The organism is Nitrospira sp. CMX1 (assembly GCF_054902215.1).
This window is the reverse complement of record NZ_JBUBKD010000011.1, coordinates 1-57,423: the sequence shown is the minus strand read 5'-3', so window position 1 is coordinate 57,423 and position 57,423 is coordinate 1. Positions and strand designations below refer to the sequence as shown.

The window sequence follows — 57,423 nt, the reverse complement described above, 5'->3', positions numbered from 1 at the left end:
CGTCCGATCTGAATGGATACGGGTCTGCATGGTTGGTATGGCGGAATGCGGCAAGCACTGCGCGAGGAATGTCCGAGATCCAGGGGGTACAGGTTGCGACAGCCGATGTCACGGATGAGTCAGCTGTTCGACGCCTGCTCGAAAAGACAATGGACAGGGTCGGCCCGATCAATGTACTGATCGATCTCGTGAGAGGACTTACGCTGGGGCGTGTCGTCGAAGCAGATCTGTTGCTGTGGCAGGGAATGTTGACGATGAACATGAATTTAGCCGCCGAAATGGCGCTGTTTCTTGTGTCCGATGAAGCAAGGCAGACAAACGATGCTCTTATTCCACTTGGATAATTGAGGTAAAAAGATGAAAGCTCATTATCTTGGTCATGTGGTCTTCTATGTGAAGAATCTGGAACGTTCGCTCGGCTTCTACCGAGATTTATTAGGGTTTAAGGAAGTAGGCCGGATCTTTAACGGGGCTGCCGCTGCACTGACATCCGGTCGTACGCACCACGAGTTATTGCTCATCCAAGTCGGGGATGCGCCAGGGCCTCCTCCGGGCCCTCGCCGTGGGCTCTACCATATCGGAATCAAGGTCGGGGACAGTCTCGACGAGTTGCGACAGGCCAAGCACGAGTTGGATCAAGCGGGGATTGCAATAGATGGCATGAGCGATCACACGGTGAGTCAAAGTCTCTATCTGAAGGATCCCGATGGGAATGAAGTGGAACTGTATGTTGACGCTGATGAGTCGATATGGAAGAACAATCCGGCGGCGGTGGTGTCGCCAATCAAGGCGCTGAAGTTATAGTTTTATACGGATCGGGGCATAAGAGGACTTGCCTCTGTCATGCAAGCTCGTGCTCGTGACCGGTTAGGATGACGGTATTGATTGATGGGCTTGCGGGGGAGTCGGTCGAAAAAGGAGAGTCCACGGAATCAAGCGAGACTATTCGGAGTAAAGGTCGCTCCTCAACCCGGAGGTAGAGTATATGGCGCCGAAAGTCACGGTCGGCCCTCCCGTTATGACAATCAACCACGGACATTCGTTCTTGGTGTCCGAGCTTGACGGCTCCATCACGGGGGCCTCCGACCAGGGGTTCTATTCGCGGGACACGCGATACCTCAACCGGTCTCAATTGTACATAGACGGGAAGCGATGGGTTCTGCTCAATTCCGGCGCCATCGCCTACTATGCCTCGCGCACCTACCTCGTCAATCCAAAGGTCGAAACGGAGCATGGAACGATTCCGGCCGGAACGCTCGGACTCGTGCTGGGCCGCTCCATCGGAGAGGCGCTTCACGAGGACATCGATATTCGCAACTACAGCACCACGCGTGTTCGCTTCAATCTCGAACTTCTGATCCGCGCGGACTTCGCCGACATCTTTGAAGTCAGGGCCAAGGAGCTCACGCGCCGGGGTCATATTGAAACCAAGTGGGTGGATGATGACCAACAGGTGATCACCCGCTATACGCACGGCGACTTTCGACGGGCCCTGACGGTGCTCCTGGAGCACTGCGACTCGAAGGCGCTCTACGGCAACGGTCGGATCAACTTTTCAGTCGATCTGTCGCCGGGTGAGACCTGGCATGCCTGCTGTAAATATGACATTCAGGAAGGCGAGATTGTCCGCCGGGCGCCCAGCGAGTGTGCACACGCGCATGAGGACTCCGGGACCGCCGAACGCCTGGCGCAGTGGAAGCAGGTCACGACGCAGATCACCACGTCGAATGAAGAATTCTATCGGCTGTATCGGCAGTCGGTTGAGGATATGGCCGCGTTACGTCTTGCCGTCGACGAGGAACATCCGGAAGATCTGCTGGCCGCCGCCGGGGTCCCTTGGTTCGTCAGCGTCTTCGGCCGTGACAGTTTGATCGTCAGCCTGCAGAACATGACGGTCTATCCGGATTTCGCCCGAGGCACGCTCAGGCGATTGGCTGAGCTTCAGGCCTCCGATATGGATGCGGATCGCGATGCGGAACCCGGGAAAATGCCTCACGAGCTACGGGTCGGTGAGTTGGCGCATTTCAAGCGCATTCCGCATACGCCCTACTACGGGACCGCCGATGCGACCATCCTCTATATCATCGCGTGGCATGAAGCCTGGAAGTGGCTGGGCGACGATGCGCTCCTTTCTCGTTATGTTCCGGTCGTCAAGCGATGCCTGCGTTGGATCGACCAATATGGAGATCGCGATGGCGACGGATTTCAGGAGTACCAAACTCGCTCAGCCAAGGGTTACGAAAACATGGGATGGAAGGACGCCGGCGATGCGGTCGTCTACGCGGACGGCTCATTGGTGCGAGGGCCGAAGGCCCTCTGCGAGTTGCAAGGGTATGCCTTCGACGCGAAGCGACGGGCCGCCGAGGCGGCGGCGTATTTGGGCGACCCCGCGTGGGCGGCGACACTCCGACAAGAGGCTATGGATCTTCAGCAACGGTTTGAAGAGCGGTTCTGGTGCGAAGATCTCGGTTTCTATGCCTATGCCTTGGATGGGGAAAAGAAACCAGTGAAAACGATTGCGTCCAATGCCGGTCATCTCCTCTGGAGCGGCATCGTCCGTCCGGACCGGGCCGAGCGAGTGGTGCGGCGGTTGCGCGAACCGGATATGTGGAGTGGATGGGGCATCCGAACCCTGTCCGAGCGAAACCCCGCCTATAACCCGTTCTCTTATCAAAACGGGTCGGTATGGCCGCACGACAACGGCATCATCGCCATGGGCTTCAAACGCTATGGGTTTGCCGAAGAAGCGGCCATGATTGCCCGCGATATCAGCGAGGCCGGGCGCTACTTTCTCCTCAACCGTCTACCGGAACTCTATGCCGGTACGGAACGAGAGCCGGGGACGTTCCCGGTGCAATATTTGGGAGCGAACGTGCCGCAGGCCTGGGCGGCAGGGAGCGTGTTTCATTTCCTGCGCGCCATTTTAGGGTTGGACGCCGAGGCAACGAAGAAAATGCTGTATATCAATCCTCTGCTGCCGCCCTGGTTGCCGGACCTCACGGTCCGCCAGCTGCGCGTCGGCAAGGCTACGCTTGATCTTCGGTTCTGGCGCGAAGGTGCGGTCACGCGATACGACGTGCTTGATTTGAAGGGAGAGCTGCAGGTGGCAACGCGACAGGTTTTATAACAACGATGGAAACGACCGGTCGACCGCGGAGCCAGCTATCTCCGCCCTTTTTTGACCGTCGAGAATGGAGGCTCATTGAATGAGACAAGACAGCGGGTCTTCGCCTAACCACCGCAAGGTTCTTGTGATCGACGTGGGCGGAACCAATGTGAAAGTGCTGGCAACTGGACGTTCGACGCCTCGCAAAATCCCTTCCGGCCCAACGATGATGGCAAAAGACATGGTCGATGCCGTGAAACGTGCCACGGTCGATTGGGCCTACGATGCGGTGTCGATTGGATATCCTGGCCCTGTTTGGAACGGTCGCCCGGCGGCCGAGCCAGAACATCTCGGCAAAGGATGGGTCGAGATCGATTTTCAGAAAGCGTTCGGCAAACCAGTCAGGGTCATCAATGATGCGGCGATGCAGGCGCTCGGCAGCTACCAAGGCGGGCGTATGTTGTTCCTCGGTCTCGGCACTGGTTTGGGATCAGCCTTGGTGATCGATGGGGTACTCGCTCCGATGGAGTTGGCGCACCTCCCCTACAGCAAAGGCCGCACCTATGAACACTATGTAGGATTGCGCGGGCTGAAGCGCTGCGGCAAGAAAAAATGGCGGCGACAAGTAGGGCAGGTGACGCAAGCCCTTCGTCGCGCGCTGCAGGTCGAGTACGTCGTGCTGGGCGGCGGCAATGCTAAACGACTCAAGCGACTGCCGAAAGACGTGCATCTCGGCAACAACAAGCATGCCTTCACCGGAGGATTTCGTCTCTGGGAAAAAGCACAGACAGAATCGGGCGATGAAGCGTGACGACGGATGATGGCCGGAGGGTTCAGATCAGGTAAGGGGGCCTGGCGGCGTAGGAATCGATCCCTACATCGGAACTGTGTGTTGAACGGTAGAACGAAATCGAAAGGATCCGACAATGAAGATACTGGCCTTTGCGGCCTCTCTGCGCGTCGCGTCATTCAACCGAAAGTTGATCGGGCAGGCGGCGAATATTTTGCGCAGCGTGCCGGATGTGGACGTCGACCTTGCCGATTTTCGTGAATTTGAGATGCCGATGTATGATGGTGATCTTGAATCGCGAGAGGGCATTCCGGCCGGCGGTCTTGAATTGATCAGACGTACTCAGAGTGCCGATGGTGTGGTCGTCTCCACCCCCGAGTATAATGGAAGCATTCCAGGCACGTTGAAAAACGCGATCGACTGGGCGTCTCGAGCCGAGCCGACCCCGCTTGAAGGAAAACCCATTTTATTGATCGGAGCGTCGCCCGGTGGGCTCGGCGCCGTGCGCAGCCTGTGGCACACACGTGTGCCGTTTGAGGTCATCGGAGCCCATGTGTATCCCGAGATGATGGGTGTGCCTCGCGCGCATCAGGCCTTTGATGATAACGGTAATCTGGGAGATCCTAACCAGTTCTCTCGGCTTCAAGGGCTCTTGTTCTCATACATTGACTTCGTCCGAAAACTCCGCGGTCCTAGTTGAAGAGGATGTGGTTGTTGTGAGTCGCATCTCTCTGCAAGAGGGCACGACTGGCATAGACCTCCAACTCCGATATAGGCCGTAGCGGTACGGGAGTGAAAACATGAATAGGCCGTCTGTCACGGCGGGGGGTGAGCAGGGTCTTGCGGCTTCCGGTAGACCGGCATGCGTGAAACTGCACCGAGTGGCCCACAGGGTCTACAAGACGCAGTACCATATTGTGTGGGTGCGCTGTGTTGGGTCATGGGCATTCTGCTCGGTTACTTCGTCTGCCGCTTTGTTTCCATGGACTGTCTGTATTGCTCCACATAGTCCAGAACGTGATCCTTCGGCACCCCGAACCAGGCCAAGGCATGTCGGATAAGTGTCGCCGACGTTTCGACGTCCGGTTGGATGACCTCTGTTACTCCAAGGGCACTGAGTCGTTCCGCCTCTGCCGATCCATGTGCACGGGCCAAAATCGGAACGTTGGGATTGAGACTGCGCATGCGACCGACTGCGAGGGCAGCGGATTCAATTTCAGGCAAAGCCACAATAATCAGAGAGGCGTCTGCCGTTCCGGCCTTCACCAGCAATTCGCGGTGCGAGGCGTCTCCATAGAGGCAAGGAACGCCCCGACCTTGTAGTCGGCGAATCGTGTCCGGATTTCGGTCGATGACGACATAAGGCAGATTGAAAACTTCCAACGCTCTTCCGAGCGAGCTCCCTACTCGTCCAAATCCACACACCACGACATGCTGCTGGAGCGGTTCGCCTTCCGGATGTCCTGGTACCATGTCGTGCTTGTCATGGTCGAGTCGCCGCCGGACGAACCAACCGGGCACATACCTCACAAGAGCCGCATTCATGAGAATGGTAATGACAGAGGCGGCAAGCGTCGCGTTGTATACTGCGCTGTCGACGTGGCCTTCCGCTTTGGCGACCTGCACAAGGACAAACGAAAATTCACCGATTTGAGTGAGGCCGACCCCCACCAGGAATGCCGTGGTCCAAGAGTAGCCGAACAGCCGCACGACGGTAGTCCAAATCATGAACATCCCGATTACGATCAAGCCGATCATCGTGGCAAGGAGAGAAAGATTGTCGATGATCACGCGAGGGTCGATCAGGATGCCGATGGTCACGAAGAAGAGCGCAACGAACGCGTCACGGAGCGAGAGGAGCCGGGCCAAGGTCTCGTGCCCATACTCGGATGCGCTGATAATGAGGCCGGCCAGGAAGGCCCCCAACGCGAGGGAGAGTCCGATCAACTGCGTGACGGCGGCGGTTCCAAGGCTGATGGCTAGGGTGACGAGCAAGAACAGTTCATGGTTTTGCGTCCTGGCGATGTGTGTCATGATCGGCGGGATGACTTTGGCGCCCAAGTATCCAACCGGCACGAGAATCAACAGTGCTTTTGCCAAGGCTTGACCGATCACGAGCAATCGTCCCGAGTCGAACTCTCCGAGAGCCGGCATGAGCACGGTCATGGCTACGACTGCGACATCTTCGACCAGCGCGATGCCGATCATCACCCGTCCGTGCTTTGAACGAAGTTCGCCCCGATCGAAGAGCATGCGGGCAAGTACCATTGTGCTCGCGATGGAAATGACCGCTCCGATCACGATGCTTTGGGTCATAGACCACCCGATCAAGTTCCCTGTTACGACGGCCAACCCCATGGCCATGAGAATCCCCAGCGGTCCACCGGCGAGAGCAACCCATTTAACGCGCATCAGGTCCTTCACGGAAAACTCAAGTCCGATCGAAAACATCAAGAGAATGACGCCGATTTCCGCGAAGAGATCAAACGTGTGAGATTCCGAGATCGTAGGTCCCGGGGTAAACGGACCGATGGCGATTCCGCCCAGCACATAACCAAGGATCAATGGCTGTCCGGTAAGTCGAGCGAGCACGCCACCTGCGACAGCTGCAAGGAATACGATGGCAAGATCTTGAAAGAATACGGGATCAGGCTGCACAGAATCTCCTCTTTAGCAACGTCTCTTGGCCAATCAACCATCGCGTGGCTGATTATTACAAGTCGGAGCAATGTAAATACCACAAATTAGAGGGAGAATATTGCCGCCTCGTAAATTGTTTGTTGTGTTGCCCCTGAGGATCGATCATGACTATCAATTTGAGACACGACCCTGCAACAGGATAGGGCCAGGCTCAGGGGAAAAAGCGATTAAATGGGCAGTGCGGAGGAGGTGCGAAGTCTGTGGTGAAGCGGTATACTCAGCCGCGCAAGCCGGTCTCAACTATTCAGAGGGAGGTGCACGCATGGGACAACCACGCATTGCAGCGAAGGAACCGTCAGTCCTGACCTTGGAGGCAGGCACGTATTACTGGTGCGCGTGCGGACGCTCGAGGGACCAACCGTTCTGTGATGGGTCGCACGAAGGAACCGGGTTCGAGCCGCTGGAATTTACGGTCGACGAAACGAAAGAAGTGGCGTTGTGCCAGTGTAAGCACACCAAAACGCCGCCCTACTGCGATGGCACACATCAGTCGCTCTGACGACACACAGACGGCGATAGGTAGGTCGATTGATCAACCCCTTGAGCTGGCATCGGGCGATGGTCCATACTTGTGAAAGCTATGGACCGATCGCCCATCTCTCCTTGCGAAACCCTCCTAGAGCGCTATCAAGCCTTGCTGGAAGTGGCGCAGGCCATTTCTGTTCATCGAGATCTCGATGAGCTCTTTCGGGAGCTTGCGCAGCGTCTTCCTCGTGTCGTGCGAGTCAATTTCGTTGGGCTCTCCTTGCATGATCCAATCAAGAACATCATGCGGTTGCATACCGTTCAGGCGAATGTACCGGCCGATCTGGTCGGCGGGCATGAGGAGCCTATTGATGAAACCCCGGCCGGAGTGGTGTGGCACACTCAACAGCCGTTACTGGTGCCGGATGTTGCCGAGGAAACGCGATGGCCCAAGGTCATGCGCTGTATGCGGGAAGACCACTCCCGCTCCTGTTGCTTCGTGCCGCTGACCACGGCAGCACGCCGGTTGGGTGCCATGGGGTTTGTGAGTTTGGAGAAAGAGGCCTATAGCGAAGCCGATCTGGAGTTTCTGCAACAGGTGGCGAATCCGGTCGCCGTCGCCGTGGAGAATGCGCTGGCCTTTCAAGAAATTGCCCAACTCAGAGACAAACTGGCGAAGGAGAAGCTCTATTTGGAAGAGGAGCTCCGTCTGGAACATGGGTTCGAGGATATCATCGGTGACAGCGATGCCCTCAAACAGGTCCTCAAACAAGTGGAGGTTGTGGCTCCGACTGATTCGACGGTCTTGATTCAAGGCGAAACCGGCACCGGAAAGGAGCTCATCGCTCGGGCCATCCATCGCCTCAGTGGCCGAAGCGAGCGCACCTTCGTCAAACTGAATTGTGCCGCCATTCCCATGGGGTTGTTAGAGAGCGAATTGTTCGGGCATGAACGAGGCGCGTTCACGGGAGCGATTTCGCAGAAGGTCGGAAGATTCGAGTTGGCCGATAAGGGCACGATCTTTCTTGATGAGGTCGGGGAAATCCCGTTAGAGCTACAGTCCAAGCTGCTACGGGTATTGCAAGAACAGGAGTTTGAGCGGTTGGGGAGTACGAAGACGATCCGAGTGAACGTGCGACTGATTGCCGCGACCAACCGCGATCTCAAGAGTCTGGCGGAGGCCAAACAATTTCGCAGCGACCTCTACTATCGACTGAATGTCTTTCCGGTCACCGTGCCTCCCTTACGCGATCGGCAAGAAGACATTCCCACCCTCGTCCGCTATTTCACACAGCACTATGCGGGGCGCATGAAAAAGAATATCCAGGCCGTGCCTGCCGAGACGCTCGAGGTGTTGTCCCATTACCCTTGGCCGGGCAACATCCGGGAGTTGGAAAATCTGATCGAGCGGTCCGTCATTCTCACACAAGGAACGGATTTGCAGGTGCCGATCAGTGAGCTCCAGCCGGTGAACAACCATCTCGCTTCCGGGGTGATCACGCTGGAAGAGGTTGAACGTGAACAAATTGTGCGCACTCTACGCGAAGCGAAATGGGTGATCGGGGGTCCGAGAGGAGCTGCGGTCAGGTTGGGCCTCAAGCGAACGACCCTTCAGTCCAAGATGCAGAAACTCGGCATTGCCCGTCCTCTCGAGTGACGACCCGCTTCGTCATCTGCTGATCTCACGTCACTGTGTCGGCATCCTCTTCGCCAACATCGTCGTAGCTGCACGAGCATTATCTAAATGCTCTTTTCATTCAGTTGGTTGTTGCCTATCCAGCTGAATCGCAGAAAGCGGAATGACTCTTGCCATGTAGTCAGAGAGCAATTGAACCTTTAGCCAGTCACTCACTCAAGCATCCGCTCACGAAAGGAGACTCGGTATGCAAGGCTTAATGGCTATGGTCATAGTTGGTGTTCTGATGATCATCGCACCGTCGGGAGCACAAGCAGAGGGCAAATGGATCAAGGGGGCTCTATTCCCTGAGCCGTCCGAGGAGTTGGTTGGGGCTTCAGTCAGCGGAAAGTTGTATGTATTCGGCGGCCTCGGGCCAGGCTGGATTCCTCAAGGACTTGTGTATGAATACGATCCGGTAGCCGACAAGTGGACTAAAAAAAAGCCGATGGCTTTGCCGGCGCACCATGTGGCCTTCACGGAACTGAACGGAAAGCTGTATGCGTTCGGCGGTTTTGTCCCTCCTGACTCCGGGCCGCAGGCGTGGGTGCCGATCAATCACGCATGGGAATACGATCCGGTGCAGGATACGTGGAAGGGGTTGGCCCCCATGCCGTCAAAACGTGGTTCTGCCGTGGCGGCTACGGTGAACGGGAAGATGTATGTGATCGGCGGGGCAACCCTGCATCCTGGTTCGAGTGAAACTGCTCTATACCCGACACGTCCTCATCGGTCGGTCGATACCGTGGAAGAATATGATCCACAGACCAACCGTTGGTCTGCCAGGTCCTCAATGCCGACGGCACGGAACCACGCTGCCATTGGCATGGTGAACAATAAAATCTATGTCATCGGTGGCCGGCTGGGGAGTGCCTTTATCTTTACCGCGAGCAACACCAACGTGGTTGAGGAATACGACCCTGCGACCGACCAATGGGGCTTGGTGAAAGCTCGCATGCCGACCGAGCGAAGCGGCGGTGCCTGGGCAGTCTATAGTGGGCGAATCTATGTGGCTGGGGGCGAGCACCAAGACAGCCATTTGATGGCAGCGTTCCGTGCGCTGGAAGCGTACGACCCGGCGACCAACACCTGGACTAATCTTCCGATGATGCCGATGCCTCGGCATGGACTGGCCGGTGCGGTTGTGGGTGACCGTCTTCACTTGGTGAGCGGAGATATCCAATCAGCCGGTATCACCGGTATGCGGGTCGTGACTGACGCACATGATGTATTCGAGTTCGACCGTTGAATCGGTCCCTGTTTTGTGAAGATGAAGGTCATTGATGGAGTGGAACGTCAACCGCGTGAGTGACGTACAACGCGATGAAAGAGAGGGGCGTCATGATGAGAAGGATTCTGATAGGGCTGTCCGTATTGATATTGAGCGGTACGGTGGTGAGCTGCGCGAGCGATAAGCGAATCGTCAAAATCAAACAGGTTCATCAGGTAGAACAGGCGAACCTTGAGAATTTCGACGATCTGGATTTCAACGTCTACAGCGGGCAGAAGTGGGAGCAGTTGGGACGAAGTCATGGGAAAGACATCGTCGTGCATTGGCCGGACGGGCGCACGACGAAGGGAATCGACGCGCACATTGATGATCTCAAAGGCATGTTCGTTTTTGCGCCGGATACGCGGATCAAGGAGCATCCGATTCGAATCGCCTCCGGTGAATGGACGGCGGTGACGGGTGTCATGGAGGGCACGTTTACGAAACCGATGCCGATTGGTGAAGGCAAGATGATTCCTCCGACCGGTCGGTCGTTCAAGCTCTCGATGGTCACCATTGGACATTGGACTGATGGCGTTATGGATGAAGAGTGGCTGATGTGGGACAATCTCGCCTTCATGAAACAGATCGGACTCGCGCCGTAGATTGCCTACCACTGTGACGATCACAATCAGGGGTCCGCTGCTTTCAGCTGAAGGCAGCGGATACCATTCACGAAAGGCGCCATTCTAACTCATCTAAGGTGATGACGGTTGAGCTGGAGGCACCGGTGCGGGTGTTTGCGGCTGAATTGGCGAGGCAGGTGCAAGCCCTGGAGCCGGAGTTGGGATGGCGCCTGGCGCTACACCAGCCGGTGGCGGCCCAGATGATGTGGGAGGCGGTGGAGCAGGCATGATGCCTGGGGCCGGGACCGGTGGAGCGCCTGGTCTTGGCGGCGGTGGCTGAGGCGGTCCCGGGAACTGTACGTTCACGATGTCGCGGGACTGAACCGCGATCTGGCTCACGGCTTTGTCTACCGGAAATACCACCCAGGCTAACCAGAGACCATACAGTGAAACGGTACGTGTGAGACCTGTTCTGATGATCATTTTGGAATTTCTCCTCTACGCAGTAGGCTATCAGATAATCTCGCAACTAAGGAATATCACGGTCGCTCCCGCTGCCGATCTACTCGTCGACCTCCGTTCACTCCTTCACGTTGGTCCGTTGAACGGTGTGGGCGACCAGGTCATTGTGTTCCCAACCGCGGCCGAGCGCCTTGTACAGCGCGATGAGATCAATAGCGAGCGCGGCTCGGCTTTGGACCAGCGCGTCCTGCGCGGTATACAACGACCGTTGTGCGTCCAGGACATCAAGAAAGTTGCTCAAGCCTTGGGTATATCGGGTCATCGCGATGCTTGCGGCTTTGTCATATTGCCTGACTTCTTCTTCCAATGCGGAGTACGCTTCTTTTTCTTTGCCATAGGCGCTCAGCGCATTCTCAACGTCCTGAAAGGCAGTGAGGACGGTCTTCTGATACGTCAGATATTGCTGGTCGCGCCGTGCTTCATATGTGCGAATACTCGCCTTCGTGGCTGGATAGTTCAGAAGACCCCATTTGATTTGCGGCCCCAGGGTATAGAAGCCGGCGGCCGCCTGCGTCAGGCTGAGCACATTGCCGGCTTGGATTCCGTACTGGGCCGTCAAGCTAATGGATGGGAACAGCTTCGCCACCTGCACGCCGACACGCGCGGTGGCTGCCGCCAAACTGCGCTCTGCTTGCCGTATATCAGGACGGCGTCGCAAGAGATCGGAGGGGAGGCCAACGGGAATTTCAGGCGGCGCGGCCGGGATGCGATGAGTCGCCTGTAGTTCCTCGGTGAGGTCGTCTGGATTCTGGCCCAGAAGCACGGCGATCGCGCGAATCATCCGGCCGGCGCTGCTTTGGAGGGTTGGGATGGACGCGTGGGTTGACGCGAGACTGGCTGCTGCGTTTGCGACATCCAAATCAGTGGCGAGACCGGCCTTATAGCGGACCTGCGTGATCTTCAACGTGTCACGTCGTGACGTTTCAGTGGCGCTTGGGACAGCCAACTGCTCCTGGTATTGCCGAAGTTGGAGATAATCCTTGGCGACCTCGGCGATGGTGCTGACGAGCGTATTTCGTAAGCTGTCCTCATAGGACTGAGCATCCGCCGCGGATGCTTCCACTTGTCGTCGCACGCCGCCGAACAAATCGAGTTCATAACTGGCGTCAAAAAAGGACTGAAAGTAGCCGTAGGACGTCGGAATCAGGGTCCCGGCACCGAGTTTTGGGATCGCGGGATTCTCGGTGCTGATCTTATTGCGCGAATATTTCCCTTCTAGATTCACGGTCGGAAGTTGCGTATTCGCACTGGTATAGCGAAGAGACGCGCGCGCTTCCTGGAGCCGGCCCTCCGCGATCTGAACGTCCAAGTTATTGGCGATGGTTCGTTGCACCAGTGACGTGAGTTCCTCATCGGGGAAGGTCGTCCACCATTCGGCAAGCGCTGTCGTGTCATTGGCGACGTTCTGCCGGAGAGCTTCCACGAAGGCCGCGGGCGCGTTGATGACTGGTTCACGATAATCCGGCCAGACCGCGCATCCACGCAACACCGTAGACACGAGGACGGCTGCGAGTACGTGGGTCCTCATGAGTTGCCCCCTTGTGATCGTTCTTCCGAGGGAGCCTGGGATCCCGGATCCGGTAGAGGCTGCGCCTGGATGTACACATCCATCTGTTGGCCGACGTACAGTGAGAAATCATGACGCTGACGAAAGCTGTAGACAACCTGCAAGACGCGCGTGTCCACGCGTTCGGTGGATGCTCCGGTCAGCGATTTCTTCGGAACGACGTATGGCTCGACGCGCACGAACGTGAGCGGAATGTTGAGGTCACTTCGTCCTCGTGGATAGGCGACCGCAGGCTGTGCATGATCCACGCGCCAGGCATCTTGCTCATCCACGTCCACGCGAACGTTCAACAGCTCGTTATTGCCCACGAGCATCAGGGCGTCGTCGGTTTGAGCGGCCGGAGCATATTCCCCGGCATGAATCTTCACTTGCAGCACTTCCCCGGCAAGAGGTGAACGGACGGTCAGCCGCTCTACGTCGACTTTGGTCTGAAGAATCTGAGCTCGGACCTCTCGGACCGCGGCTTGCTGCACCCGAAGTTCGGCTGTCCACGTACCGGTTTTCAGCCGGTCCAGCTCAGCTTGCTGATAGGCCACCGCGGCCTCACGTTGCCGCACGGCATGGCGTGCCTGGTTGACTTCGTCTTGGCTGATCGCGCGCAAATCCTCCGTGGCCGCCCCTTCGCGCAACACTAACTGCGCCCGCGCATCGTCCAGTTGGATGTTGACCTGAGCGAGTTGCTGCTCCTGTTTCCGGATATCTTCGAGCCGATTCCCTTTCCGCAGTTTATCCAACGTCGCCTCGGCCGATGCCCCGGCGGCCTCGTAACGGGCCAGTTCGGCACGCTTCGGGCCGTCTTCGAGTTGCCACAGCGGTTGTCCTTTCTTCACCTGGTCGCCGACCTTCACATAAACGGTCGTGACCAGTCCCCCGGTCGGGCTGCCCACTTTGACGTTCTCGGTCGACGCCTCGATCAATCCCGCACCGAAAACGTAGGCCGCAAAGGGCGCCTTCGACGGTTCGGCGACGGGCTTGGACTGTTGCGGCGGCTTGGTCGTCGCCGCCATCATATACAGCCCGAATCCGACGCCCAAAACAGCTATGACCGGTAAGAGGTATTGGCGAGTCATTGCAGCGTCCTTTCTGCGTCCACCATGTCTTGATACGAATGAAAGATCTGCTGAACCTGTCCGTCGTCGATCCGGGCGATCCGATCCGCAAAGTGGTAGATGCGGGTGTCGTGCGTGACAATGATCAGCGCCCGCCCCTCACTCCTCGCCACCGAGCGCAGCAACTCGACGACGTGCTGCCCGGTGACGTGGTCCAGCGAGCTGGTTGGTTCATCACACACTAGCAGGTTCGGAGAATGGACGATTGCGCGGGCGATGGCGACGCGCTGCTGCTGGCCTCCCGAGATGTCCGATGGGCGGGACATCGTGCGATCGCCCAGCCCGACTTTTTCGAGTGCCTCGTCCGCTTTTCGAAGAGCGTCCGCATAGCCGGTCCCGTTGATCAGCAGCGGGATGGCGACATTCTCGCGGAGCGGAAGTGAGCCGATCAGGTTGAATTGCTGAAACACAAAGCCGATATGTTGGCCGCGATACTGCGTCCGATCCTCCTCGGTCATGTGGTGGAGGTTCTGCCCGAACACCAGGCACTCGCCCTCGCTTGGGTCCAGCACACCAGCGATCGTGGAAATCAGCGTCGTCTTCCCACAGCCGGACGGCCCGACCAGCATCATCACTTCGCCCTGCTGAATCGTGAGGTCGATGCCGCGAAGCGCACGCACCTCGCTGGCTCCGTGGCCAAATACCTTCTTCACACCGCGGCACTCGACTGCATGTATATGTTTTGTCGTATCCACGGATCAGCCTCTGAACACGATGCCCGGTTCGAGCTTCATGACTTTCCTCAAACTGATCACGGAAGAAATCGCAACAATGCCGACTACCGCTATGCCCGCCGCCGCCAGCACCTGCCATGGCAGCGTGAAGGTGATCATGCTGTCCTGCGTGGCCCAGCCCATGAGGGAGGCCAGCCCAGTTCCCGTACCATACCCGAGGAATCCGACCAGCGCCGCCTGCGTCAAAATCATGGAGAGTAGGGTTCGATTCCCTGCGCCCATCGCCTTCAATGCGCCGAAGTGCCGCAGGTTGTCCATCGTGAAGTTGTAAAACGTTTGGCCGGCGATGAGCGTGCCCATCAGAAAGGCGATGAACACGGAGAGGCCGAAATTGATCACAATACTGGTCTCGGTGATGTAGTACCGCAATGTCTTCTCGATGAACTGCTGCGAGGTGTAGGCCGCAAGCCTCGTAACCCGTCCGATTCGCGCGGCCACTTTCTCAGCGGATTCCCCCTGTTGCGGCGCAGCCAGGATAAACGACAGATTCTTACGTTGCGAGGGAACCATCGACAACGCTCGCGTATACGTCGTATACACCACGGGCTGCGATTGGAAGCCGCGTGACACTTCGCAGAATCCCACGACCACCACACGGTGATCATTGATTTCCAGGGTGTCGCCGATCTTCAACGGTGTTCGGGTTCCGTCCGGATTCACATGCGCCAGTTTGTCACCGGCGCTGATGGCATCGACAACCACGGCCTCGCTTTGGCGAACATCCGAGAGCGCGCCCGCTTTCATCACTGCGGGGCCACCAATCAATGTCGTATCATCAATCCCGTACAGGACGATTGCGGTGTTTGTGCCGTCTTCGAGTTTGGCTTGGACAGAGCCCTTGTAGAGGGTGACGGCCCACGCGACGCCTTCCACGCTTCGTACTCGGCCGATCTGCCCATCCGTCATCGGTTGGGAGTCATCGATGAAGCGCACCTTCGGGTCCATGACCCAGATCTCGGCGTTCACGGCGTTAATTCCCGAGTACATTTGAGTCATGATTCCGACAAACATCGCCAGTTGCTGGACCAGGAGCAACGAGGCGAACATGACGCCGGCGACAATGCCGAGGTATTTGCCGGTATCTCCCATCAACATGTGCAGCGCGATTCGCCTCATTATTTCGTTCCCATCTATTTACATATCTTCAATTATTGCATAAAGCAAATATTAGAGCGCGCACTCTCACCTTCCCAGTGGTCATCTGGGAGCTACTCTATTTCGAACTCCGGGCCGTAGTCAGCTTTTCAAGCAATTCGATCAGGATCTCGCGCTCACCGTTGCTGAGCGGCTGTAGCATCCGAGCGGCTATATCGAGCTGACTGTGGCGGAAATGCTCGCGCAGCATCTTGCCTTTCTCAGATTCCTTGACGGTCACGATTCGTCGGTCCTCTTCGGAACGAAATCGCTCCACCATCTGTTTACGTTCAAGCCGATCGATGATTCTCGTCACCGTGCTCAGCGGAGCCGACAGGGCAGTGGCGAGATCAGTCATGATCATCTCTTCCTTATCGCCCAGCAGGAGCAACGCTTTGATTTCGCGTGGTGAAAGCTCGATATCGGGTAGAGGATGGTCCGCTGTTTCCATAGGGGAATCCATGAGAGCCGCAATGAACGCATGCAGTGCCTTTGCTTGCCTTTTCAGCCTGCCATCGATCTTTTCACCTTCGGTCTGTATCATTATTTGCAACGTACAACTATTCCATAAAGCAAGTCAACTGCCTTAAAGCCAATTGTTGTAAATTGAAGTGCTCAGCACTACGGAGAGTGTGGGAGATGACCGTTGGGATGGGGTGTGGGACTGTGCGGCGGGAAGGAGGCGCCGTCCGTGTTGTGAACGGCACGGACGGCGCCTCCAGCATCATTGGACGAGTGGCTGGGCCGGAGCAACTTGCCCGAATCGGCCGTTGTTGAAGTCATCGGCGGCTTGCCGAATCTCCGCCGTGGTGTTCATCACAAACGGGCCATACCCCACCACGGGCTCGTTGATAGGCTCACCCGTGAGAACCAGGAGGATTGCGTCCTGTTCAGCGCGGATAGTGATCGCATCGCCTTCACGCGCCAGGCGAACAATCTCAGCCTCACCGACGGTCTGCTCACCATTGATGACGACACGGCCGGCAAGCACGGCGACCATGGAGTTATGTCCATTCGGAAGCTCAAGTGTGAGATCGGTCTTTTTCTCGAGATGCAGATCCCACAAGTTGACGGGCGTAAACGTTCGTGCTGGTCCACGGGCACCACGGAATGTTCCCGCGATAATCCTCGCCCTTCCTCCCGGAAATGGGACGACTGGAATATCCGCATTTGTGATCGCCTGATAGCCCGCCGGACTCATCTTATCCTTTGCCGGAAGATTCACCCACAGCTGGACCATCCGGAACGGACCACCGGTTTTGGTGTAGTTCGGCGAATGGAACTCCTCATGGATGATGCCGTGGGCTGCCGTCATCCATTGGACGTCGCCCGGCCCGATGACTCCGCCGTTCCCGGCTGAGTCACGATGGGCAACTTCGCCATCGTAAACGATGGTCACCGTCTCGAATCCACGATGCGGATGTTGCCCGACTCCGCGCGGTGTGTCGGTGGGGTCGAAGTGATGTGGACCCGCATAGTCGAACAACAAGAACGGGCTGATCGCCGCATTCTCATCATGGTACGAAAACAGCGATCGGACAGGGAACCCGTCTCCGACCCAATGATTCCCATGAGACCGTAGTACGTCAACAATCTTCTTCATGACTCCTCCTTTTCGGACAGCGCCGTGCTGTCAGTCTTGCGGCTTTTTATTGTCCGTCGACAGAGGTAGTATAGGTCTCGCCGAACGGTTTTCAAGTACGATCCTAGCGGATACCGCCCATGGCCAAGAACACCGACTGTCCGACGGAGCAGACGCTCGACCTCATTTCCGGTCGGTGGAAAGTGATGGTCATTTACTGGTTGTTGAAAGGTGACCGCCGTTTTAATCAGTTGCAGCGAGAGCTGTCCGGCATCACGCATCGCACGCTTATCAAACAGTTGCGGGAACTCGAAGCTGACGGCCTTGTAGAGCGAGATGATTTCAGGGAGAATCCTCCGCACGTGGAATATCGCCTGACGCCCCTCGGACGTTCGCTTGAACCGATCTTGATGGCGATGCATGAATGGGCCATGTCTCACCCGCGAATAAAGCGGCACTCCCTGCAGACGTGAAGATCGCGATCTGGTCGGCTTGGGATGTCGTAATTTGTCTGTGCACGTTCCTCTTCTGAACCTCAATTCAGCAGTCGCTTGACGATTCTTCTTGTCATGTGACCATTTGCCGTCACGGTCAATTTGTCTTCCATGCCTTTGCCGGGGATCGACTGGCCCTTTTTACTCAAGCATCCCGGTAATTCAACGGCTTAGCATGAAGCATACCGAAATCAGTCCCGAGGAATGCCTCTTGCCAAAATGCAGGTGCATCCCATGACAGAAGGAGGGTGCCACGTATCATCACCGGCCTACTCTTAGCGACTCCGTCATCGAAAAAAATGGCGAGTGTCATGCACGTATTGATGGTCCCGATCCTAACCGGCGTGTCTCTGATGATCGCTCCTGCGCACGCGCAGACAGCTGGAGGAGGTTGTCATGCATCGATTGATCACACTGGTGTTGATGGACTTTCTCGTAATGAGCGGATGGGCGCTTGCCGCAGATGAGCAGAACACTCAGGAACTCACAGCGAACGGATTGCGCACGATGCAGCCCTTCACCGTGAAGGATCACTGTGAGGTGCGGTGGACGTCGACCAACGATCTCTCCCTCTTCCTTCTTGATGCGCAAGGTGGGCGGTCGAGGAGCTGGGGTATTCGACTGGCGATGTGTCCGACGCGATGTATCATGCTAACGGCGGCACCTATTCTTTTTCTTTGAAAATCTCAAGCAGCGCGCACTGGATAATCACGGTGGTGCAGCTTCCGTAAAATTCAAAAACGCGTCTGTAAGGGTAGGCCGCTTCTTACTTTCTCTACCACAGAGGTGGAGATGCAAATGCGAGGCAGCATGATTCCAACTGACCGCGTGGTCAGGTAGGTCACTGAGGGCGAGGCTTATTGAGCCGTTAGTTGATGAGAGAACCGTGTTTTGCCGCTGTCATCAATCATCGTGACTTCCAAAGCGGTTCCGTGTATCGATATTTTCCCCACGTTCATGGAGCCGCCTTCACTAAACAATGTCGTGGGATGGAACGTCGAATCGGGCAGACGGGGAGTCATGGACGCGCCTGAGAGCGGCCCGGCGATGAACTCATGAAAATCACTCACGCCATCGCGGTTCGCATCATAGGCATTCACTTGCATGTAATGCACGTCGGCGGCGAGCCAGACCACATTCCGAACGGGTTGTGAAAGAATGGTCTGTACGATCGTGCGTAACTCGTGTTGAAAGCCTGTTCCATCGGCCCCAAGGGCCCAGCTATCATTTCCTGGCGTCGCAAGGCTTCCGGCCTTTGGTGTGGATAAGGGCACACTTGTGGCGATGATTTTCCACGTGGCGGTGGACTGAGCGATTCCATTCACTAGCCACGAAAGTTGGGCCTTTCCCAACATCGTTTTGTCCGACCCATCGGGATCCGTGTTACGGCTCCGGTACTGACGCGTATCCAAGAGAAAGATGTCGAGATCGGCGCCGTAACGGACTCGTCGATAGAGCCGCATCGGATCATCGGAGGCATGGCGAATCGGCCAGTATTCGAACAGGGCCTGCCGCCCGAGTGGCATGAGAGGCTCATAGGGGCCGGAGAAGTTATTGGTGACATCATGATCATCCCACACGGCCCAGATCGGAACCGACGCAAGAAACCGTTGGAGAGCAAACGATCCATGTTGATAGCGATGCTTCGCTCGGTACTGGCTGAGCGTGGACGCCGTGAACTCACTCCCCGCCGCATTCGGTGGAGACGGACAACGGTCATCGCCATAGATGAGATCACCCAGCAGAATCATAAAGTCCGGTTGATGATGTCGAAGCATGTCAAAGATAGGATAGCCCATGCCGTCATCTCGACAGCGCTGTTGTCCTCCCAAATCAGCACTCCATAAAAAGGTCGTCGGAACTGACTCAGTCGCGGATGGTGCAGTCCTAAACTCGCCCTGCATGAGCCCTCCCACCGAGTCCGTCGGCAGGGGGGGGTGAATGGTGCGAACCGTATAGCGATAGCGAGTCGCCGGGCGCAATCCGGTCAGTGGAATCTGCATGGTGAAGTCCTGCGCGGCTTTCGTGGAGAAAAGTTCGGTTTTGACGCGAGGCGCGTGTTCCCATTCATCTACTGGCGCGGAGCGGACTTCGACCTGAGCCGGGCCATCTGTCCGAAACCACAGCACCGCGGAGTCACTGGTGACATCGCCGGTCGCGATGCCATGAGACACGGCGCCCGTCGGTGAGGCGAGAGCCGTATCAGAAGTAGGTGCTTGATCGAGCGGGCTATTCAGACAATAGGTCTCGTGTCGTAATGGGTAATAGCCGGTGGGCAAGTGGGGAAAATCACTGATCGCGTGGCGACCGGTGTTCCATACATGCAGACAGCGAGCAATCAAATAAGGGACAGGCTTCCGTGTACTCGGTATGGTGACTGCGGAGGTACCTGTAAGGAGACCCACCACAATCAGCTTGTTCCCTGGCTGGAGCGCAGCCGGGTCGAGGCGTTGGAGGTACCGCAGCACAAACCGGCCAGTGGATGGCGCCGACTCGACCACCATGGTTCTGGATGGATTCAGGGGCAAGGCCTCGACGGTCATCACAGAGCCCTCGTCCGTTTTCTCCACACTAAGAATCCGACCGCCGACTTGAACCAGGTGGTTCGTGAGATAAGTTTCGGCTTCTGGATTGAAGATGTCCATTTGAAGAGCGGGATCGAGCGTCTTCGTGACATCGGGTGGGAATAAGGGTTGCGTGCAGGCCGATAGTGCGCACGCAAGGAACATTGCACCAATGAGATGCAGACGGTTCGCTCTCCACGAGAATTTCCGATGTGAGCAACAGCGCGATACCGTGCAAATTTCGATCGCTCTTTCCGTCAGATACGTGCGAACTCTATAGGTCAGATTTTGATGCCTCCACGGACTCGCGTCGGTTATTTCCATTTGCCTTCGCTCCTCATTGATTTCTCTGCAAGCTGCAACTGCTTTTTATAACCTATCACACAATCGTGAATGGATGGGTAATGAGTATTGGAGGGGAGGGAACATCAGAAAGGTATCGAAGCGGAAGTCATAAGGTCACGGCAAAATAGTCTCTGGATCCTCCTATTTGAACTATCCTTCTTAGAGTAGGACGACCTCGAAGCTCGATGTGTTATCGTTTGTAGACGACTGCTTCAGTCCCAGCCTTGATCTGCTGATGACAGGAAAGTGCATGCGTACATCTGAGACGTTTCGACGCAGTCGAGACATCCTCTTGTCCGCTATATTCTTCCTCGCAGGAACCGGTTCCGGGTACGCCGTTGAATATGGCGAATTAGTTCGGAAGGACGGAAAGTTGATTTTTCAGAGCGCGGAAGACCCACTATTCAAGCTTATGCGGGATCGTGGACTGATCTCCAGCGAGCGATACCAGGCGGTGTTGTTATCAATGACGGAAAACCGAATTGAGTCTCCCGATGCGGTCCTTATCAATAACCGAAGAGAATTTGAATGGACTCGGTATTTAAAAGCCGCGCTGCACCTGCCAGACTGGGTCGATCTGGGCTTGGAAAATAGGACTCGTTTCGAATCCTACGATCATCCCTGGCGGGCAAACCAAGCAGTTGGAAATGGACGGACAGATGCGCAAATTCCTCTGCGGTCACGGCTTCGTTTTGGATTGGGCGGGAACGGTCCGTTGCGATTCCTATTCGAAGGGCAGGATGCGCGGTCTTATCTCAATAATGATCCGGGAGATTTTCGAGACACGACCACGGTCGATAAATTCGATATCTTGCAGTTGTTCGGGTCAGTGACGTTGAACAATATCTCCGGAACCGGGTTGAGAACCGATTTCCACTTTGGACGTTGGACGAGTGATTTCGGACGTCGCCGCCTTATTGCGCGAAGCAATTTTCGAAATGCCTCAACCGCGTTCGACGGGTTTCACTGGCAAGTCAGCCGGGACAAAACGTGGCGGTTCAGAGCGTTTGCCGTGGAACCGGTCGTCCGAGACGAAGAAAACCTGGATCGGCAATTTCACACCTCCTTGTTTTGGGGAACGTATTTTGAGAGTCGCCATTTCCCCTGGTTCCAGATCGACGCCTACTACATGGGACTCAATGATCAGCGTGTCGCCACAGTGACCAATCGCCGCACGTATTCAACGTTTGGCGGGCGCCTTTTTAAAGACCCCAAGCCGGGTGAGTTTGATTACGAAATCGAGACAGCTTGGCAGTTCGGAACGAGAGGTGGGACCGACCACTTCGCCCATCTTCAGCATCTGGACCTCGGATTTATGTTCAATCTCCCCTGGACCCCTCGATTGGTGTTCCAATATGATTATGCCAGTGGAGATCGTCAGCCAGGCGATAGCCACGATGGTGGATTCGACACCTTGTTTGGCGCTCGACGGTTTGAGTACGAGCCGACCAGCATCTGGGGCCCATTTTCTAGAACGAATCTCAACTCCCCGGGTTGGCGTATCATCGTCACGCCTGCATCAGGCTGGAATTTGCAAGTCAAACACCGCGTCTGGTATCTGGCGCAGAGCAAGGATTTCTTTGGTAGTTCCGGTCTACGAGATTCGACAGGGCAAGCAGGCACCTCACTGGGGCAGGATGTGGATCTTCAAGTGCAATGGATCGTCAACTCCAACTTGGAATTTGACGCTGGCTACGTGCATTGGTTCAAAGGATCTTATTTCGACCGGCTGCCTTCCTCTGCTGGTTTACCAGCTGGAGGAAACAAGGACAGTGACTACTTGTATGCTTCCATGCGAATCAGAATGTGAGGGTTCGCTATTCCGCTGACCATGTGTGTGGCGACTCGGCGTGAAGAGACTCCGACTCCACCGGGCAAAGTCATTAGCGATCATGGTCGCTGAGTCATCCCCTTTCCGAAGATGGAAATACACCCTGCCGTCAAGTCGTTTTTCAAGACATTGCACCTTGACGTGTCTTGAGTTTTCAATGGAACCCACCTTTTTGCCTCTGGGTCCGACTCACTACGTGGCGCAGAATCGTCAGACCGGACATGTTTGCGGATAATTACTTGTCGATGTGCGCCTGGGGTGGAGGACGGACGGATGACCCTGTAGGCGAAGGTCACCCGTTCGATTTGGGTCGCCTCCATCACCTCACTCATGACGATCGATTTCGTCACGTGACGAACCTTCGGCGTTCAAATTTCTTACGCGATGCGTGGCGGAGCCGACGGTCTTCCTAAATGAGAGGCGTACATTGAGAATTCAGCCTCTGTGTATGGCTAACTCTTGCTATCCGGTGAGTGGAATGTCTCTTGCTTTTGGTGTGGATAAGATGGCTCGAAAGAAACGGAGGTGACGTCATGAATAATGTGATTCTATGGACCATATGGTACGGCCTACTCGTTTCGTTGCCGCCCCTCATGACCAGGGTGTTGATCAAGCATGCGACGACAAGGGTCGAAACTCGTCGGCGGGCATTTTCACGGGAAAAAGAGGTGTAACATGTCGTTTTTCAGAACAGATGATTCGTGGGCTGGTTTCATTCTGCGAGTTGGGCTGGGAGTGGTGATCTTCACGCATGGGGCTCAGAAGCTGTTCGGCTGGTTTGGCGGAAATGGCTTCGAAGGAACCATGGGATTCTTCACGCAGAAAATGGGACTCCCATGGCTTGTGGCGTGGCTCGTCATTATCGGGGAGTCGCTCGGGAGCCTTGGCTTGATCGCCGGCCTTCTGACTCGGTTTACGGCTGCGAGCTTTATCGTGATCATGATCGGAGCGATCGCCATGGTGCATTGGCCGCAGGGATTTTTCATGAACTGGTTCGGCCAGCAGCCGGGAGAGGGCTTTGAATATCATCTGTTGGTCATTGCCATGAGCGCCGCCCTTGTCGTGAGCGGCGGCGGGAGGTGGGCGTTGGACAATGTCATTGCTCGTTGGCTCAATAAAGGAGAAAGGGGCTTCGAACACCCGATGAGGAAGGCGGCATAACCGCTCTTGTATCGATCTCTCGCCTTCATTTCCTAGGATTGTGCCCCGTATGGTTTAGGAGAGCAACGGGGTATAGTCGATCCGTTCTAAGTGAAAGGAGATAAACATGAGAGCTATCAACTACGCATGGGCGATCGGACTGGCTCTGATTTTTGGGCTCGGCGCCGGATCTTCAGCTTCCGCGAGAACCGTTGAGGCCGGAGACTCCAGTTCGAGTTGGAGCGGAACCGGCGAGTTCATCGAGCTTGGCAACGGAGATCAGGTCGTCAATGGGATGGTGAAAGGAATACTGATCTCTCGTCACAAAGACGGAGGTAAGATGATCGTTCATTCCTCCAAGCTGGCTTGCCCTGTGCGTGTGAATCTCAACCGACAGAAAGACACTCAGGCCATCGAAGGACTCTGCACGATCGTGGCGCATGAGGGCAAGGATGTCGGGTATGGTCACTGGAAGTGCGCTGGGAACTTAAAAGAATGTACGGGTGATTTCACGTTTACGGGCGGTTCCGGTGGATTCACCGGTATGTCGGGAACCACTCCGTTCCAGACCAATATCGTCTTTGAAATACAGGAAGGGAAAAATGACCAAGCCATCGGGTATGCGGTCTGGCCGAATCTCACATACATGCTGCCGTAAGTCATTATTCGATTTTCCGGCATGCGCCGACCGTTCGGCAGCGTGCAGGAAAGTCGGCAAATCGCCTTCATCTCTCCCCTAAACTCCCGCTCGGTTCTTGGAAGTATCTTCGCCGTTATCTCCACAACTTGAACGGTGCCGGCCTGTTCAATGAGTTCTGGAATGTATGTTGCCAGATGGAAGTAGGTGAACCCTTAAACAAGGGAGGTCGATCATGGCGACAGCAAGATTATTGGAAAAAAATCGAAAGAGCGCGAGCGCCCCGCTGACTCCATACATTGTTTCAGGTGCAGGGGACTGATGATCGTTGAAGAATCTTTCGACTCAATCGCCGGAGCAGCCCATGGCGATTTTCTGGTAAGACGGTGTATGCAGTGTGGTGAAGTTGTCGATCCGGTTATTTTGCAGAATCGCCGATTGCAGCTCGGGAATGATCCGAATCAAACCATAAAGTGACAAATTACAGCATGCTGAAGATCACTTAACAACGAGGCGCATCATCTCGGGTGAGCGTAAAACGCACCACGCTCCAATCGAATACTGAGCAACAATGAGAGTTTGTGTTCCTTCGACGTACGCAGCCGAGGAGAGTAGGAGGTTGATGTGATTCGTTAGTGGCGTATCGTACTGCGACGAATGGGAGTATGAGTAGGGGCACAATACAAGATCAAGTCCCAAAGACTGACTCATGCTCAACTAAACGTTGAGCATGAGTCAGTCTCCTCGGCTCTCAGAAGGGAGAGCATCAGTTTCTTATCGGCAAGAAGCTCCAGCGTCTCAAGCTCCTCAGGAGACAGGAGAACAGCCGAGGCTGCCCCATTTCGAGTGATGATGACTCACCCTCGTTCTAGGCGAGAGCTTTTATCGGTGTCGGTCGAGCGCCGTTTGTTCCCCCGCCAGACGCTCAAACATCGCGGCGCTGATGTCAGGACTGCTTGGCCAATGGCCGCGCGTTCTGCCTTCGTGCGTGTGATAGGTCTGCAACTGGTCAGGGTCAGGTTGCACAACCTTCCCACCCTGCACAAACAGCAAGCCAATTTTTTCAGTCGGCATGCGCGTCACAAAGGCCTCGGCCTCGTTGAGAACTTCCCGCAGGCGGATCATGGTTGCGGCAGGATCGATACGTGGGTCGCTATCGAGGCGGCGGAAATCGGCCTCGGTGTATCGGGCAAGACGGCGAATCTCGCCGATGATGCCTTCCGGTGTGAATCCGATGTCTTTCCCGGCAGCGGCCCAGATGACCGCGCCAAGCGGGAGAATCCGTTCATGCACGGTTAACAAATCGACGACATCACGCGGTTCCCGGCGTCCATAGGCGGCGGCGACTTTATTGGTCGAGAGGTCAACGGGGTGCAAGACATACCCGAAGGTATCATCGCGCATAGAGGGGAAAAACCGGAACTCGCTATCAACTACCCATTCAAGCTTTGTCGTTGCCTGTTCCCGCGCCACGAGTACGGTGTAGATGGTTGGATCGCGCCTGATCCATTGCAGGGTATACCCATGCTGCTCCAGCACGGCGACATCAGTGTGCGCGGCCCGAGCCACCCGGTCTTCACGGTCGTGAAACACATCAATGTCGCCAGAAAAACGCGGGGCGTTGACATTGAGCGGCGTACTTCCGGCAATATAGCTTTCGGGGTCGCGGTGCGCGGCGATCAGGCGCAGAATGTCGGACTGGATTTTAGTGAGGGGCACGGCGGCAGGCCTTTTCAATCTGTTCCGCCAAGCGCCGCGCCTCAAGGTTGCCTTCAACACGCAAACTGTGTGTGATTGCCAGCGCATCGGCGGGGGTTGGTTCCGGGACGGCCCTGCTGCTCCATAACGCCCGTGCGCCAAACTTCTCAAAGGCGCGGTGGTACAGCGTGGCGTAGTCCTCTGGCGGGTCTGGCGTCTCGTTGATCATAGGATGTGCTTACCATGTCTGCATGCTGAATGCCAGCATTCGGCCCTGCTGCTCTTTCCAAGCCCTCCCGTGTTTCACGATGGGTAAGTTATGAAACGGCACTGGAAGCCGTTTAAACACTGCCTCTTGGCTGTTTCATAAGTCTGTTTCACGTCAACAGGGCGTAGCGCCGTGATCACCATGAAGACGGATTTGACAGGCCCGACAGGAAACTGATAATACGAAAATAGTTTCTATGGTACCCATGGTCTCTTATGTCGATTCGAAATCCTAAGCAGCAAGAACCATCAGTCGATCAAGCCGGTGTTCGACGAGTGGTCGCTGTAGCACGCCGCCAATTCCTCGCCCACGGCTTTCGCTCCGTGAGCATGGATGACCTCGCTGCCGAATTGGGTATGAGCAAGAAGACCCTCTATGTGTCCTTTCCAAGCAAGGATGCGCTGATTGAGACTGTATTAAAGGACAAATTCAGGGAAGTAGAGGCGGATCTCGGGCAGTTGGCAAGAGAGCAAGCTGCTGATGTCGAGACGGCACTTCATCAATTCCTCAGCTGCCTGCAACGGCACACTGCAGAGATTCAGCCGGCATTCGTCAGAGACATTGGGCGCGAGACTCCGGAACTGTTTCAGCTGGTCGAGCAGAAGCGTCGTGAGCTCATCCGACGCTACTTCGGTGGGCTGTTCGAAGACGGGAAGAAAGCCGGCATGATTCGGAGTGATATCCCGACCCACCTCATCATCGAGATTCTATTGGGGGCAGTCCAGGCCATCATGAATCCACCCAAACTAATGGAGCTTGGTCTCACTGTGGAGCAGGGCTATTCGTCCGTCATTCGTCTTGTTCTAGAAGGTGCACTGGTTCCCAAAGAGAAGGTGTGACCTGATGGAATATTGTCGCCCGATTCGACGCCAGTTTCTCTCTATTGGAATCACGATGATAGTGCTTACTCCCCTGGCTGGTTGCGACAAGGCTCCTTCCGATCTGGTTCAAGGCTATGTTGAAGGGGAGTATGTCTATGTGGCGTCCCCATACGGCGGGGCTTTAGCGACGTTATCTGTGCGGCGTGGAATGCAGGTGACGGCTGGTGATCCTCTGTTCGCGCTTGAGCAAATCTCTGAGAAAGCCACGAGAGATGAAGCAGCGCGGAAGTTGAGCGAAGCACGGGCGAATCTGGACGACCGACGAAAGGGCAAACGACCCTCTGAGATTGCCTCCCTCCGGGCACAGCTTCAACAGGCTCAGGCAGCACTACAGCTGTCGTTACGTGAAGTGGCTCGTCAGGAGGGACTTATGACGGTGCCAGGTGCGGCGGTGGAACTCGAGGTGGACCGGGTCCGATCAGGGCGGGATCAAAACCAGCAGCGAGTCTCGCAGCTCGAAGCGGACTTGAATACGGCTCTCTTGGGCTCCCGGACGGATCAAGTTGTGGCAGCCGAAGCGGAGGTTCGAGCGAAGGAAGCAGCGCTGGCCAAAGCCGAGTGGGATCTTGCGCAGAAGCGCCAGGTTGCACCGAAGGCCGGGTTCGTCTTTGACACGCTCTATCGCGAGGGTGAGTGGGTCCCGGCAGGTCGCCCCGTTGTCGTGCTGTTGCCTCCTGACCACATCAAGGTCCGTGCATTTGTGTCTCAAACGAAACTTGGGGCGATGAAGCTTGGTGACCAAGTCCAAGTCATGGTCGATGGCGTGCAAGGCTCGATCTCAGGAAAGGTCAGCTACATGTCACCGAAAGCTGAATATACGCCACCGGTGCTCTATAGCCAGGGCAGTCGTGACAAGCTGGTTTTCATGGTTGAGGTGCTGTTTGATGAGGCTCGCGCGGTGAACTTACATCCTGGCCAACCGGTGGACATCCGATTCGAGGACGTTCAATGACGGCTGTGGTCAATAGACCGGAATTGGCCATCGATGTGAGCGGGATGACCAAGCGGTTCGGGGCACGCACCGTCGTGGATCGCATTGGGCTACAAGTGCGCCGTGGTGAGATTTATGGGTTTCTCGGCCCGAACGGCAGCGGCAAGACCACCTTTATCAGGATGCTCTGTGGACTTCTTCGAGCGGACGAAGGCCGTGGTACCTGTCTGGGCTATGACGTCATTCACCAAAGCGAAGCCATCAAAGCTGCCGTCGGCTACATGACCCAGCGGTTCAGTTTCTATGAGGATCTGAGCATTGCAGAGAATCTGGACTTCGTTGCGCGTATGTTCGGAATTCCTGATCGACGGGTTGCGGTGGAGCAGAGCCTTGAACGGTTGGGGCTGGCTGGTCGTCGGGAACAGCTGGCGGGGCAACTCTCAGGAGGCTGGAAGCAGCGGCTCGCGCTGGCCGCCTGCTTGATCCATCAACCACGATTGCTGCTGCTCGATGAGCCGACCGCCGGGGTCGATCCGAAAGCGAGACGAGAATTCTGGGAACAGATCCACGAGCTGGCTGCCGACGGGCTCACCTTCCTGATCACCACTCACTACATGGATGAAGCTGAGCGTTGTCATCGGCTGGCCTACATTTCGTACGGCAAGCTGCTTGCCGATGGGACTGTCTCGGATGTGATCGAACAGGCGCGACTCACGACCTGGTCGGTCAGCGGACCAAACCTCCATCAACTGGCCGTGGAACTTCGCCGGCAGCCTGCGGTTCAACAGGCGGTCGCGTTCGGAGATCGGCTCCATGTCAGCGGCGCCGATCCGGTCATGCTCGAAGCCACGGTGGCCGCGTTTCGTACCAGTCCCTATGAATGGCATCAGGTCGACACAGGGCTTGAAGATGTGTTCATCCATCTGATGGAGCACTCGTCGGATAATTTTGCATCATGAGGATCCATTCGCCATTTTCATTATCCCGTTTCTGGGCGATCGTGGTGAAAGAGTTCATCCAGATGCGCCGCGACCGGGTGACGTTTGGGATGATGATTGGGGTGCCGTTGATCCAGCTTGTCCTGTTCGGCTTCGCGATCAATGCCGATCCGAAACATCTGCCGACGGCTGTACTGCTGTCCGACTACGGTGCTCATGGGAGGACGCTTCTGCAAGCCATCCGCAACAGCAACTACTTTGAGTTTGTCCGGGAGGTAAAGACCGAGCAGGAAGCTGAGGAGGTGTTGGCACGAGGGGAGGCCCAGTTCGTGATCAACATTCCGCCGAACTTCTCGCGCGACGTGCTTCGCGGCGAGCACCCAGCCATCCTTGTCGAAGCCGATGCGACCGATCCCGCTGCGACGAGCAATGCGATCGGCTCGTTACGGGTATTGATGGCGACGGCGCTCCAACAGGACCTGAGGGGTCCATTGGAGTATGTGGCCGGAAGTCACGACCCGATCGAGTTGCGCGTTCACGCCCGCTATAACCCGGAAGCCATCACGCAATACAACATCGTGCCGGGGCTGATGGGTGTGGTGCTGACCATGACGATGGTGATGATTACTGGTCTGGCCATCACCCGTGAACGGGAACGGGGGACGATGGAGAATCTCCTGTCGATGCCCACAAGACCGTTTGAGGTCATGATCGGCAAGGTGTTGCCATACATTTTGGTCGGCTATGTCCAGGTCATCCTCATTCTCCTGTCGGCTCATCTGCTGTTTGGTGTGCCGGTGGAAGGCAATCTTCCTATGTTGTTTGTGTCAGCGTTGGTGTTCATTGTGGCCAACCTGGCGATGGGGATCACGTTTTCCACCTTGGCGCAAAACCAACTGCAAGCTATGCAGCTGTCGTTCTTTTTCTTTTTGCCGTCTCTGCTGCTATCGGGCTTTATGTTCCCCTTTCGCGGCATGCCGCAATGGGCACAGTCGATCGGCGAGATGCTGCCGCTCACGCATTTTCTACGGATTGTACGAGGGATCATGTTGAAGGGGAACGGAGTCGAAGAGGTTGTGCTGCAACTGTGGCAGATCGCTCTGTTCGCTGTAGTGGTATTAGTGGTTGGGGTGAAGCGGTATCGTCAAACGTTGGACTAATATGCGGGACGGCTTTGTGAGACGATCTGATCCATCACGCGAATTAGTTAGACTCCCAGCCTGTTCAGCTGTCGAGCTATATCGTGCCGACATTTCGGCACAGTGCCGTGAGCTCGGCAGAGTTCCTCAAGGCATGCTGTGTTTCTATGCGTTTCTGAGAGGCAAGACTCACTCTTTTCAATGGCTTTGTTCGACCCATTGCAGCACCAATTATTGGAACATAAGTTGCGTTATCGGATTGAGTGAAGCTATCGCTGAGGTGTGGACATCGTTGGATAGACGCCAGGTGAATGGGAGCCGGGAGGCGATGCTCAAGATCACGAGCCAACAAGATCCGGTGTTACAAGACATGTTGCTTGTCCTGGAAGGGCGTCTTGCGGGTCCCTGGGTCGAAGAGCTCAGGACCTATTGCCGGCGCGCAGTTGAACATCAGCAGCCGTGCAGCCGAATTGATTTGACCGGTGTCACCTTCATCGATGCGGATGGGAAATTGCTGTTAGCTCAGCTCTGGCAGCAAGGAGTGGAATTACGGGCCTCCGGCTGTTTGACCAGGTGTCTGGTCGAGGAGATTCGGAAGATGGGCCGTATCGATTCAGGAGGTCGGCAGAACGACAGGATGACTTCATGATGACACGACATGATCTCGCTGAGTTGGGTTGTTACCGTGAGAGCTTTCGGCGAGAAGTCCGATCTGGCTTCGGCTTGCCGCCGTTGTATGCTCCTCGGTACAATGCTCCGTTTATCGCGGGTGAAGAGTAATTATAAGGATTGCACAGTAGGGTGAGTAGCATGGGAAGAGGTATCAATTGAAGGCACATATCGCAATGTTGTGGGTGTTGGTCGCAATTGGATTAGCCGGCTGTAAACAGGAAGCCGGGTCAATGCCGGCGCAGCCGGTGCCTCAGGTAGAAGTGGTCACGGTTCAGACTCAAATTATTCCTGATGAACCGGAGTTTATCGGTCGAGCGGAGGCCTCCCGTCCAGTTGAGATCCGGTCGCAAGTCACGGGAATTTTGAAGGCGGTGCTGTATCCTGAAGGCCGCGACGTGAAAAAGGGCGAGCAGCTGTATCAGATCGATCCGGTACCCTTCAAGGCGGCGGTTGCCAGTGCCAAGGCCAAGATCGCACAGGCAGAGGCGCGGGTCGTCCAGGCCCGGCAGGATTTGGCCCGGGTGAAGCCGTTGTTGGCCGACCAGGCCGTGAGCCAAAAAGATGTCGATGATGCGATTGCTCAAGAGTTGTCGGCAAATGCGGCGCTGCAAGGGGCGCAGGCCGACCTCATCAAGGCTCAGTTCGATCTGGACAACACGCTTATTACGGCTCCGATCAGCGGCATCATTGAACGCAGCCGATACTATGAAGGACGGTTGGTCTCGGCTCAAACCGATTTACTGACCACGATCCATCGGGTCGATCCCATGTACGTGGTGGTGAACGTGCCGGAGACGTTCATTCTGAAACGTCGACGGGACATTGAAGCGAAGCGAATTACCCATCCGGGCGACTATCAATTGCGAGGACGGCTCACACTGATGGATGGGACCGCCTATCCCCAGGAAGGCGTCCTCGATCTCTTGGAGCCGGGGTTGCGGACGGAAACCAGCACACGCCAAACGCGTATCACGTTTCCGAATCCCAACCGGATCATTCTGCCGGGGCAATTTGTGAAGGTCCGATTCACCGGCGATACGAAAACGAACGCAGTCCTCATCCCGCAACGATCGGTCTTGCAGGGCCCGCAGGGTCCGTTTGTCTTTGTGGTGAACCGTGAGGAAAAGGTCGAGATTCGAGACGTCGTCGCAGCGGATTGGAAAGGAGATCAGTGGCTCATCGATCACGGCTTGAATGCCGGCGATCGAGTCGTTGTCAATGGGATCATGCAGATCGGCCCTGGGGCACCAGTGAATGCGGTGCCTTGGATTGCCGCCAATGCGGAGTCTACCCCCGCTCGTCCTCAGTAAGGATCAACAGTGATTTCACATACATTTATTGACCGGCCGATTTTTGCTTCAGTGGTGTCGATCGTTGTGGTCGTGATGGGACTGCTGGCCATGCAGTTCCTGCCGATCGCGCAGTTCCCGGAAATCACTCCGCCGGTGGTCCAGATCGATGCGGACTATCCCGGCGCCAGCGCCGAAGTCGCGGCGGAAGCCGTCGCGCGTCCGATCGAGGTGACACTGCCGGGTATCGACAATCTGCTGTACTACGAATCGACCAGCAGCAACGACGGACATGTCACGATCAAGTTGACGTTCGAAATCGGAACGAACCCAGACATTGCACAAGTTCAGACGCAAAATCGGGAGAAACTCGCCGAACCACAGCTGCCTCCGGAAGTTGTCCGACAGGGCATCTCGGTCAAAAAGATGTCCCCCGACCTTGTATTGGTGGTGGCGCTCAAGTCGACCGACCCTCGGCACGATGCCGTCTTTCTCTCCAACTATGCCACGCTTCGGATCGTCGATGACCTGAAGCGCGTCAAGGGTGTCGGGGATGCGCTGGTGTTTGGTCAGCAAAATTACAGCATGCGGATCATCCTTAACCCGCTGCTGATGGCCAAACTGGATCTCACTCCGAGTGACATCACGGCCATCATCCGCGAGCAGAATCGCGATTATCCAGCGGGGACGATCGGGCGTGAACCCGCTCCAAAGGGGACGGAGCTGACGATCCCCATCATCACCAAGGGTCGCTTGACCGAGGTCAAGGATTTTGAAGAGCTGATTGTACGGGCCCTTCCCGATGGTTCGACAGTGCGTCTCAAGGACGTTGCCCGCATTGAATTGGGGGCTCAGGCCTATGGTCTTGAAGGGCGATGGAACAGCAAACCGACGACCTTCATTCTGACGTTCTTATCACCCGGCGCGAACGCGCTTGATACCGTACGTCGTACGCGGGCTCAGATGGATGAACTCGCCAAGAATTTTCCAGCCAGCGTGTCATATGACACGCCGTATGACACCACGCGGTTTATTGAGATTTCTATCAAAGAAGTGGTCAAGACGCTGCTGGAAGCGATGGTGCTGGTTGTCTTCGTCGTGTATCTGTTTCTCCAGACCTGGCGTGCCACTATTATTCCCACCGTTGCCGTTCCCGTCTCGCTGATCGGAACGTTCATCGGCCTCTATGCCCTTGGTTTCTCCATCAATACGATCACCCTCTTTGGGATGGTGCTGGCCATTGGGATCGTCGTGGACGACGCCATCGTGGTGGTGGAGAATGTCGAACGACATATGCGCGAGGATCGTCTCTCCGCGAAGGAGGCGGCCAAGCGGGCGATGAACGAAGTGACTGAGCCGATCATTGCCATTGTGTTGGTTCTCGTATCCGTCTTTGCTCCAGTCGGATTTATCGGCGGGATTACGGGGGCTCTCTATAAACAGTTCGCTGCGACGATCGCAATCTCCGTGACGGTTTCGGGGTTTGTCGCCCTGACTCTGAGCCCGGCGCTCTGCGGGGTGGTTCTGACGCTTCATCAGGACAGACGGAGTGGGTTTTGGGAATGGTTCGATCGCCAGTTCGGTCGGACACAACGGGGCTATACGCGTATCACGTCTGCGCTGCTTGTCAGGCCGATTCGTGTCATGGCGGTCTTCGTCCTCTTATTGGTTGCATCTATCGGACTGTTTGAGAAGTTGCCGAAAAGTTTTCTGCCCGAGGAAGACCAAGGGTACTTCATCGTGATCGCGCAACTCCCTGATGGGGCATCGAAACAGCGGACGGTCGCGGTACTCGAACGAGTCGAGCGATTTTTCCAGGCCATTCCGGCGGTCCATTCCACCGATGCGCTGACCGGGCAGAATTTCGTGTTCGGTACGAGAGGGCCCAATTCGGCGACCATGTTTGTCCCGTTACAACTATGGGATGAACGGCCTGAGCCTCAATACCATGCGAAAGCGTTGGTCGGTGCGGCGTACGGAGAGTTTGCCAAGATTCCGGAAGCTCTACTCTTGGCATTCAATGCACCGGCTATTCGTGGAGTCGGTGCCGTCGGCGGTTTCTCTGCTCAACTCCAAGATCCGAGCAGCGGCGACTTCAAAAAATTCGCCATGGTGGCGCAGCAATTCGTCGAGCGCGCACAGAAAGAGCCGGCGATCGGACGGGTCGGAACCAATTTCCGCGTCTCCTCACCGAGACTCTATGCCAATGTGAATCGGGAGCGAGCGAAAGCGCTGGGCGTGCCGATTTCGGATATTTTTGATACGCTCCAGGCATATTTCGGAAACTTTTACATCAATGACTTCGTCAAGTTCGGTCGCGTCTATCATGTACAAACCGAAGCTGATGCTGAGTTTCGTGCGACACCGCAAAACCTGTCGAACATCTATGTGAGAGCTGTGAACGCACGAGGGATCAACATGATTCCGCTCGATACGCTTGTGACGGCGGAGTACCAGAGCGGACCGGACCCGGTGAACCACTTCAATGGGTACAACACAGCGTTGCTCCTGGGCGCGGCCGCACCGGGGTTCAGCTCAGGGCAAGCGTTGGAAGCCCTGGACCGAGTGGCGAAAGAGGTGCTGGTCCCTCAGGGCTATGCCATCGATTGGAGCAACATCTCCTTCCAAGAGCGACGAGTCGGGGGGCAATCCAATCAGGTCTTTGTCATCGGATTGTTGATGGTCTTTCTAGTCTTGGCGGCCCAGTTCGAGAGTTGGGTTGTGCCGTTTGCGGTGATTTTGGCCGTTCCATTCGGGATCTTCGGTGCGTTGACGGCCGTGTGGCTTCGAGGGTTTGAGAACGATCTCTACTTCCAGATCGGGCTGGTGACATTGATCGGCTTATCGGCGAAGAATGCGATCTTGATCGTCGAGTTTGCCAATACCCGATACGAGGCAGGGCGGCCCTTGATTGAGGCAGTCGTCGAAGCGGCACGGTTACGCTTTCGACCGATTATCATGACCTCAATGGCGTTCATTTTTGGTATGTTTCCACTGGTCATCGCCAGTGGTGCGGGAGCGGCAAGCCGTCAGTCGATAGGCACCGGTGTACTGGGTGGGATGTTGGGAGCGACGTTCTTGGCCATCTTTTTTGTTCCCCTTTTCTATGTCTTGATTCGTAAGTGGACTCAAGGTAGAGCTCATACAGGTGCCGTGGCGACTCGGCTTACTGAGTCACCGTCACCAGAGGGGAAGGCCTAACGTGCGTAAAATTGCGATCATCGTACTGTCATTGCTGCTTCTATCCTGTTCACTGGGGCCGGATTACAAGCGGCCACCGGCTGATGGAGAGGACCGCTTCCGAATGGCTGATGGTTCTTCTGAACTGCCGTCCTTGGCAAACTTACCCTGGTGGGATCTCCTCCGCGATGACCAGCTTCAGCAACTCATTCGTACGGCGCTCGCCGAAAATAGGGATCTTCAGCGGGCCGTCGCAACGGTCGAAGAGTTTCGAGCCAGGGCGCTCGTTGCACGATCGGACTATCTTCCTGGTATCTCGCTTTCGTCCAGTCTACCGGCCGGCCGCAAGGCGAACTTTCTTTTTCCTGGGTTTGCCAGTCCGTTCAACTATTACCTGTTAGGCAACCTGGCGTGGGAAGTCGATCTGTGGGGGCGGGTGCGGCGAACAAATGAAGCCGCACGAGCGGATCTCTTGTCCAAGGAGGAGAACCGGCGTGCCGTCACGATTCAGCTGGTCAGTGCCGTTGCGGAAGCGTACTTTAATCTGCTCCAGTTCGATCTCCAGCTCGATGTTGCGAAACGGACCTTGCAGTCGTGGGAAGAATCGGTGCGCATCGCGCAGGCTCGATTGCGCCAGGGAATGACCTCAAAGCTCGATGCAGACCAGTTTGAGGCGGAGCGTGCGAATGCTGCGGCTCGTACAGCGGAGCTTGAACGGCAAATGATCCAAGCTGAGAATCACCTGAGTGTCTTGCTGGGACGTAAGCCCTTTAGCATCGCTCGTGGCCGTTCATTGGATGAACAGATTGTACCTCCCACGGTTCCTGCTGGTCTGCCTTCCGAATTACTGCAGAGGCGGCCGGATATCTTGGTCGCCGAGCAACAGCTCGCAGCGGCCACGGCTCGTATCGGTGCCGCGAAAGCCGATCGATTTCCCAAAGTCACGCTGACCGGCTTACTGGGGGTGGCGCATCCCTCGCTCTCGTTGTTGTTTACCGATCCCTCTTCCTTCGGTGTGTTCAGCGCTGCGATCGCGACTCCATTGCTCAACGCACAAGTATTGGGCTTTCAACAGGAAGCCGTCGAGGCGCAAAGCAAGCAAGCCCTGGCGCAATACCAACAAACCATCTTAACGGCCTTTCGCGAGGTGGAAGATGCCCTGGTCGCCGTGCGTACGGCTCGTGTACAGGGTGAGGCGCAGCAACAACAGGTTGCCGCGTTACAGTCTGCCCTCAAGCTGGCGGAATTGCGGTACAAGGGAGGGCTGGCGAATTATCTGGATGTGTTGGTTGCGCGTCGAAATCTCTTTGAATCAGAGCTGGCCTTGACGAGTACACGCCGGTTACTATTGGCGTCGACCGTTCAGCTGTATAAAGCGCTTGGCGGCGGGTGGAATCCTGAGATGCCTGCAGGCGATGGGCCCAAAGGGTAGTATTGGTGGATCAGCAGGACCTCAATCAACTGCCTATTCATGAGTTGCTGGCCCGTCGGTGGAGTCCTCGTGCGTTTGATGAACGCCCTGTCGACATCAGTCTCTTGCGAATTCTGTTTGAAGCGGCTCGATGGGCCCCTTCGTCGAATAATGAACAGCCGTGGCGATTTATCGTGGCCACGAAGAACCAGGAAGCTGATTGGACGAGGCTCTTCGATTGTTTGATGGAAGGGAATCGTCGGTGGGCGTTTCGTGCGCCGGTCCTCATGCTTTCCATCGCCAGGATGCATTTTGAGGAAAGCGGACGACCGAATCGGCATGCCTTCCACGATACCGGATTGGCGACGCAGAACCTTGTTCTCCAAGCGGCGGTCCATGGATTGATGGCACGACAAATGGCCGGCTTTGATGTGGAAAAAACACGAACCGATTTACAGATTCCTTCCGGCTATGAGCCGGTCGCCATCATCGCGATCGGCTATCCCGGTGACCCGGATGTTCTGCCTGAACGACTGCGTGAGCGGGAGCTCAAACCGAGGGATCGTCGTCCAATTGAAGAGTGGACGTTTTCCGGTCAATGGGGAGTCCCCTATTGAACTTCAGTATCCTGCCTGCCGGGCTGTTGACAAAGTCCGCCAGCGGCGTTCTCGCTTTGCTCAGAGGCTCAACATACGGCACAGCGTACGATTCGCCTCTTCGTTCCCTGCGGCCTTGCTGGACGGTCTTTCTGAACGGCCTGCAGGCGATTCGTTTCCATTGGTAATCTCGAAAGCCGTGCGTATTCAGCGTCGGGAACGGATTTGTCAACACACGGCTCGGTGCAATTGAACCCAGAGGAGTTGAGTTGATGAAACCATTGAGTGGGAAAGTGGCGATTGTGACCGGTGCGTCCAGTGGAATCGGGCGTGCCATTGCGGAACGGTTAGCGGACGAGGGTGCAATCGTCATCGTGAACTATAACAAGAGCGAGGACAAAGCGAAGGAAGTGGTCACCTTAATTCAAGCCAAGGGTGGGAAAGCGCTTGCAACCCAGGCCGACATGAGCCAGGTTGCTGATGCGCGTCGTCTTGTGGTCGAAACGGTCAAGCAATTCAACCGGCTGGATGTTTTGGTGAATAATGCCGGCAAGTTCATGCCTAAACCACTCGAGCAGACGACGGAGGAGGATTTCGAAAGCGTGATCGCGTTGAATGCAAAGGGGCCGTACTTTGCAATGCAGGAGGCAGCGCGGGTGCTCAAAGACGGCGGGCGGATCGTGAATATTTCTACCTGCGGAACGCATTTGAGCTTCCCAGGGGCGACGGTTTATCTTGGGAGCAAAGCGGCGCTGGAACAATATACGAAAGGGCTTGCTCAGGAATTGGCTCCGAAAGGGGTCACTGTGAACACCGTGTCTCCTGGTTTTACGGAGACCGGCATGATGACCGAAGAATACCGACAGGTTGGCCTTCAATTGACACCCCTGAAGCGACTTGGCAGCCCAAACGATATTGCAGATGTGGTGGCGTTCATCGTCAGCGAAGAGGCACGCTGGTTGACTGGGCAGACGATACAGGCCGGTGGCGGCATCGTGATGTAGCAGATGTTGAAACGGAGCGCCGGCGTCATTCTTGCGTCGCGTAGAGGCTCAACGTATCGAAGCATATGCCTCGTCTCCTCGCTTGCTGCGGCCGTGCTGACAACCAATTTAAATCTCTACGGAGAGGAGGTTTTATGGCTGAGAGAAAGATTCTTGCCGTCGTGGGCGCAACCGGGATGCAGGGCGGAGGACTTGTACGCACGATCATCAATGATCCCGGGAGCGGCTTTATGGTTCGCGCGTTGACGAGAGACGTGACCTCTGAGAAGGCCAAGGCTCTCGCCACGCTTGGTGCTGAAGTGGTGGCTGCCGACCTTGATGATGTCGCCAGCCTGAAGCGAGCGTTCGCGGGGGCGTACGGCGTTTTTTGCCTGACCAATTTTTGGGAACATTTTTCTCCGGAAAGGGAATATGCGCAGGCGAAGAGTCAAGCGGAAGCGGCGAAAGAAACGGGCGTGCAACACGTCATGTGGTCGACGTTGGAAGATACACGCAACTGGGTGCCGCTGTCGGATACCCGTATGCCCACATTGATGGGCAAGTATAAAGTTCCTCACTTTGACGTGAAGGGTGAAGTGGAACGTGAGTTTACCCGGTTGGGCCTTCCCGTGACTTTTCTGCTGACTTCATTTTACTGGGACAATTTGATCTTTTTCGGTATGGGACCAAAGAAAGGGCCTGACGGTACGCTCCTGTTCACGATGCCGATGGGGGATAAAAAGCTGCCGGGGATCGCGGTTGAGGATATCGGGAAATGCGCGTTGGGCATATTCAAGAAGGGCAAGGCGTATGTCGGCAAAACGATAGGAGTTGCCGGTGAGCACTTGACCGGTCAGGCAATGGCGACAGCCTTGTCCGGAGTCTTGGGGCAAACTGTTCGGTACAACGAGGTGACTCCGGAGCAGTATCGAGGGTTTGGTTTCCAGGGAGCAGAGGACCTCGGGAACATGTTTCAGTTCAAGCGCGATTTTAACGAGATGTTCTGTGGTTCTCGCGATGTGACGGTCGCTAAGGACTTGAATCCGGAACTTCAGACGTTCGAGACCTGGTTGTTGAAAAACAGGAACCGTATTCCACTGACCTAAGACCGATTACTGCAGGGAGGATGATGACACGACAGCTTGTTTCAACAGGTGGGCCGTGGGAGGGAAAGATCGGATATTCGCGAGCGGTGCGGGTAGGCGCCCATATTTCGGTGTCTGGATCGACCGCGATGACCCCGTCCGGGCTGGTCGGCAAAGGAGATCCCTACGCACAGACCATTCAGACATTGAAGACGATCGAAGCGGCCTTGCAGCAGGCCGGTGCATCCTTAACGAACGTGGTACGAACCAGAATTTACATGGCGAATATCGATCAATGGCAGGAGGTCGGACGGGCGCATGGAGACGTGTTTGGTACCATCAGACCTGCCACGACCATGGTCGAAGTGAAACGGTTGATCGATCCGGATATGCTCGTGGAAATTGAGGCGGATGCCATTATCGGGTAACGAGCCCGCAGTCGTGCATCTGGCGGCAGTCGACCCGGTCATGCGCCGGCTGATGGAGGACATCGGCCTCTGCACGTTGAAACCGAACGTTCGTCGGTCGCCGTTTGAATCCCTCGCCCGTGCGATCGCCCACCAACAGCTTCATGGCAAGGCAGCCGAGAGCATCCTCTCGCGATTCATGGCGCTCTTCCCTGGCCGGACGTTCCCTCGTCCCGACGACCTTCTCGCGATGAATCTGCGCTCGATGAGAGCGGTTGGGTTTTCAAGGTCGAAGGTCCTGGCGTTGCGTGATCTTGCAACGAAGACGCTCGATGGCACGGTGCCGACGAATCGCGTGATCCGGAAACTTGAGGATGACGAGATCGTCGAACGCCTGATCAAGGTGCGAGGGATTGGGCGCTGGACCGTCGAGATGCTGCTGATTTTCCAATTGGGCCGACCGGATGTGCTGCCGGTTGATGACTTCGGTATACGGAACGGATTTCGGATTGTGTATCGGCGCCGTTCAATGCCGACCCCCGGACAGGTATTTCAGTATGGCGAACGGTGGAAGCCCTATCGTACAGTAGCATCCTGGTATCTCTGGCGAGCGGCGGATCGGGAAAAGCAGGCGAAGCAGGTCTTGTAATGGCGGATCGGAATAAACGGCTTGACTCCAACATGCCCGGCAACTTTTACGTCGATGCGACCTGTATCAACTGCGATACCTGTCGGCAGCTGGCACCGGTGAGTTTTGAGGAAATCGGCAAATATTCGGCTGTCAGCCATCAGCCGGTTGGTGAAGAGGAAATTCATCAGGCGTACCAGGCCTTACTCGCGTGCCCCGTTGGAGCCATCGGGACGGAACAGAATGACAAGGCGTTGTTTCAAACGGCGATGACAAGCTTCCCATTGTCCATCGATGATGGGGTGAGTTATTGCGGGTTCAATTCCGAGAAGTCGTTTGGGGCCAACAGTTTTTTCATCGAACATCCGGATGGGAATTGGCTGATCGACTCTCCTCGGTATCTCATGCAACTCGTTGAGGCGTTCGAACGGAAGGGTGGCATCGCTCATATCTTTCTCACGCATGCCGATGACGTGGCCGATTCGGATCGGTATGCGGCGCATTTCGGCGCGAAACGGATCATGCATCGGGCCGACGTGGGAGCGGCGCCGGCCGCGGAACAGATCATCGAGGGAGAAGAGACGAGTCGAGTTGGATCGGACTTCCAGATTATCCCCGTACCGGGCCATACTGCGGGGAGTATGGCCTTGCTCTATCGAGAGAGGTTTCTGTTTACCGGCGATCATCTCTGGTGGAATCCTCATACGAAATTGCTGGAGGCCCCGACGCGTCTGATCTGGAACAAAGCCGCCTTGCTGGATTCCATCGACAAGCTCCTTGGCCATCGTTTTGAATGGGTGTTGGCCGGTCATGGTGACCGGGTACAGCTTTCTGTTGAGGACATGCAGGCACAGGTGCAGGCGCTTGTCACACGTCGCCAACGGCGTGGCATCTCTTTGTAGCGAGGCGTATGTCAGTCGCTCATTGGGTCGATCGCAACGTCCTCTCCCTTGGCCGTGAGATGCGGTTGTCGTATCTTCCGCCGCTCATGGTCTACGTCGCCTACGGGATTTCCGGACTTACCGGCATCGTCGGCACGTTTTTCGTCAAAGACTACCTCGGCTTATCCGCGTCGTTTCTTGCCGCGCTCGGATTCTGGGCCGGGATCCCCTGGGCGTTGAAGATGCCGATCGGCCATACCGTCGATCTGCTTTGGCGGTGGAAGAGTTGGCTGGTCGGTTTGGGGGCCGGACTGCTTACTGTCAGTTTGGGGATCATGGCGCTGTTGATCGGCGACCGTGAGGTGATGACGGCCATTCTTCCGGCAGAGATGTGGTACGTGATCAGCGTGTTGTTGGCTCCCATCGGGTACGTCGTTCAAGACGCAGTGGCCGATGCGATGACGGTCGAGGCGGTTCCCCGTGTCGACGACCAGGGGCGACTTTTTGATGATCAGACGCGCAAGTTGATGCACACGACGATGCAGACGCTCGGCCGCGTGGCGATCGTCGGTGGCGGGATCGCGGTTGCGCTGGTGAATGTGTATGCCTTCAGTGGAACCGAGGGGTTACCGCAGGCTGACCTCATTCAGCTCTACAAGCGGATCTATCTGATGGCCATGGTCATCCCTTTCGTTTCGGTGATCGGTGTGGGATTGGCCTGGTGGCTCAACCGTCGACAAAAACAGCGGTTGGTTCGACAAGGATTCTCGCCCGAGCAGGCGTGGCAAATGGTGAATGTGCGCGATGCAGAGTCTGAACCGACGAAGCCGAATTGGTGGGTTCTTGGTGGGAGCCTGGCCTTTGTGCTGTTCACGTTGACGGTGGGCCTCGGCGGGTTTCCGTATCGGGAAGAGATTGTGTTTACCGGTTCTCTGACGATCGTGCTGTTCTTGATGTCGCGGCTCATGCGGGAGCTAGAGCCGGATAAGCGGCTCACGTTGGTCGGCACCGCAGCCGTGGTCTTTTCGTTGCGTGCGATTCCGGGATCGGGCCCCGGTGCCACGTGGTGGATGATCGACAATTTGAAATTCGATCAGCAGTTCCTTTCGGTTCTTTCACTCATCGGTGGCATTGTGGCACTGGTGGGCATGTTTGTCTTTCGCCGCTTTATGGCTGAACGGTCGATCGCCTATGTGGTCGGGTTTTTGACCATCGTCGGGACGGTTCTCTCCCTGCCGATTGCCGGGATGTATTACGGATTGCATGAATGGACGGCGAGCGTCACCGGTGGAATCGTCGATGCCAGGTTTATTGCGCTTGTCGATACAGCATTGGAATCGCCGTTGGTGCAGATTTCCATGATTCCCATGTTGGCCTGGATCGCCAATTCGGCTCCGACGAATCTCAAGGCTACGTTCTTTGCGGTGATGGCCTCTTTTACGAATCTGGCGCTTTCGCTTGGTCAGCTTGGGACTAAGTATCTCAATGAGATCTTCGTCATCACACGAGGAGTCCGTGATCAAGCGACCGGTGCTATTCAGACTCCTGCCGACTACAGCCAGCTTGGAGAACTCCTTATCGTACAACTTCTACTTGGCCTGGCTATTCCATTCTCCGCCATCCTGTTCGCAAAGATTACAAAGTTTAAGAGTGTGTAACGATACCCTCTTCCGTTGCCAATGTTGTTGACATCTGAATTGGCTGTGGGGGTAGATCTGGCCTGTTCACCAGGAAAGCCATCGGAGATGGCAGGGACTTCGCCCACCAGCGTCGAGGGACAGATATGATATGAGCACGAGAAGTCCTATCGGGCTATGGAAACAGGCGGGGTGCAGTATTCGGATCGGAATAGCGGAGTAATCCATTCTCCATGATGGCGAAGGATGTGAGCTGATGCCGGTCTGCTTTTGACTCCGACATGATGTGCCGGACTTCCCACCCGCGGCTGACCAGCGCGTCAGCGATCAAAGATCGATGGCACCGCCAGGGCACTGCTTCCGCGCACATAATGGCAGTTCTCAGCTCTCGGCTGCCAACGGTCAACTCATCAAGGGCCTTCCAGAAGGCTTCCAATTGCATATAATCGGCGTACCCACGAAAACTCGCATTTCGCCATCCTACATTGATCGAATCTTTCTTGGCTTTACGCAATCCACCAAGCTGAGGCATGTGGACGTACAGAATTCCCTCGGCCTTTAGCTTCTTTGAAAGGTCCTCTCTGTTACATTGAGGATTGTGGCGAGAGCGAGGGATGGTGCGCACATCAACAAGACACTGAACGTGATGAACCTTCAGAAGGGTGATGAATTCGTCGATCGGCCTCGTTGAATGACCAATAGTCCAAAGTACATCAGGCATGACCGGGCTATTACCCGACTGATTGCACCGCCCATTCGGTTAATACTTCGGCATCCTCTATCACATCGACTGGCACTTCATAGAAAGATTTGAGCGTTTGTTTGGCATTCGGTCGAAATGGTTTCATGCCATGTCGCTTATAACGAGGTGCCGTGGCAGTTGTGACTTTGAAATACAGGCAGTCCTTATGGATGATGCCGAAAAACGTGGATCGATGATAGAGCCCATGGCCGCCGAACATGGCGCGTGCGGTCACTCCTGGGAGATCAGCCAGCTGATCCAGGACGAAATCTTTGAAGCCGTCGTGCTTTGACGACATATCTCATCCGGGCTTGCGCCCTGCGATCATCCATACGGCAATTGGTAAGGCGATGGCTGACCTTTTCTGGTATTGCGCAGCTGTCTGGATGATGCGTTGTCGTGCTTCTGTCTGTTGTGTAGGGCTTAGCTTCGCCCATAGATTCTGAATCGGTGCGGCGATGTCCATGAGGCTCGAGAAATATTCCTCCGCTGCTGAAAATTGAACATTGCCGAGAAACTCTTGTTCCGAAATATCGACAAATCCAGCTTGCTGCAGCATCCCGGCAAGTTCGCCAGGCCTCGCTAGCCGGAAAATTCCCGGAGCGGTTGGATCTGGTGGGGGAATGTCGACGAATTGTTTGATGATGTCGATGGGTATTTTGAGATAAGGATTCCTCTCAGGAGCGGACCAGACGGCAGCGGATAGCCAGCTGTCTGCCTTCAAGACTCGAACGATTTCGGCGACGGCTTTCGGGATTTCCGGCAGGAACATGAGACAAAAACGGGTCGTTACCGCATCGAATGAAGCCGCGTCAAACGGCAACGTCGTGACATCGCCTGTTTTAAACGTGATGTTGGAGAGCTTCAGTGAGGCCGCCTTACGTCTGGCGGCTTCTAACATTTGCTCAGCGAGATCGATGCCCGTGACGCCGCCAGTCGAGCCGACCGTCTGTGCTGCGAGGAGGGCTGGGTAGCCAGTCCCTGATCCAAGGTCGAGTACTCGCATGCCTGAGCGTAACCGAGCATCGGCAACCAGTCGGTGATTCAAGAATGCCATCTGTTCGTCAAAGAAACGATCCCACTTCTCCCAGCCGCCGGCGACACGGTTCCAATCATGCCGTTGACTCTCGATGACTTGTTCTGACGACGGTGCAGCCACGAGTTACCTCAGGGTTTGTAGGGTCTGACGCATTTCTTGGAGTTCGGACACGAAGAGATCGAGGTGCTGATCTCTCTGAGGTTGATCGTCCTTGAATTTCCAGAGTCGACGGAAGATGGTTTTGAGTTCTTTGTTGTGCGTCACGGCCAGTGCATAGGCGGGTTGTTCTTGCACCGATTTCTCGACGCAGCAGATACTGTTGTCGATGGCATGGAACTGGTTGTGGAGATCGTCGAATGGCTGGTCGACCCCCTTGCCGCCTTTTGCTTTCTGTGCGGTAGTTTCCGCCATCTCCGTGAGGTTGATCAGTGTTTCGACTCCGGTCGCCCCTTTCGCCTTTGCGGTAAACTCCTTTGCATGGGGATAAAACAGGTAACTGCATCCGGTCGTGCTCAACAGAAACAGCCCTAGAAGAGCGACTAGTCCTTTCCATCCCATACGAGCTCCTTTCTCCGAGAGGCGAATGTAGCACACGGAGGCCTCCCCGCTGCCAGACTGTACAGGGGGAGGTCTCCCGGTTGCGCTTAGACCTTGACGGTCACAGTTTGCACTGCGGCCTGAACTTTTGCTGCCATCTCCGGTGGGATCGAGTCTAACTTATGGCATTGCTTCGCGTGAGCGGTGACGAGCTGCATCAGTTCCGCCTCTGTTTCAGCTCGTACCTGAAACCCGCAGCCCCCGGATGGTTGCACATCCAGACAGCCGAGTTGTTTGTACTGTTTGTCTGCCATGATTCTCCTCCTCTGGTTGGGGATTAGGTGGTGATGACTGGTTCAGGTGGTTGGGAAGCCGTGGGACCGTACCGGCACGGCCGTGCTTTCCTCACTTGGGTTGTACGGAATCGTTGCCCTGGCTCTCATTCAATGGGATGGTAGTGGATTCATATGGGGAGATCAACCCTTTCGAGGTTGCGATAGAATCTATCCCTCATCGACTGACGAACGCGTCTTTTACAACCACTGACGCGTGGCTACAACAATATTCGTTACCCATCATTCGCTCCTTCGTTCAAAAGAACTTAGGCTCAAAGTCTCAAGATGAGGTGGGCAAAGCCAAAAATCTGAAACCGTTGGCCGAGGCGCATCACACTTCGCAAGATGCGCGGTCCAGAGGGGCTGAGCCGACAGCGTCCGGCCTGGTATTGCAGTGTCGCAGGACAAGTCCTGCTTTCTCATGAGGAAGAGCAAGGTTAAGTGGTGAAACGGGGTGAGGTAGTAGCACTCTACGAACTGCCTAAACAGACTGGCGGGAACATACCGGTTCTGCGCATACCCTCCAATTGCCGGTGGGGTGCACACCACCCAATCATCAGGGAGGTGAGAAGGTCAATCTGTCTCACTCGTTTGTGAGACTACCAGCAAGCTGGAAGTCGGATACAGATCAGGTGGTTGAGTCACTGGGATTCGGCCAGAGCGACAATGAGACTCCAACCACCAGGTAGATGACCCCCACGATAATGGCCCCAATGTTGAGGTCATACCATGCGTTCATTCCAAGGAATAGCTCGTTCAGCAAGAGAGCTAGGATCAACATCACAAACCCAATCCAATTGATAAAACTCATGCCCATGGGTTAGCTCCTTTCAGTGATGGGATGTGCCCAGCTATTGGGCCTCTCCTATGAAAATGAACTCCTGCCTAACTAAATGGTGCGGTGATCTCCAACATTCCATTCCGGTTCCCAAGGTCATGTCTGGTCCGATCTTGTCACGCTTCCTGGTACCTCGATCCTCCCCATAAGGAAAGCCAGAGTGCGATGGCCAGATAAATGATCGCTGGAAATATCGTGAAAAGATTGAAGTTGTACCATACGTTGAGGTACACGACCTCGTTGAAGAAGAGGGCACAGAACAACATCGCAAATCCGATTAAGTTAAACCAGCGGATAGCCACGGAAGGTCCCTTTCGTTAGCGGCCTAGGTGTACGCTGGACGGAAATTGTACGTCAGACCCATTGCAAAAAGCTACGGGGAAAATAGCCGGACTTCCGCTATGACAGTGATCAGTACTCGTTAATGGCGGTAGGATGCGCGAGAAGAACCGAGGAGGGCTGGAAGGAAAGATGGTTCGGATTATTGCCCATTTAGATATGGATGCATTCTTCGCGGCGATCGAGGAACGGGATACGCCAGCCCTTCGGGATGTTCCGCTTGTCGTTGGGGCAGATCCACAGGGTGGCAGGGGGCGCGGAGTGGTGTCTACGTCGAATTATCTCGCACGTGCCTACGGGATTCATTCTGCCACACCAATTTCCGTGGCGTGGAGGTTGTCCGAGGCGGCACGTCGGGCTGGGAAGCCGCCGGTGGCCTTTGTTTCGGTCGATATGCCCAAGTACGCGCGTGTCTCAGATGAAATTATGGGTATTGTCAGGCGATTCATTCCCGTCGTGGAGCAGGCAAGTATCGATGAAACATACGGCGATCTGAGTTTTACGGAGTCTTATGGCGCGGCGGGATCGCTCTGTCGTGAGTTGAAGACCGCGATCCGCACGAAATCACGACTGACAGCCTCCGTTGGTATTGGGCCGAACAAACTGATCGCCAAGATTGCATCGGGGATGTCAAAGCCGGACGGGCTGACCATCGTTGCCGAAGCGGAAGCCGAGTCGTTTCTTGCCCCACTTCCGCTGCGGGCAATTCCTGGTATTGGCCCTAAGACGGAAGGTTTGCTTGTGAAGCAAGGGCTCAAGCTTGTTCAGGATATGCGATCGTTGACGGTCTCGCAACTCGAGGATGTGCTTGGGAAGCGAGGTGTGGATTTCTATGAAAAAATTCGAGGACGCGATACCGCTCCGCTTGAGGACAGTGTCGAGATGAAGTCCATCGGTGAGCAGCACACCTTCGAAGCCGATACGCTCGACAGTCGGCGGCTGCTTGATGAGCTGGAACTTCTCGGCAAGGGGGTGATGGATCGATTACGGCAGGAGGGATTTCGGTCATTTCGAACGGTAGTGCTGACCGTCCGATTCGCCGATTTCAAAACCACGTCACGTGCCCATACGATGGCTGAACCGGCCGGCGATATGGCAACGTTGCGTCGAGAGGTCTTGAGGCTGCTCATGCCGTTCCTCGACCGTCGTGAGAACCCACATCGCCAACTGATTCGTCTCCTTGGCATTCGTGTGGAAAAGCTGCTGTGAGCTATCAGCCTGTTCTAGCGTTCCAGACGCGAATGATTGAAACAACGCCAGAGACTATCCGCGATGGTGCGCGACTTTACGCGACAACCGGTGGCCTTTTCATCTGCGATGACCCGGATGACTGTGAATGATTTTTCATTCATGTGAAATTGTTCAATGGAGTCCAATAGATCCGAAAATACTCCACTGGAAGGGTGAAGCCATTTCCCTTCGTTTTGCAATGCCAGCCACTTGAAAAAAACAAAGGATCCCAATGATTCTCAAGTGGTATTACTGTGGGGACTCTACCGGCGTTACGTAGGTATGACACTTGCTTAGTACAATTGTCAGCTGGTGATGAGGACCAGAGCAAGAATGTGGGAGTACTGATGATCCAAGGCAATCGTTCCTGCATCGAGGGAGGACTCATATGAGAGAGCTGAACATGACAGTCGTTTCAGACGAGACCAGCGAAGACTCGGATGGCCCGCTGTCCGATCGCCGGCGGGAGGTACGGGTTCATGAGTCGAAGGTCTGTGTCTATGGCCTCTGTGAATCAATTGATGGTGGGCGGGTCGAGATCGAACAGGGTGAGGTGTACAGTCTGGACTGCAGTGAGCGCGGGATACTCGTCTTAATGGGCACCCGTCCGCGAAATCAGCAACTGCTGGAACTCCATGTTCCTCAGACTCGGTGTGAATATGCCGTGAATCTCTATGAAGTGCAGTGGACCAAGATCCTGCCTGTTGAGTCACGGGGGAATCTCTTTCTGGTCGGCTGTCGCCTCTTACTCGGCGTCTCTCGATACTGGGCATTCGAACCCCCGATGAGAAGATCCGCCAGTCTAGGTCTGAAGTAAGAACACGTCAGCCAGCAGAGTTCTGTCCCGCAAGAGATTTCCCCTGATCCCAAGTCTCCTGATCGTTCATCCCTTCGGTCGGTAAGTTGCGCTCTATGGCGTTACCCCGACTTATTCCTCCCCTCGCCTTGAGTCCTGCCTTCTGGTGATGCCGATAGCGGCACTCTTGGGTTCGGCGAGATTCCGAATGCTGATTGATTGCTCGCGCCGATCGCTTTATCCTGCGCAGGTGGTCCTCTGGTTCGTCATCCTCTATCTGCTGCTGTCAGTCGGTATCGGACTCTTCGCCGCGACACGCGTGCAGAATTCCAAAGACTTTGCCGTGGCCGGGAGAAGTCTGCCTTTGGCGGTGGTGACGGCCACCGTGTTTGCGACGTGGTTCGGTGCTGAAGCCGTATTGGGAATCTCTGCGACGTTCGTCAAAGAGGGGCTTCGCGGTGTCGTGGCCGATCCATTTGGGTCCAGCATGTGTTTAATACTGGCCGGGCTGTTTTTCGCTCCGCGGTTGTATCGCCTCAACATGCTGACCGTCGGAGACTACTATCGCTATCGGTACAACCGCACGGTCGAGGTCCTTTGTACGCTCTGTATCGTCGCCTCATACGTGGGGTGGGTCGCGGCTCAATTCAAGGTGCTGGGGCTGGTCTTGAATGTGGTGACAGAGGGCGGTGTGAGTCAATCGGTTGGGATCATGATCGGCGCAGTGATCGTGCTGACCTATACGACCTTTGGAGGGATGTTTTCGGTCGCCATTCTCGATTTTGTCCAAATTTCTGTGATCATGGGAGGGCTCCTCTATATTGCCACCATCGTCGGGGATCTGGCAGGTGGGGTGCCTGCGGTGATCTCCCATGCAGCGGCGGCCGGTAAGCTGGATCTCTTTCCACCGGCGATACTCGCGGAGTGGATTCCTTTTCTGGGCGCGTGGATGACCATGATGCTTGGATCGATCCCACAGCAGGATGTTTTTCAGCGAATTACTTCGGCGAAGAACGAGCAGACCGCCGTGCGGGGGGCGCTATTGGGAGCCGGACTCTATTTTGTGTTCTGCTTCGTTCCGATGTTTCTGGCGTATTCGGCTACGCTGGTGGATCCTGCCAAGTTTGGGGCCTTGTTGGAGCAGGATTCTCAGCTCGTATTGCCGACATTGATTGTGCAACATACGCCGGTGGCTGCGCAGGTGATCTTCTTCGGGGCACTGTTGTCGGCGGTGATGAGCTGCTCAAGTGCGACATTGCTTGCGCCGTCAGTGGCGCTCAGTGAGAATGTGCTCAGGCCACTGTTTGGCCAGGTGAACGACTCGGAGTTCCTGCGCCTGATGCGCGTCGTCTTGGTGGGGTTTGCCGCGCTGGTATTGGTGATCGCACTGTGGTCCGATGCGTCCATCTACAAGCTCGTGGTGAGTACCTACAAAGTGACGTTGGTGGCGGCGTTTATCCCACTGTTTGCAGGGCTCTATTGGAAACGAGCCACGGCGCAGGGAGCCTGTTGTGCCATTGTTGCCGGGCTCGTGAGTTGGTTGTTGTTGGAACTGGTGAGCCAACCGACCGATGTGTGGCCTCCACAACTGGTGGGATTTGTGGTGGCAGGAGTCGGGATGATCGTTGGGTCGCTGTTGCCGTCACTCGCATCTCGCCCCACGATCCGGTAAGGGGGAAGCGGCGCAACCTGTGAGCGCGATTCGCGCATGTGCCCTTTCGTGTGAGATCGGCCCGCTAATGACTGAGCGTGAAGTGCACGGCGCGAAGGAGATCCGTAGGAGAAAACGGTTTCTGAATCACTCGCCTTGCACCAAAGAGTTTCGCCACATTCAAAAAGTTCTGGTCGCCCGTTGCGCCGGTCATGGCAATGACTCTGGCATCTAAGAATTCCCGAGTCAAGGCGAGGGCCACCTCCATCCCGTCTCGTTCCGGCATCAAGATATCGGTGATCACGAGATCGGCGGGCTGCTCGCGATAGCGCGTGAGCCCGGCATGACCGTTTGTGGCCTCTCGGATCTGATGCCCGGCTTCCTCAAGGATGTGCCGCACGAGCGTTCTGACTGAATCGTCATCATCGACGATCAATATGGAGGCCATGTCGCCCTCTTCGTGACCAGATGGATAAAAGTGCAGATTGATTCAGCGGCGTTTTTATCGATCACGGTCACGCCGCTTGTCGCATGACGGGATACGTGCCCATATCACCATCAAACTCGTCCTCACTATGGCCCAGTGCGCTGGTCGAGACGGTCGGCATCGGTTCAGGCCTTGTCCGGCGATGCTGCTCAATGACCGGGTCATGAACATTGCCGCAATTCATGCACCGAAAGCCGTTGACCCACATATGTCCAACGGTGCCGTCAAAGTCTAAGAAGTGATCCCTCACCATCAGTCCCTGACAACGTGAGCAGCTCATGGTCATTCTCCTGGTTGAAGGGTTGAAGCAGCAGGCACCTGTTAGAAGAAGGGTAGCCAAGCGACAGGGGAACAGGTAGACACCAAGGGAGTAACCCGGAAGAGGGACGGGCAGGGCGGCTGAACCATATTCCGGACTGAACAACCTGCCAACTCGTGTGTCTCTGGTTCTCATGGCGAGGATGAGCTCAGGATGGAGTGTCTTATGGTGTGATGAGACAGAGTCGTTTCTTCCCGGTTGAGTTCAGTTTTGAACAGTTGCGCTTTGTTTCATCATAGTTTGAGCTCATTCTCCTCAGTTCGATCAAGTTCCTCATAGGCTGAACCGATATCGGTATTGCAAAGCACTCTGATCTGACGGGAGGGCTATGTGCTAGCGATCCGTCTGTTACAGGTGGGGCGGCCACGAGTGGTGCGCACAGCCATTGTGACCGTCGCAACCGCGATGACACTGCTCACGATGAGTGGTTGTCTGATCAAGCCACGTCCGATGGAGACCGGAGAGATTCGCACTCGGGCCGTGAAAGACTTTCTCGCCATCTCTGCCGTTCAAGAGCCGGTTGCTGGCCCGATCGATTTGTATGAGGCGATGGCACGGGCGGTCAAGTACAACCTGGACGCGAAGGCCAAAGCCATTCAAGTCCAGCTCGCGCATCAGCAGTTGAACGTGGCGCACTATTCGTTGCTCCCTCAAGTCGCTGCCAACGCCGGATTTGATGGACGGAATAATTATGCCGGCGGAGTAGGGCAATCGATCCTCACGGGACGCCAGGCGGTCGAACCGTTCACCTCATCTGAAAAAAACGTGGTGTCCGGCAATCTCGCATTAAGTTGGGATGTGCTGGATTTCGGATTGTCGTTTGTGCGGGCGCTGCAGGCCGCGGACAATGTCATGATCGCGGAAGAAGAAAAGCGGCGCCTGGCGGTGCGGTTGATACAGGACATCAGGGGGGCCTATTGGCGGGCCGTGAGCGCTGAACGGGTGCTTCCGAGAATTCAGCTCTTGGACAACTCGGTCAGTAAAGCATTGGAGAGTACCAAGCAGATCATCGGCGAGAAACTGCAGGCGCCGTTGACGCCTCTCAATTACCAGCGAGACTTGCTCAATATTCAGCGTGAAGTGCGGAGACTGTTCCGGGAACTCAGTACGGCCAAGACGCAACTGGCCTCCATGATGGGGTTACCGCCCGGAACGCCGTTTGATCTGGTCGTACCACCCAGAGAAACCGCCATCCCGGTGGTCGACTTGGATAGTCAGAAGATGGAAGAGCAGGCCCTCTTGCTCAGACCGGAGTTGCGCGCCCTCGACTATAAGAAGCGGATCAACGCAAAGGAAGCCAAGGCCGTATTTCTGGAATTGTTTCCGAGCCTGAAACTCTCGTTCGGTGGCTACTACAACAGTAACAGTTTCCTGTTGTATCAAAATTGGATCAGCTATGCCGCCCAGGCCAGTTGGAACTTGCTGTCGGTGTTCCGCACACCGGCTAAACTCAAGGCAATCGAAGCAAACGGGCACATGTTGGATGTCCAAAGCCTGGCCCTCAGTTTGTCCATTTTGACAGAGGTCCATGTCGGCGCGACGCAGTTCGTACTGGCCAAGCAAGAATATCAGGATGCAAGAAACTACCAACAGACGCAAACCGCGATTGTGGAACAGACCAAGAATCTGTGGCTGACGCGGCGCACGAACGATCTCACCCTGATTCGGGAACGAGCCAACGATGTCGCTGCCGATGTCCGTTTGGACACGGCGCGAGCCGGACTGGAAACGGCCTATGCCACGTTGATGGCCTCCGTGGGAGAGGAAGCTGTTCCTGTCAGTATGGCCGAACAAGATGTGGTGCAACTGGCGGAATCGATCAGGAAATACTGGGAATCCAGCGGGTTCACCATGTCGGACGGAGAAAGGAGAACAGAGTCTCATGCGACACCGGTGGCGCACTAGTGCGGTCGTCGCTCTGCTCCTGACCGTGGCGTCGATGGGTGCTCCTGCGACGGGGTGGTCGAGGGGAGATCGATCGGTTCAGGGCACCAAGCAGGAATCCGGAGTGGCTCGTGGCATTGTCAAGGCGGTCTCACAGGCCGTGCTGTACGCCCAGATTCAGGGGCGCGTCAATCAGGTTCCATACAAAGAAGGGCAGCGATTCGTCAAAGGGGCGACACTCGTCCAGCTGGAATGTGACAAATACCAAGCCGAATTGACGGCGGCGGCGGCGGAGCACGAAGGCAAGAGCAAGACGTTTCAGAACAATAAGGAACTCGCCAAGCTCAACGCGGTCAGTACGCTGGACCTGGAGGTCTCGGAGGCGGATGCCAAGAAAGCCGGTGCCGCGAGGCGAATCGCGGAGATCAATGTGCGTGGGTGCCACCTGGCTGCGCCCTTTGCCGGACGTATCGTCGATGTGATGGTGCATGAGCACGAGAATGTGTTTCCCAACGATAAACTGCTGAGTGTGTTGGACGATACGAGCCTAGAGATTGAGCTGGTCTTGCCGTCCATGGCGCTCACGTGGCTCAAGAAGCAGGCACGTTTTACCTTCATCGTGGATGAGACGGGCCAGGGCTATTCGGCCAGGGTCAAGGAAATCGGTGCGGCGGTCGATGCCGCGAGTCAGACCGTGAAGGTGACCGGAGTATTCGACACGCTCCCGAAAGATGTTCTGAGTGGGATGAGCGGGTCCGCGCAATTTGTGGGGCAACCCTAGCGATGGCGACGACGGCCGAACCGACTGCACAGCAGATCCCGACGCTGATCCATCTTGCGGCGCTCACGCATCTGGAGGGTCAGATTCGTGCGGCAAAGACGGTTCAAGAGTTGCAGTTCCTGTCCGTCAATGAAACGCGACGACTCATTCCCTACGAGCATGCGTTTCTCCTGAGTCCGTCCGGCTCGGAGAAGGAGTCCTGCCAAGTGCTCAATGCCTCCAGCGTGGCTGTGGTCGATCGGCATGCACCGATGATCGTGTGGCTTGAACAAGCGGTACAGGCGCTCTTTCAGACGGAAGAGAGCAAGAAACAACCCATGGTGGTCACAGAAGAGTTGCTGCCGGACTCGCTTCGGAGCGGCTGGCGGGAGTTTGTGAAGGGGCATGTGTTTTGGTGCCCGTTGCAGCATCCGGACGAAACGGTCCTTGGAGTCTGGTGGTTCGAGCGGGATTTCGCCTGGCAAGAAAACGATATCGCCATCGTCCATCGGCTGGCCGGGAGCTATGCCTACGCGTGGAAGGCGCTCTCAAAAAAGGAACAGAGCTGGTCGAAGAAGGTCAAGAAACCGACCTGGTGGTTGATTCCCATTGTCATCGTCGTCGCACTCTGTTTCCCGATCAGGATCTCGACGGTAGCTCCGGTCAAAGTCATGGCGAAAGATCCGGTCGTCGTGAGCGCGCCTATTGAGGGAGTGATCGCCGACGTACTCGTCCATCCCAATCAAATGGTGCAAGCCGGAACGGCGCTCTTTCGATACGAAGACACCACCCTCCGTAATCAGTTTCTCGTCGCGGAAAAACAGTTGACCGTCGCACGGGCGGAGCAGAGTCAGTCGATCCAAGCGGGGTTCGGCGATCCACAGCGGAAGGCCGAAGTACCGCTCAAGGAAGCGGAGGTCGATCTTCGGCAAACCGAGCTGCAATACGCAAAGGAAATGCTGGATCAGGTCGAAGTCGTCGCTCCACAGGCGGGTCTGCTGCTCTATTCGGACAAGTCCGATTGGATCGGCCGGCCGGTCACCGTCGGCGAGCGGATCATGGAGATTGCCAATCCCAAACAGATCGAACTGCGCATCGATCTACCGGTGGCCGATGCCATTGTGCTCAAAGAAGGGGCCGAAGCCCTTGTCTTTCTCAATGCTCTTGCCTTGGAATCCTTTCCGGCGACCGTGGTCCATGCCAGTTACAACGCCGAGGTCTTGCCGGGTGATGTGCTGGCGTATCGGGTTACGGCGAAGCTCACCGAGCCGGATCCACGCATCCGCATCGGATGGCAAGGCACGGCCAAGATCTACGGCGAACAGGGACCATTGGCCTATCTGCTGTTGCGCCGTCCGTTGACCGCCCTTCGGCAATGGATGGGCTGGTGAACGATGATGACGCCCGGGCCTCCGGTTGCCAAGCCACAAGAACGGAAACTGCCGACCCTCCGGCCTCAGCTGCAATTCAACCGCGGGACTCCCACGCCTGACGGGATGCCCACCTGGACCATCGTCGATCCGGTTCGCAACCGCTATTTTCAGATCGAATGGCCCGTCTACCAGATGATCCAGCGATGGAACGCCGGGACGATCGAAAAGCTCCATGCAGCGATGACGCAGGAGACGACCTGTCACACGTCCATGGCGGATGTCGAAGACCTCGTGAAGTTTCTTTACACCAACAATCTCACGGAACAATCAGCCAGCGGCAAACACACAGACTATCAGAGCCAAGCCCAGGCCGGAGAACACAATTGGCTGATGTGGTTGGTCCACCACTATTTGTTCATCAAGATTCCACTGTGCCACCCGCATAATTTCCTCAAGGCGACCCTCCCGTTCGTGGAGCCGTTCTACACGAGGGCGGCTGGCTGGACCTTCGGTGCCCTGGGACTGTTTGGGTTGATCCTCGTGGGGCGTCAATGGGACACGTTTGTCTCGACCTTTCTCTATTTCTTCAGTTGGCGTGGAGCCATCCTCTACAGCCTGTCGCTCGGAGCGGTGAAAGTGGTGCATGAATTAGGTCATGCTTACACGGCCACGCGATTTGGGTGCCGTGTGCCGACCATGGGCGTCGCATTCATGGTGATGATGCCGGTAGTGTACTCGGATGTGACCGATTCGTACCGTCTGACATCCAAGCGGAAGCGTCTCCTCATCGCGGCCGGCGGAGTCATCGCCGAATTGGGGTTGGCGGCACTGGCGCTCATTTCCTGGGGATTCCTCCCGGAAGGGACGTTACGAAGCATTGCATTCATTGTGGCCACGACCAGTCTGGCGATGAGTCTCGCCGTGAATCTGAATCCGCTCATGCGGTTCGACGGCTACTATGTACTGGCGGATGGATTGGGCCTGCCGAATCTGCAAGATCGGGCCTTTGCCTTCGGGCAATGGCGATTACGGTGCATGCTGTTTGGTCGACATAGTGGACCGCCGGAGATCGTCTCTCAGCGAGTGCAGTACACCATGGTGGCGTACGCCTGGTCGATCTGGCTCTACCGTCTCATCTTATTCACCGGCATCGCCGTGATGGTCTATCACTACTTTTTCAAAGCGTTGGGCATCATCCTCTTCTTGGTCGAGATCGTCTGGTTCATCGCCATGCCGATTTATCGGGAGCTGACCGTGTGGTGGAATAGCCGGATGCTGTACGCTGGATCGCCACGCGCGTGGGTCAGCACGGCCTGTCTGGCGGCAGTGTCGGCATTGACAGTGATCCCCTTGCACACCAGTATCTCGCTGCCTGCGGTGCTGCAAGCCTCCTCCTATGCGACCATCTTTGCGCCGACGCCGGGCCGGCTGCAGCAGGTCTTGGTGCGTGACGGTCAATCCGTCAAGGAAGGCGATGCGCTGGTCATCCTCGAGAATCCGTCGTTGGACAAGGAAGTACGGTTAGCCGAAACAAAAGTCGAAAAATGGGACTATCGGCTTGGGCGGATGGCCGGCTATGGACAAGATCGTGATCAGCGGCAGGTGATTGCAGAATCACTCCGAGCGGGGCTTGCGGAACTGAAGGGGTTGGAGGCCAAACGAGACAATTTGACCTTGAAAGCTCCGATTGCCGGGATTGTGCGGGATCGAGCCGATTCACTGACGGCAGGACGATGGATTAACCAGAAAGTGCCCATTGCCTATCTGGTGGACGATCGGCAGGCGGAGATTGAAAGTTTTGTTCCAGTGGACGAACTTGCGTATGTCGAGGTCGGGCAACCGGCGCGGTTTATCCCGCTCGATCTCACGAGGCCGTCGGTCGAAGCGCATGTCTCACAAGTTGCCGAGGTGGACGAGCGCGAGTTTCTGGTGCCGTACCTGGCCTCATTGTATGGCGGGGATATCCCCGTGAGAAAGGACGACAAGGGACGGCTCAAACCGGAGGTTTCGGTCTATCGAGTGCGGCTGCGTCTGGATGATGCCACGACCCATCCCGACCAAATCCTCCCCGGCCATGTGCAGATTGAGGGCCAACCGTCGAGTATCGCGAAACGAGCATGGGATCAGGTGGCGGCCACCTTGATCAGGGAGAGCGGATTCTAGCAGGATGTTGAAAAAGACTGCCGGCGGTGTTCTCGCCTCGCTCAAGGCCTCACCGTACCAACCACTCACGCGCCC

The 57,423-nt window shown here is 56.0% G+C and carries 57 protein-coding genes (1 of these 57 only partly in view); 39 read left to right on the top strand and 18 right to left on the bottom strand.

Annotation, left to right across the window (positions count from 1 at the left end):
* The 5 genes from ACYX34_RS02210 to ACYX34_RS02190 all read left to right on the top strand — a co-directional run.
* On the top strand, positions 1-344 hold the 3' portion of the coding sequence (locus tag ACYX34_RS02210; RefSeq protein WP_462074920.1) for a hypothetical protein. The gene continues 10 nt to the left of window position 1, outside the view; 344 of the gene's 354 nt are visible here — the last part of the coding sequence; its start codon lies beyond the left edge, outside the window; its stop codon occupies positions 342-344.
* A 13-nt stretch (positions 345-357) separates the two neighbouring features.
* A complete protein-coding gene (locus ACYX34_RS02205; RefSeq protein ID WP_462074919.1) occupies positions 358-804 on the top strand; it encodes a VOC family protein in 447 nt (148 codons plus the stop codon).
* A 181-nt stretch (positions 805-985) separates the two neighbouring features.
* On the top strand, positions 986-3,127 hold the full coding sequence (locus ACYX34_RS02200; protein WP_462074918.1) for an amylo-alpha-1,6-glucosidase: 2,142 nt from the start codon (positions 986-988) through the stop codon (positions 3,125-3,127).
* A gap of 79 nt (positions 3,128-3,206) precedes the next feature.
* Positions 3,207-3,917, top strand: coding sequence for an ROK family protein (locus ACYX34_RS02195; protein ID WP_462074917.1), 711 nt, complete (start codon positions 3,207-3,209; stop codon positions 3,915-3,917).
* Between the two features lie 115 nt (positions 3,918-4,032).
* Positions 4,033-4,596: an NADPH-dependent FMN reductase gene (locus ACYX34_RS02190; protein WP_462074916.1), complete on the top strand. Its 564-nt coding sequence runs from the start codon at positions 4,033-4,035 to the stop codon at positions 4,594-4,596.
* Positions 4,597-4,853: 257 nt separating this feature from the next.
* Here ACYX34_RS02190 and ACYX34_RS02185 read toward each other — a convergent pair whose 3' ends face one another.
* Positions 4,854-6,554: a cation:proton antiporter gene (locus ACYX34_RS02185; RefSeq protein ID WP_462074915.1), complete on the bottom strand. Its 1,701-nt coding sequence runs from the start codon at positions 6,552-6,554 to the stop codon at positions 4,854-4,856.
* Positions 6,555-6,858: 304 nt separating this feature from the next.
* On the opposite strand from ACYX34_RS02185, the gene ACYX34_RS02180 reads away from it, so the two are divergent.
* The 5 genes from ACYX34_RS02180 to ACYX34_RS02160 all read left to right on the top strand — a co-directional run bounded on the left by ACYX34_RS02180 (position 6,859) and on the right by ACYX34_RS02160 (position 10,862).
* A complete protein-coding gene (locus ACYX34_RS02180) occupies positions 6,859-7,095 on the top strand; it encodes a CDGSH iron-sulfur domain-containing protein (protein ID WP_462074914.1) in 237 nt (78 codons plus the stop codon).
* 81 nt (positions 7,096-7,176) lie between these two features.
* Positions 7,177-8,718, top strand: coding sequence for a sigma 54-interacting transcriptional regulator (locus ACYX34_RS02175; RefSeq protein ID WP_462074913.1), 1,542 nt, complete (start codon positions 7,177-7,179; stop codon positions 8,716-8,718).
* Positions 8,719-8,944: 226 nt separating this feature from the next.
* Complete coding sequence (locus ACYX34_RS02170; protein ID WP_462074912.1) at positions 8,945-9,985, top strand: Kelch repeat-containing protein; 1,041 nt, start codon at positions 8,945-8,947, stop codon at positions 9,983-9,985.
* 92 nt (positions 9,986-10,077) lie between these two features.
* On the top strand, positions 10,078-10,611 hold the full coding sequence (locus ACYX34_RS02165; RefSeq protein ID WP_462074911.1) for an ester cyclase: 534 nt from the start codon (positions 10,078-10,080) through the stop codon (positions 10,609-10,611).
* A gap of 98 nt (positions 10,612-10,709) precedes the next feature.
* Entirely contained in the window at positions 10,710-10,862 is a 153-nt protein-coding gene (locus ACYX34_RS02160) for a hypothetical protein (RefSeq protein ID WP_462074910.1), read from the top strand.
* 290 nt (positions 10,863-11,152) lie between these two features.
* Here the strand turns inward: ACYX34_RS02160 and ACYX34_RS02155 are convergent, their stop codons facing one another.
* The 6 genes from ACYX34_RS02155 to ACYX34_RS02130 form a co-directional block, all read right to left on the bottom strand.
* Positions 11,153-12,622 carry an efflux transporter outer membrane subunit gene (locus ACYX34_RS02155; protein WP_462074909.1) on the bottom strand — a complete coding sequence of 490 codons (1,470 nt, stop codon included), beginning with the start codon at positions 12,620-12,622 and terminating at the stop codon, positions 11,153-11,155.
* Positions 12,619-13,731: an HlyD family secretion protein gene (locus tag ACYX34_RS02150; RefSeq protein WP_462074908.1), complete on the bottom strand. Its 1,113-nt coding sequence runs from the start codon at positions 13,729-13,731 to the stop codon at positions 12,619-12,621. The genes ACYX34_RS02155 and ACYX34_RS02150 overlap by 4 nt, the downstream gene beginning before the upstream one ends.
* Positions 13,728-14,423, bottom strand: a complete 696-nt coding sequence (locus ACYX34_RS02145; protein WP_462074907.1) for an ABC transporter ATP-binding protein — start codon at positions 14,421-14,423, stop codon at positions 13,728-13,730. The genes ACYX34_RS02150 and ACYX34_RS02145 overlap by 4 nt, the downstream gene beginning before the upstream one ends.
* Positions 14,424-14,468: 45 nt before the next feature.
* Complete coding sequence (locus ACYX34_RS02140) at positions 14,469-15,599, bottom strand: ABC transporter permease (RefSeq protein ID WP_462074906.1); 1,131 nt, start codon at positions 15,597-15,599, stop codon at positions 14,469-14,471.
* Positions 15,600-15,717: 118 nt separating this feature from the next.
* Complete coding sequence (locus ACYX34_RS02135) at positions 15,718-16,089, bottom strand: MarR family winged helix-turn-helix transcriptional regulator (protein ID WP_462074905.1); 372 nt, start codon at positions 16,087-16,089, stop codon at positions 15,718-15,720.
* A gap of 273 nt (positions 16,090-16,362) precedes the next feature.
* Positions 16,363-17,241: a pirin family protein gene (locus tag ACYX34_RS02130; protein WP_462074904.1), complete on the bottom strand. Its 879-nt coding sequence runs from the start codon at positions 17,239-17,241 to the stop codon at positions 16,363-16,365.
* A 119-nt stretch (positions 17,242-17,360) separates the two neighbouring features.
* Between ACYX34_RS02130 and ACYX34_RS02125 the strand changes: the two genes are divergently transcribed.
* Together ACYX34_RS02125 and ACYX34_RS02120 are read left to right on the top strand one after the other, a co-directional pair.
* Complete coding sequence (locus tag ACYX34_RS02125; protein WP_462074903.1) at positions 17,361-17,693, top strand: winged helix-turn-helix transcriptional regulator; 333 nt, start codon at positions 17,361-17,363, stop codon at positions 17,691-17,693.
* 417 nt (positions 17,694-18,110) lie between these two features.
* Complete coding sequence (locus ACYX34_RS02120) at positions 18,111-18,395, top strand: hypothetical protein (RefSeq protein ID WP_462074902.1); 285 nt, start codon at positions 18,111-18,113, stop codon at positions 18,393-18,395.
* 176 nt (positions 18,396-18,571) lie between these two features.
* Here ACYX34_RS02120 and ACYX34_RS02115 read toward each other — a convergent pair whose 3' ends face one another.
* Entirely contained in the window at positions 18,572-20,443 is a 1,872-nt protein-coding gene (locus tag ACYX34_RS02115) for an alkaline phosphatase D family protein (RefSeq protein WP_462074901.1), read from the bottom strand.
* Positions 20,444-20,873: 430 nt separating this feature from the next.
* On the opposite strand from ACYX34_RS02115, the gene ACYX34_RS02110 reads away from it, so the two are divergent.
* The 4 genes from ACYX34_RS02110 (at position 20,874) to ACYX34_RS02095 (ending at position 24,252) form a co-directional block, all read left to right on the top strand.
* Entirely contained in the window at positions 20,874-22,433 is a 1,560-nt protein-coding gene (locus ACYX34_RS02110) for an alginate export family protein (RefSeq protein ID WP_462074900.1), read from the top strand.
* A gap of 554 nt (positions 22,434-22,987) precedes the next feature.
* On the top strand, positions 22,988-23,128 hold the full coding sequence (locus ACYX34_RS02105; RefSeq protein WP_462074899.1) for a hypothetical protein: 141 nt from the start codon (positions 22,988-22,990) through the stop codon (positions 23,126-23,128).
* A 1-nt stretch (position 23,129) separates the two neighbouring features.
* Positions 23,130-23,615 carry a DoxX family protein gene (locus ACYX34_RS02100; protein WP_462074898.1) on the top strand — a complete coding sequence of 162 codons (486 nt, stop codon included), beginning with the start codon at positions 23,130-23,132 and terminating at the stop codon, positions 23,613-23,615.
* A 106-nt stretch (positions 23,616-23,721) separates the two neighbouring features.
* The gene (locus tag ACYX34_RS02095; protein ID WP_462074897.1) at positions 23,722-24,252 is read left to right on the top strand and encodes a hypothetical protein; all 531 of its coding nucleotides are present in this window, start codon (positions 23,722-23,724) and stop codon (positions 24,250-24,252) included.
* An 861-nt stretch (positions 24,253-25,113) separates the two neighbouring features.
* On the opposite strand, the gene ACYX34_RS02090 is transcribed toward ACYX34_RS02095, so the two are convergent.
* Together ACYX34_RS02090 and ACYX34_RS02085 are read right to left on the bottom strand one after the other, a co-directional pair.
* On the bottom strand, positions 25,114-25,950 hold the full coding sequence (locus ACYX34_RS02090; RefSeq protein ID WP_462074896.1) for a hypothetical protein: 837 nt from the start codon (positions 25,948-25,950) through the stop codon (positions 25,114-25,116).
* The gene (locus ACYX34_RS02085; RefSeq protein ID WP_462074895.1) at positions 25,937-26,158 is read right to left on the bottom strand and encodes a hypothetical protein; all 222 of its coding nucleotides are present in this window, start codon (positions 26,156-26,158) and stop codon (positions 25,937-25,939) included. Before ACYX34_RS02085 ends, ACYX34_RS02090 begins: the two co-directional genes overlap by 14 nt.
* A gap of 254 nt (positions 26,159-26,412) precedes the next feature.
* On the opposite strand from ACYX34_RS02085, the gene ACYX34_RS02080 reads away from it, so the two are divergent.
* The 16 genes from ACYX34_RS02080 (at position 26,413) to ACYX34_RS02005 (ending at position 42,876) form a co-directional block, all read left to right on the top strand.
* Positions 26,413-27,036, top strand: coding sequence for a TetR/AcrR family transcriptional regulator (locus ACYX34_RS02080; protein WP_462074894.1), 624 nt, complete (start codon positions 26,413-26,415; stop codon positions 27,034-27,036).
* A 4-nt stretch (positions 27,037-27,040) separates the two neighbouring features.
* Positions 27,041-28,030 carry an HlyD family secretion protein gene (locus ACYX34_RS02075; RefSeq protein ID WP_462074893.1) on the top strand — a complete coding sequence of 330 codons (990 nt, stop codon included), beginning with the start codon at positions 27,041-27,043 and terminating at the stop codon, positions 28,028-28,030.
* Complete coding sequence (locus ACYX34_RS02070; protein WP_462074892.1) at positions 28,027-28,968, top strand: ABC transporter ATP-binding protein; 942 nt, start codon at positions 28,027-28,029, stop codon at positions 28,966-28,968. The genes ACYX34_RS02075 and ACYX34_RS02070 overlap by 4 nt, the downstream gene beginning before the upstream one ends.
* Positions 28,965-30,107 (top strand): ABC transporter permease, encoded by a 1,143-nt coding sequence (locus tag ACYX34_RS02065; RefSeq protein WP_462074891.1) that lies wholly within the window; start codon positions 28,965-28,967, stop codon positions 30,105-30,107. Before ACYX34_RS02070 ends, ACYX34_RS02065 begins: the two co-directional genes overlap by 4 nt.
* Positions 30,108-30,414: 307 nt before the next feature.
* A complete protein-coding gene (locus tag ACYX34_RS02060; RefSeq protein WP_462074890.1) occupies positions 30,415-30,735 on the top strand; it encodes a hypothetical protein in 321 nt (106 codons plus the stop codon).
* Positions 30,732-30,866: a hypothetical protein gene (locus ACYX34_RS02055; RefSeq protein ID WP_462074889.1), complete on the top strand. Its 135-nt coding sequence runs from the start codon at positions 30,732-30,734 to the stop codon at positions 30,864-30,866. The genes ACYX34_RS02060 and ACYX34_RS02055 overlap by 4 nt, the downstream gene beginning before the upstream one ends.
* 47 nt (positions 30,867-30,913) lie before the next feature.
* Entirely contained in the window at positions 30,914-32,068 is a 1,155-nt protein-coding gene (locus ACYX34_RS02050) for an efflux RND transporter periplasmic adaptor subunit (RefSeq protein WP_462074888.1), read from the top strand.
* Positions 32,069-32,077: 9 nt separating this feature from the next.
* Positions 32,078-35,248 (top strand): multidrug efflux RND transporter permease subunit, encoded by a 3,171-nt coding sequence (locus tag ACYX34_RS02045; protein WP_462074887.1) that lies wholly within the window; start codon positions 32,078-32,080, stop codon positions 35,246-35,248.
* A gap of 1 nt (position 35,249) precedes the next feature.
* A complete protein-coding gene (locus ACYX34_RS02040; protein ID WP_462074886.1) occupies positions 35,250-36,659 on the top strand; it encodes an efflux transporter outer membrane subunit in 1,410 nt (469 codons plus the stop codon).
* Positions 36,660-36,664: 5 nt separating this feature from the next.
* Positions 36,665-37,255, top strand: coding sequence for a nitroreductase family protein (locus ACYX34_RS02035; protein WP_462074885.1), 591 nt, complete (start codon positions 36,665-36,667; stop codon positions 37,253-37,255).
* Between the two features lie 251 nt (positions 37,256-37,506).
* Entirely contained in the window at positions 37,507-38,238 is a 732-nt protein-coding gene (locus ACYX34_RS02030) for an SDR family NAD(P)-dependent oxidoreductase (RefSeq protein WP_462074884.1), read from the top strand.
* Positions 38,239-38,372: 134 nt separating this feature from the next.
* Positions 38,373-39,323 (top strand): NmrA/HSCARG family protein, encoded by a 951-nt coding sequence (locus ACYX34_RS02025; protein WP_462074883.1) that lies wholly within the window; start codon positions 38,373-38,375, stop codon positions 39,321-39,323.
* Between the two features lie 23 nt (positions 39,324-39,346).
* Positions 39,347-39,730: a RidA family protein gene (locus ACYX34_RS02020; protein WP_462075184.1), complete on the top strand. Its 384-nt coding sequence runs from the start codon at positions 39,347-39,349 to the stop codon at positions 39,728-39,730.
* Positions 39,714-40,358 (top strand): DNA-3-methyladenine glycosylase family protein, encoded by a 645-nt coding sequence (locus ACYX34_RS02015; RefSeq protein WP_462074882.1) that lies wholly within the window; start codon positions 39,714-39,716, stop codon positions 40,356-40,358. Before ACYX34_RS02020 ends, ACYX34_RS02015 begins: the two co-directional genes overlap by 17 nt.
* The gene (locus tag ACYX34_RS02010; protein ID WP_462074881.1) at positions 40,358-41,239 is read left to right on the top strand and encodes an MBL fold metallo-hydrolase; all 882 of its coding nucleotides are present in this window, start codon (positions 40,358-40,360) and stop codon (positions 41,237-41,239) included. The genes ACYX34_RS02015 and ACYX34_RS02010 overlap by 1 nt, the downstream gene beginning before the upstream one ends.
* Positions 41,240-41,247: 8 nt before the next feature.
* A complete protein-coding gene (locus tag ACYX34_RS02005; RefSeq protein WP_462074880.1) occupies positions 41,248-42,876 on the top strand; it encodes an MFS transporter in 1,629 nt (542 codons plus the stop codon).
* Between the two features lie 154 nt (positions 42,877-43,030).
* Here ACYX34_RS02005 and ACYX34_RS02000 read toward each other — a convergent pair whose 3' ends face one another.
* The 6 genes from ACYX34_RS02000 to ACYX34_RS01975 form a co-directional block, all read right to left on the bottom strand.
* Positions 43,031-43,576, bottom strand: coding sequence for a DUF488 domain-containing protein (locus tag ACYX34_RS02000; protein ID WP_462074879.1), 546 nt, complete (start codon positions 43,574-43,576; stop codon positions 43,031-43,033).
* Positions 43,577-43,586: 10 nt separating this feature from the next.
* Entirely contained in the window at positions 43,587-43,895 is a 309-nt protein-coding gene (locus ACYX34_RS01995) for a TfoX/Sxy family protein (RefSeq protein ID WP_462074878.1), read from the bottom strand.
* A 3-nt stretch (positions 43,896-43,898) separates the two neighbouring features.
* Positions 43,899-44,756, bottom strand: a complete 858-nt coding sequence (locus ACYX34_RS01990) for a class I SAM-dependent methyltransferase (RefSeq protein WP_462074877.1) — start codon at positions 44,754-44,756, stop codon at positions 43,899-43,901.
* Positions 44,757-44,759: 3 nt separating this feature from the next.
* A complete protein-coding gene (locus ACYX34_RS01985) occupies positions 44,760-45,194 on the bottom strand; it encodes a hypothetical protein (RefSeq protein ID WP_462074876.1) in 435 nt (144 codons plus the stop codon).
* 86 nt (positions 45,195-45,280) lie between these two features.
* The gene (locus tag ACYX34_RS01980; RefSeq protein ID WP_462074875.1) at positions 45,281-45,487 is read right to left on the bottom strand and encodes a DUF1059 domain-containing protein; all 207 of its coding nucleotides are present in this window, start codon (positions 45,485-45,487) and stop codon (positions 45,281-45,283) included.
* Between the two features lie 649 nt (positions 45,488-46,136).
* Positions 46,137-46,325, bottom strand: coding sequence for a hypothetical protein (locus ACYX34_RS01975; protein ID WP_462074874.1), 189 nt, complete (start codon positions 46,323-46,325; stop codon positions 46,137-46,139).
* Positions 46,326-46,817: 492 nt separating this feature from the next.
* Between ACYX34_RS01975 and dinB the strand changes: the two genes are divergently transcribed.
* The 3 genes from dinB (at position 46,818) to ACYX34_RS01960 (ending at position 50,383) form a co-directional block, all read left to right on the top strand.
* Positions 46,818-47,894, top strand: a complete 1,077-nt coding sequence (dinB, locus tag ACYX34_RS01970) for a DNA polymerase IV (RefSeq protein WP_462074873.1) — start codon at positions 46,818-46,820, stop codon at positions 47,892-47,894.
* A gap of 409 nt (positions 47,895-48,303) precedes the next feature.
* Positions 48,304-48,732, top strand: coding sequence for a hypothetical protein (locus tag ACYX34_RS01965; protein ID WP_462074872.1), 429 nt, complete (start codon positions 48,304-48,306; stop codon positions 48,730-48,732).
* A gap of 229 nt (positions 48,733-48,961) precedes the next feature.
* The gene (locus ACYX34_RS01960; protein WP_462075183.1) at positions 48,962-50,383 is read left to right on the top strand and encodes a high affinity choline transporter 1; all 1,422 of its coding nucleotides are present in this window, start codon (positions 48,962-48,964) and stop codon (positions 50,381-50,383) included.
* Between the two features lie 64 nt (positions 50,384-50,447).
* Here the strand turns inward: ACYX34_RS01960 and ACYX34_RS01955 are convergent, their stop codons facing one another.
* Positions 50,448-50,810 (bottom strand): response regulator, encoded by a 363-nt coding sequence (locus tag ACYX34_RS01955; RefSeq protein WP_462074871.1) that lies wholly within the window; start codon positions 50,808-50,810, stop codon positions 50,448-50,450.
* Positions 50,811-50,877: 67 nt separating this feature from the next.
* Positions 50,878-51,129 carry a hypothetical protein gene (locus ACYX34_RS01950; RefSeq protein WP_462074870.1) on the bottom strand — a complete coding sequence of 84 codons (252 nt, stop codon included), beginning with the start codon at positions 51,127-51,129 and terminating at the stop codon, positions 50,878-50,880.
* A 369-nt stretch (positions 51,130-51,498) separates the two neighbouring features.
* On the opposite strand from ACYX34_RS01950, the gene ACYX34_RS01945 reads away from it, so the two are divergent.
* Genes ACYX34_RS01945 through ACYX34_RS01930 form a run of 4 tightly spaced genes read left to right on the top strand, consistent with a single transcriptional unit; the run spans position 51,499 to position 57,348 of the window.
* The gene (locus ACYX34_RS01945) at positions 51,499-53,073 is read left to right on the top strand and encodes a TolC family protein (RefSeq protein ID WP_462074869.1); all 1,575 of its coding nucleotides are present in this window, start codon (positions 51,499-51,501) and stop codon (positions 53,071-53,073) included.
* A complete protein-coding gene (locus ACYX34_RS01940; protein ID WP_462074868.1) occupies positions 53,051-53,833 on the top strand; it encodes an efflux RND transporter periplasmic adaptor subunit in 783 nt (260 codons plus the stop codon). The genes ACYX34_RS01945 and ACYX34_RS01940 overlap by 23 nt, the downstream gene beginning before the upstream one ends.
* Before the next feature lie 2 nt (positions 53,834-53,835).
* A complete protein-coding gene (locus ACYX34_RS01935; RefSeq protein WP_462074867.1) occupies positions 53,836-55,203 on the top strand; it encodes an efflux RND transporter periplasmic adaptor subunit in 1,368 nt (455 codons plus the stop codon).
* Positions 55,204-55,206: 3 nt separating this feature from the next.
* Positions 55,207-57,348: an HlyD family efflux transporter periplasmic adaptor subunit gene (locus tag ACYX34_RS01930; RefSeq protein WP_462074866.1), complete on the top strand. Its 2,142-nt coding sequence runs from the start codon at positions 55,207-55,209 to the stop codon at positions 57,346-57,348.
* The last annotated feature ends 75 nt before the right edge of the window (positions 57,349-57,423 follow it).

Excerpts from the sequence above, each read along its gene's own strand:
- ACYX34_RS02055 (WP_462074889.1), top strand. The coding sequence starts at position 30,732 with ATGATGACACGACATGATCTCGCTGAGTTGGGTTGTTACCGTGAGAGC.
- ACYX34_RS02195 (WP_462074917.1), top strand. The coding sequence starts at position 3,207 with ATGAGACAAGACAGCGGGTCTTCGCCTAACCACCGCAAGGTTCTTGTG.
- ACYX34_RS01955 (WP_462074871.1), bottom strand. The coding sequence starts at position 50,810 with ATGGCCTCCATATTGATCGTCGATGATGACGATTCAGTCAGAACGCTC.
- ACYX34_RS01985 (WP_462074876.1), bottom strand. The coding sequence starts at position 45,194 with ATGGGATGGAAAGGACTAGTCGCTCTTCTAGGGCTGTTTCTGTTGAGC.
- ACYX34_RS02150 (WP_462074908.1), bottom strand. The coding sequence starts at position 13,731 with ATGACTCGCCAATACCTCTTACCGGTCATAGCTGTTTTGGGCGTCGGA.
- ACYX34_RS02135 (WP_462074905.1), bottom strand. The coding sequence starts at position 16,089 with ATGGAAACAGCGGACCATCCTCTACCCGATATCGAGCTTTCACCACGC.
- ACYX34_RS02100 (WP_462074898.1), top strand. The coding sequence starts at position 23,130 with ATGTCGTTTTTCAGAACAGATGATTCGTGGGCTGGTTTCATTCTGCGA.
- ACYX34_RS02190 (WP_462074916.1), top strand. The coding sequence starts at position 4,033 with ATGAAGATACTGGCCTTTGCGGCCTCTCTGCGCGTCGCGTCATTCAAC.
- ACYX34_RS02170 (WP_462074912.1), top strand. The coding sequence starts at position 8,945 with ATGCAAGGCTTAATGGCTATGGTCATAGTTGGTGTTCTGATGATCATC.
- ACYX34_RS02110 (WP_462074900.1), top strand. The coding sequence starts at position 20,874 with ATGCGTACATCTGAGACGTTTCGACGCAGTCGAGACATCCTCTTGTCC.
- ACYX34_RS01940 (WP_462074868.1), top strand. The coding sequence starts at position 53,051 with ATGCGACACCGGTGGCGCACTAGTGCGGTCGTCGCTCTGCTCCTGACC.
- ACYX34_RS02155 (WP_462074909.1), bottom strand. The coding sequence starts at position 12,622 with ATGAGGACCCACGTACTCGCAGCCGTCCTCGTGTCTACGGTGTTGCGT.
- ACYX34_RS01995 (WP_462074878.1), bottom strand. The coding sequence starts at position 43,895 with ATGTCGTCAAAGCACGACGGCTTCAAAGATTTCGTCCTGGATCAGCTG.
- ACYX34_RS02060 (WP_462074890.1), top strand. The coding sequence starts at position 30,415 with ATGCTCAAGATCACGAGCCAACAAGATCCGGTGTTACAAGACATGTTG.
- ACYX34_RS02080 (WP_462074894.1), top strand. The coding sequence starts at position 26,413 with ATGTCGATTCGAAATCCTAAGCAGCAAGAACCATCAGTCGATCAAGCC.
- ACYX34_RS02105 (WP_462074899.1), top strand. The coding sequence starts at position 22,988 with ATGAATAATGTGATTCTATGGACCATATGGTACGGCCTACTCGTTTCG.
- ACYX34_RS02130 (WP_462074904.1), bottom strand. The coding sequence starts at position 17,241 with ATGAAGAAGATTGTTGACGTACTACGGTCTCATGGGAATCATTGGGTC.
- ACYX34_RS01950 (WP_462074870.1), bottom strand. The coding sequence starts at position 51,129 with ATGAGCTGCTCACGTTGTCAGGGACTGATGGTGAGGGATCACTTCTTA.
- ACYX34_RS01975 (WP_462074874.1), bottom strand. The coding sequence starts at position 46,325 with ATGGGCATGAGTTTTATCAATTGGATTGGGTTTGTGATGTTGATCCTA.
- ACYX34_RS02085 (WP_462074895.1), bottom strand. The coding sequence starts at position 26,158 with ATGATCAACGAGACGCCAGACCCGCCAGAGGACTACGCCACGCTGTAC.
- dinB (WP_462074873.1), top strand. The coding sequence starts at position 46,818 with ATGGTTCGGATTATTGCCCATTTAGATATGGATGCATTCTTCGCGGCG.
- ACYX34_RS01930 (WP_462074866.1), top strand. The coding sequence starts at position 55,207 with ATGATGACGCCCGGGCCTCCGGTTGCCAAGCCACAAGAACGGAAACTG.
- ACYX34_RS02010 (WP_462074881.1), top strand. The coding sequence starts at position 40,358 with ATGGCGGATCGGAATAAACGGCTTGACTCCAACATGCCCGGCAACTTT.
- ACYX34_RS02175 (WP_462074913.1), top strand. The coding sequence starts at position 7,177 with ATGGACCGATCGCCCATCTCTCCTTGCGAAACCCTCCTAGAGCGCTAT.
- ACYX34_RS02005 (WP_462074880.1), top strand. The coding sequence starts at position 41,248 with ATGTCAGTCGCTCATTGGGTCGATCGCAACGTCCTCTCCCTTGGCCGT.
- ACYX34_RS02070 (WP_462074892.1), top strand. The coding sequence starts at position 28,027 with ATGACGGCTGTGGTCAATAGACCGGAATTGGCCATCGATGTGAGCGGG.
- ACYX34_RS02030 (WP_462074884.1), top strand. The coding sequence starts at position 37,507 with ATGAAACCATTGAGTGGGAAAGTGGCGATTGTGACCGGTGCGTCCAGT.
- ACYX34_RS02180 (WP_462074914.1), top strand. The coding sequence starts at position 6,859 with ATGGGACAACCACGCATTGCAGCGAAGGAACCGTCAGTCCTGACCTTG.
- ACYX34_RS02000 (WP_462074879.1), bottom strand. The coding sequence starts at position 43,576 with ATGCCTGATGTACTTTGGACTATTGGTCATTCAACGAGGCCGATCGAC.
- ACYX34_RS02020 (WP_462075184.1), top strand. The coding sequence starts at position 39,347 with ATGACACGACAGCTTGTTTCAACAGGTGGGCCGTGGGAGGGAAAGATC.
- ACYX34_RS02075 (WP_462074893.1), top strand. The coding sequence starts at position 27,041 with ATGGAATATTGTCGCCCGATTCGACGCCAGTTTCTCTCTATTGGAATC.
- ACYX34_RS01965 (WP_462074872.1), top strand. The coding sequence starts at position 48,304 with ATGAGAGAGCTGAACATGACAGTCGTTTCAGACGAGACCAGCGAAGAC.
- ACYX34_RS02065 (WP_462074891.1), top strand. The coding sequence starts at position 28,965 with ATGAGGATCCATTCGCCATTTTCATTATCCCGTTTCTGGGCGATCGTG.
- ACYX34_RS01935 (WP_462074867.1), top strand. The coding sequence starts at position 53,836 with ATGGCGACGACGGCCGAACCGACTGCACAGCAGATCCCGACGCTGATC.
- ACYX34_RS02120 (WP_462074902.1), top strand. The coding sequence starts at position 18,111 with ATGCATCGATTGATCACACTGGTGTTGATGGACTTTCTCGTAATGAGC.
- ACYX34_RS02140 (WP_462074906.1), bottom strand. The coding sequence starts at position 15,599 with ATGTTGATGGGAGATACCGGCAAATACCTCGGCATTGTCGCCGGCGTC.
- ACYX34_RS02015 (WP_462074882.1), top strand. The coding sequence starts at position 39,714 with ATGCCATTATCGGGTAACGAGCCCGCAGTCGTGCATCTGGCGGCAGTC.
- ACYX34_RS02025 (WP_462074883.1), top strand. The coding sequence starts at position 38,373 with ATGGCTGAGAGAAAGATTCTTGCCGTCGTGGGCGCAACCGGGATGCAG.
- ACYX34_RS01980 (WP_462074875.1), bottom strand. The coding sequence starts at position 45,487 with ATGGCAGACAAACAGTACAAACAACTCGGCTGTCTGGATGTGCAACCA.
- ACYX34_RS02165 (WP_462074911.1), top strand. The coding sequence starts at position 10,078 with ATGATGAGAAGGATTCTGATAGGGCTGTCCGTATTGATATTGAGCGGT.
- ACYX34_RS02115 (WP_462074901.1), bottom strand. The coding sequence starts at position 20,443 with ATGTTCCTTGCGTGCGCACTATCGGCCTGCACGCAACCCTTATTCCCA.
- ACYX34_RS02125 (WP_462074903.1), top strand. The coding sequence starts at position 17,361 with ATGGCCAAGAACACCGACTGTCCGACGGAGCAGACGCTCGACCTCATT.
- ACYX34_RS02095 (WP_462074897.1), top strand. The coding sequence starts at position 23,722 with ATGAGAGCTATCAACTACGCATGGGCGATCGGACTGGCTCTGATTTTT.
- ACYX34_RS02200 (WP_462074918.1), top strand. The coding sequence starts at position 986 with ATGGCGCCGAAAGTCACGGTCGGCCCTCCCGTTATGACAATCAACCAC.
- ACYX34_RS02205 (WP_462074919.1), top strand. The coding sequence starts at position 358 with ATGAAAGCTCATTATCTTGGTCATGTGGTCTTCTATGTGAAGAATCTG.